Here is a 56,246-nt window from a genome sequence, read left to right on the forward strand (position 1 = left end):
GAGGTCACACAGAACCTCGTACCGAAGGTGTCGGCGGCCCAGGTGAGGATCTCCGGCGCGGAGGCGTCCTCCAGCTCCCGGCCCGCCCGCTCGGCCAGCTCTTTCCTATCTCCGTGTGCCTGGATCGTCGTCACCCGGCGGCTCCTTCAGAAAGGGGAACGCGGCGAACCGGTCAGGAATTTTCTGAGCCGAGATTAGCAATGCCGACACATAAAGCACTGACGGTCCGCTGATCGGGGGTATTTTCCGGACGAACCAGCCACCCAAAGCCACTGACCATCACGTTTCCTTGATTTCAGGGGTTTTGCGGGGCGCGGTCAGGGCGCGGTAAGCGACTCATCAGCGGACCGCCAGCGCCCTTGTGCGACAGTGACCGGAAATAGCGCCGTCGATTCCCCCCATATTCTGTCCGATATCCCCGGAGAGGGCACGCGGAGAAATGAGCCTGCAAGGACCGCGCCGAGGAAGGCTGATACGCCGCCTCGCACTCTGTCTGTCGGCGGTGGGACTCACCGCCTCCATGCTCACCGCGGCGGAACCCGCCGCCGCCGGCACGCCGGAGACCTGGACCTCCACCTTCCAGGGCTCGGACGGCGTCACCTACTCGGCGACCAACCACCTGGTGGCCCCCGCCGGAGGCCCGGGCCGGCAGTGGATGCTGGTCTGGGCCGGCCCGGCCAAGCAGCCCGCGCCCGACTTCCTGACCGTCATCGACGCGACCCCGGGCTCCCCCACGTACGGCAAGGTCGCCAACACCGTGACCGTCGGCCCGGGCAACGGCAACGAGCCGCACCACATGCAGTACGTGTGGCACAAGGGCGACCGGATCTACGCCGGCGGCATCATGAGCGACACCACCTTCGTGTTCGACGCGAAGGCCCTGCCCGCGCTGACCATCGCCGGGGTCAACACCGCGGCCGACACGCCCTGCGGCACCCTGCCCGACGCCTACCAGGTGCTGAGCGACGGCACCGCGTACGGCACGTACATGGGCGGCCCGAACGTCACCGGCCCCTGCACCTACACCAACGGCCAGGTGCGGGTCGGCAACGGCGCCGCGGGCTCGCCCGGCGAGATCGTCCGGATCGGGCAGGACGGCCGGACCCTCGCCGAGATCCCGGCCGCCACCGAGGCGGGCGAGGACCCGGCGCAGTGCGGCAACATCCCGGCGCTGCCGGCCGCGACCTGCGCCAACCCGCACGGCATCGCGGTCCGCGAGGACCTGAACGTCATGGTGGCCAGCGACTTCGCCGAGGCCCGCAACTTCATGACGCCGGACTCGGCGCTGAAGGAGAACCTGGCCCGCCAGACCGTCCGGGTCTTCGACATCACCAAGCGCGACGACCCCGTGCTGAAGTCGGTGTCCAAGGTGGCCGACGGGCCGCGCGGGGCGCAGGAGCAGCGGGCCTTCTTCCGCGAGTCCCGCGTGGTCATGGAGACCGCGCTGACCAACCGGCCCGGCCACAAGGGCGCGTTCGTCTCCTCGATGGCCGGCGGGGCCGTCTTCTACACCCCGGACATCACCGCGCCCGCCCCGCAGTGGAAGGAGGTCTTCGACGACACGACCGCCTACCGGACCTTCCAGAGCGACAAGGACGTCACCGGCAGCGGCGACAACGGCAGCTGGCTGGCCGTCAGCCCCGACGACCGGTTCCTCTTCCACACGGTGATGGGCCAGTCGGTGCCCTACGGCAAGCCGCTGGACCGGACGACGGGCATGATCTACGTGCTGGACATCCAGAAGCTGCTCGCGGCCGGCGACGGCGCGAAGTGCTCCGTCGACGAGCTGGCGGAGGCGAGCCGCGGCGGGCGGGAGCGGGACTGCCCGGAGCTGGTGAGCACCGTCCCGATCCGCGACGTCAGCTCCGGCGGCCCGCACTGGGGCGCCATGGACAACTTCAAGCGCGGCGCCGACGGCGTCTACCGGGAGACCACGCAGGTCAGCCGGATCGCGGTGGCCAACTACTTCGTCGCCGGGTCCTTCGGCGGCGGCGGCGACCACCGGGTGTGCATGTTCGACCTCGACCGGCGCGGCCGGGTGACCCTCGACCGGTCCTTCCGCGACGAGAACAACGGCAAGCCGTGCGTCGGCTTCAACCGGGCCTCCTGGCCGCACGGCGAATACGGCGACGCGCAGCCGCACGGCGTGCTGTTCGTGGTCAGCGACAGCGTCGTCCGGCGGTGAACGCAGTCCTCCTGGCGGCGGTCGTCCTGACCGCCGCCCTGGCGCTCGGCGTGCTGCTGCTCCTGCGGACGCGGCTGCTCGCCCGCCGCTCCGCCGCCACGGCGTACTTCGCCGCGGCGGCGGCCTGCGCGGCCCTGGCCGGGAGCCTGGGCCCGTCGGGGGGCGGGGCCGCGGTCCCGGCCGGCGGCGGGCCGGTGCTGGGCTCGGTCGGCCTCGGTGGGCAGCGGGTGCCGGTGCTGGTGGTGCCGAACCGGCCCGGGTACAACCTGGTGGCCGTCGCCGCCCCCGACGCCTCCGCCGGAACCGTCCGGGACCGCCTCGCCAAGGGCGGCCCCCGGCCCGGGTCGGCGCTGACCTGGGTCCCGGTCGAACTGCCGGCCGGGCCCGGGCAGGTGTGGGTCTCCGCCGGCGGGGCCGTCGCCCCCCTCGCCGTGGACACCGGCCGCGCGGGGGCCGCGCCGGCCCCGGCCGGGCTGCGGGGCGCCGACGGGCCGGAGTGCGCGAGCGCCGCCGCCGGGTCGGTGCTGGGCGGCCGTGCGAAGCCGCCGGCCGGCTGCCCGTCCGACGCCCTGGCGGCAGCGGACGCGGCCGCGCTGCGGGAGACCGTCTCCTTCCTCGCCGGGCGCGGCACCCGGGCCGTCTCCCTCGTCGAGGACGACTCGCCGCGCGGGCGGGCCGCGGCCGCCGAGGTCCGTACCGCCGCCGCCCGCGCGGGGATCTCCGTCACCGCCCCCGACGCCTCCTCCCGCCGTCCGCTGGTCGTCACCTCCGGCTGGGCGGGCGCGGACGCCGCCGTCCACGACGTCGAGGCCGGCCGCACCGTCGCCGAGGGCACCTACCTGGCGCCCTGGCTGCTCACCGCGCCGCTGCTCTCGCCGAGCGCGGGCCAGCTCATCCCGTTGCGCTACGCCCCGACCAGCCCGGCCGCGGTGGAGTACGCCGCCGCGCTGGGCGAGCGCCTCCCCGGCGAGGTGCCGACCGCCGCCGGGTACGAGGCCTGGCGCGCGGCGCGCGGCACCGCGGGCCCGGCGCCCGCGAAGCTGTACGCCGCCGCCGTGCTGTACGTGCCCGGCAGCGGCGGTCCCGCGGCGGCCGGAGGCCACCACCACGGCGCGTCCGCGAACTGGCTGCCCAGCGGAATGATCGTCCCCGTAGCGGGCCTCGGCACCACCTGACGACCCGACAAGGAGCAGGACCATGACGGAAACAGTCGCCGCGCCGCCGGTCCGGACCGCCAGATCCGCGCGCCCCGCCGCCGCCCAGCGCCCCGAGGGGCAGTGGGCGCTGGGCGAGCGGGAACCGCTCAACGCCAACGAGGAGTTCAAGGCGGTCGAGGACCCCCTGCTCGTCCGGGAGCGCATCGAGCGGGTCTACTCCCGCGAGGGCTTCGCGAGCATCGACCCCGACGACCTGCGCGGCCGCATGCGCTGGTGGGGGCTGTACACCCAGCGCAAGCCCGGCATCGACGGCGGGAAGACCGGCTCGCTCGCCCCGGAGGAGCTGGAGGACGAGCACTTCATGATGCGGGTGCGCAGCGACGGCGGCACCCTCGACGCCGCCCAGCTGCGGGCGATCGCCGACGTCTCGATGCGCTTCGCCCGCAACACCGCGGACGTCACCGACCGGCAGAACATCCAGCTGCACTGGGTGCGGATCGAGGACGTGCCGGCGATCTGGCGGCGGCTGGAGGAGGTCGGCCTGTCGACGACCGAGGCGTGCGGGGACTGCCCGCGCGTGATCGTCGGCAGCCCGGTGGCGGGGGTCGGCGCGGACGAGGTGCTCGACGCGACCCCGGCGGTACGGGAGATCGCCGCCCGGTACGTCGGCGACCCGTCCCTCTCCAACCTGCCGCGCAAGTACAAGTCGGCGGTGTCCTGGCTGCCGGACGTCCCGTACGAGATCAACGACCTGGCCTTCCTGGGCGCGGTCCACCCCGAGCACGGGCCCGGCTTCGGCATGTGGGTGGGCGGCGGCCTGTCGACCGTCCCGATCCTGGCGCAGCACGTGGGGGTGTGGGTCCCCCTCGCCGACGTCCCCGACGTGTGGGCGGCGGTAGCCCGCCTCTTCCGCGACTACGGCTACCGGCGGCTGCGCGGCCGGGCCCGGCTGAAGTTCCTGGTGGCCGACTGGGGCGTGGAGAAGTTCCGCCGCGTCCTGGAGGAGGAGTACCTGGGCCGCCCCCTCCTCGACGGACCGGCCCCCGCGCTCCCCCCGGCCCCGATCGACCACATCGGCGTCCACCCCCAGAACGACGGCCTGTCGTACGTGGGCGCCGCCCCGGTCGCCGGCCGCCTCTCGGGCACCAGGCTGGCGGCCCTGGCCGACCTCGCCGAAACCCACGGCAGCGGCCGCGTACGTCTGACCCCGTACCAGAAGCTCCTGGTCCTGGACGTCGCCGACCCGGAGCCCCTGATCACCGACCTGGCGGAGATCGGCCTCCAGGCCCGCCCCTCGCCCTGGCGGCGCAACACGATGGCCTGCACGGGGATCGAGTACTGCAAGCTGGCGATCGTCGAGACGAAGGAGCGGGCGGCAACCCTCGTCGCGGAACTGGAGAAGCGCCTGTCGGGCGAACCGGACCTCCCCGACCTCAACATCAACCTCAACGGCTGCCCCAACTCCTGCGCCCGCACGCAGGTCGCCGACATCGGCCTGAAGGGCCAGCTGGTGGCGGACGAGGACGGCCGCCAGGTGGAGGGCTTCCAGATCCACCTGGGCGGCAGCCTGAGCCTCGCCGCGGACCAGGAGGGCGGCTTCGGCAAGAAGCTCCGCGGCCTGAAGACCACGGCGGCGGACCTCCCGGACTACGTGGAACGCGTCACCCGCGCCTACCTGGCGGGCCGCACCTCCCCCGAGGAACCCTTCGCGTCCTGGGTGGCCCGCTGCGAGGAGTCGGACCTCCAGTAGGCCCCCGGACGGGCGGCGGACGACCGGTCAGGATTCGAGAAGCACCGGCCGCCGTGCCGCCCGTAGCGTGAGAGCCATGGAAACCACCGCCTCCACCACCACGTCCCTCGCCTCCGTCACCCTCGAGGTGGCCGACGTCGAAGCCGCCCGCCACTTCTACACCGCCTTCGGCGTCGGCGCCCACGTACACCTGCGGCCGTCCGAGGCCCACACCACCGGATTCCGCGGCTTTACCCTGGGCCTCACGGTCTCCAACCCGGCCACCGTCGACGGCTTCTTCAACGCTGCCGTGGACGCCGGCGCCACCGTCCTCAAGCCCGCCACGAAGTCCCTGTGGGGCTACGGCGGCGTCGTCCGGGCCCCGGACGGCACGATCTGGAAGATCGCCACCTCGGAAAAGAAGAACACCGCCCCCGACACCGGCCGGATCGACGAGATCGTCCTCCTCCTCGGCGTCGAGGCGGTCAAGACCACCAGGCAGTTCTACACGGACCGGGGCCTGACGGTCGCCAAGAGCTTCGGCAGCAAGTACGTCGAATTCGCCGCCGGCCCCACCACCCCCGTCAAGCTCGCCCTCTACAAGCGCCGCGCCCTGGCCAAGGACCTCGGCGTCCCGGTCGACGGCACGGGCTCGCACCGCGTCGTCCTCGGCAGCACCACCGACACCTTCACCGACCCGGACGGCTTCACCTGGGAGCCCACCGCCGCGTAGCCCGTGCCGGCCAGGCTCAAAGGGGCCCGGCGGGGCATGTCCAGACGGGTTGGACGTTCCCGACGGCGGTGGTGAACTCACGGCCGGACGCGCCCCGGATGTACGCGAGCTCCACCCACCGCTCGACAGCGGTGTCCGAGACGTTCTCGTTGACCACGGCCATCAGAACGCCCTCCACCCCGGACGCGATGTCGCGGACCCGCTGCCGAAGCAGCCGGTGCGGCACGTACTCGTAGCACTCACTCATCCGACGCCTCCGCGAAGACCCCGAGAAGGAACCGCTCCCACCCGACGAGCGCCCGGTCGAGCAGGTCGGCGCTGGGCGGGGGCAGCGGGGCGGTGCCGGTGTCCGGGCTGCCGGGGGTGTCCACGCTCAGCACGTCGCGCGGAAATGAACTGGCCAAGGTGGCTCCCTACCGTCATCAACGAGGTCGGCCAAGGACGCACTCGCCCCTGGCGGCTGGCACCAGTCAAGGGCCCGCAACCTGCAAGGAACAGGAAGGCTGCCCGGCAGCGGCGCACCAGACAACCGGAAGACTTTGCGTATGCTTTGCGACTCCCCTGGTGCGGAGAGTGAGGATCGGGCTACGTTCCGGTGTCATGGCAGTCAACGCCGTCTTGAAGCAGAAGATGCTCGATCTCGGCCTCACCCAGGACGAGTTGGCAGCTCAGATGAACATCGCTCTGCTGGAGATCACAGGACGTCCGGGTGAGGTGTCCGCACGGACCGTGCGGAACCTGGTGAACGGCGCCACGAGGCGGCCAATCGGCCGTACATGTGCTGCGCTGGAAGCGGTTTTCGGATGCCCCACCCGGGACTTAGGGTTCGACCCACCACGTACTGCCGCACCAGCGGAGGATCCAGTGCACCGTCGAACCTTCCTTGTCGCAGCAACCGGGACAGCCGCTGTCGGCGCGACACGACGCTTGCGGCTGGGCCAGCTGGACACGAGCAGGTTTCACCTGGAGTACACCCGGCTTCTACACGACGATTCACAGCTCGGCGGTGCACGGAGTGTCGAGCACAGGGCGGTCGAACTGGCTACGCGGATTCAGTCCTCTCTCGCGGGCGGCGGCGCCTCGGAACGCATTCAGCGCCAGTTGTACCGGCTCGCCTCAGAAGTGACCTGCCTGGCGGCCTTCGCTGCCATCGACGCGAGCGCGCCGCAACGAGCCCGGACTCATCTCGACCGCGCATTCACCCTGGCAGGGCTCGCACGCGATGCCGAGAGCATGTACCGGGTCTGGGATCACCTGATGCTCACCTCCAGCCAGCGGGAAAACCACGCCGAGGCAGCGGCCGGCGCGGAGGTGATGAAGCGTTCGTCGGTGGCCCGGCGCGACCCGCTGTACGCCTCGCTCGGGCACATGCGGCGTGCGAATGCTCTGGCCCGGCTGCGTCAGCCTGCGGAGTCGACGAGGGCGCTGGACCTCGCCGCCAAGACGTTCGCGCTCGCACCGAGAGAAGACTCGTCGAGTTGGATCTCGTTCTACAGCCGGTCCGAGTTCGACGCCCTGTCCTCGTACGTCTGGACGGCACTCGGGCAGCATGACCGGGCCGAGTCCTGCCTTCACCGCACCCTCGCCGCGATTCCGTCAGGAATGATCCGCAACAAGGCCCTGTATACGGCGCACCTTTCACTGGCGCAGGCGCGGCAGGGCGAGGTGGAGCTGGCCTGTGCAACAGGACGCCGCGCGTACGGGATGCTGCCGCCGGATTCCGGGTCGCAGCGTACGGCGAACACGCTTGCCACAACACGCCAAGTCATCCAGGCCACGGGAACGAAGGAGCCCGAGGTCGTGAGCTGGATCGAGGAGTCACGACGATGGACCTGAAGTGGTACGCGCACGCAGACGCGCAAAACGTCCGCTCCTTGCTCCTGGACGTTCACGACGAGGTGTACGCGGACGACGCCGACCCCTTCCACTCGCGCGAGCGGTTCTCCTACTTCGTCGACCTGTGGTCGGGGCGCGAGGACTGGACGTGTGTCTCGGGGTGGGAGGACGGCAGCCCGGTCGGGTACGCGTACGGGTCGCAGTTCAAGCCCGGTGGGTGGTGGAAGGGGGCCGATCGGCCCGACGGCGTGCGCGGGCGGATCTTCGCGCTGTCCGAGCTGATGGTGGTGCCCCGGTGGCAGGGCACCGGGAGGGCCCAGCGGATCCACGACGCGCTGGTCCGGTCCGTCGAGGCGGACTTCGCGACGCTCCTCGTGGACTCCACCCACACGAAGGTGCGGGCTCTGTACGAGAGGTGGGGCTATGAGAAGCGCGACGAGGCCAAACCCTCCGACGACTCGCCCCTCTACGCGGTCATGGTCCGGGATCTGCCCTGACCTTGGCCCTGACAAGCCGTCCCTCTCTGCGGCATGACCGTCGGCGAGGTCTGACGCGCACCCCCGGCCGGACCCGGGGGATCGGGGCCGGCCGGGGGCGGGGGGTGGCCGAGGGGGTCAGGGGGTCAGTTCCGCGGCGAGGGACTCGAGGATGACGTCCGCGCTGCGGTCCACGTCCTCGCGGGTCGTGCGCCAGTTGACGACCGAGACGCGCATCGCCGCCCGGCCCTCCCACAGCGTGCCGCCGAACCAGCAGACGCCGCTGCGCTGGATGCGGGCGATGACACGGCGGGTGGTCTCGTCGTCGTCGCCGAAGCGGACCAGGAGCTGGTTGAGGACGACGTCGTTGAGGAGTTCCACCCCGGGGACGCCCGAGAGGCGCTCGGCGAAGTGGCGGACGTGGTCGCAGCAGCGTTCGACCAGTTCGGCCACGCCCTCGCGGCCCAGCGTGCGCAGGGCGGCCCAGACGGGGAGGCTGCGGGCGCGGCGGGAGAAGTCGGGGACCCATTCGATGGCGTCGCGTTCGCCGTCGGTGCCCGGCGGGAGGTAGCCGGCGCGTTCGTTGAGCATGGCCGCGCGGTGGGCCTCGGGGTGGGCGATGACGACGATGCCGCAGTCGTAGGGCACGTTGAGCCACTTGTGGGCGTCGAGGGCCCAGGAGTCGGCCCGTTCCACGCCGTCGACCAGGGGGCGGAGCTTCGGGCTGGCCGCGGCCCAGAGGCCGAAGGCGCCGTCGACGTGGACCCAGGCGCCGTGGCGGTGGGCGATGTCGCAGATCTCCCCGACGGGGTCGATCGCGCCGGAGTTGACGTCGCCGATCTGGGCGCAGACGATCACTGGGCCGGTGAGGGTGGAAAGGGTGCGCTCCAGTTCGGCGGGGATCATGCGGCCCTTGTCGTCCACCGGGACGTTGCGGATGCGGGCGGTGCCGAAGCCGAGGTAGCGGGCGGCGAGGTCGATGGTCATGTGGTGCTGGGCGCCCGCGACGATGGCCACGTCCGGGGCGCCGCCCAGGCCCTCGCGCTCCACGTCCCAGCCGGCCTCGGCGAGGAGCTTGTGGCGGGCGGCCGCGAGCGAGGTCAGATGGGCCATGGTGCAGCCGGTGGGGAAGCCGACGGAGGCGTGCGCGGGCAGGCCCAGCAGCTCCAGGACCCACTGGGCGGCGACGTCCTCGGCCACGGCGATGGCCGGGGAGAGGTTGTACAGGCTGGCGGTCTGGTCGTAGGCGGCCACCAGCCAGTCCGTGGCGATCGCGACCGGCAGGGTGCCGCCGGTGACGTAGCCGAAATAGCGGGGGCCGTTGGCCGTCGGGATGCCGCCCTCGGCCACCGCGCGGCCGATGACCTCGATGGTCCCGGCCGGGTCGGCCGGTCCGGCGGGCAGCGGGCCACCGAACATTTTCAGCAGTTGTTCGGAGCCGGCAGTGGCACCCACCGGCCGCTCGGCGAGGCCCGTCAGATATTCGGTGGCCTGCTGATAGGCCAATGCGAGAGGCGCACTGTCTGCTGTGGTCATACTACGAAGCTAGGCGGCTGGCACTGACGTGCGACTGACCCGAATGGCCGGAACTCCCAAAGCCTTGGACAGCGGGCCGTTGGACTGTATTACTTTCTCCTGTGGCCCCGGCCGGTGCGGTCCGTCCGGCCGGTCCGACGGTCCGCCATCCATGCAGAGTCATGAGACGTGAGGAGTTCCGATGTCCGACGAGCAGACCCGCAAGGTTATCGAACAGTTCAACCAGGCATTCCAGCTGCACGACCCCGGCCTGCTGAAGGACATCCTCGGCGAGAACTGCCGTCTGGAGAACTCCGGACCGGCCCCCGACGGCACCAAGCACGTCGGTTATGACGAATGTCTGCAGTTCTGGACCGCGATCGCGGGCAACGAGAACATGACCTTCGAGGTGGAGGACGTCTGGGTGGCCGGCGAGCGCTCCGTCTGCCGCTGGACGCTGCGCTGGGGCGGCGGTCCGAAGGACTTCGTCCGCGGGGTGAACGTGCACCGCCTGGAGGGCGGAAAGCTCGTCGAGAGCTTCGGCTACGTCAAGGGCTGACGGCGGAAACCAGAAGGGCCCGGGCCTTGGAGGCCCGGGCCCTTCACGTGTGGTGACGAGGCGTCAGTCCGCCAGCTGGGAGACGATCATCACGCAGTCCTCCAGGGCCTTCGTGGCGTGGCCCTTGCCCACCGTGTCCTCGACCAGCTGCGTGTTGCCGGGCACGAAGGTGCGCCAGGTGCCGTCGCTGACGCCGCACTCCATCCTGCCGCTGACCAGGGTCATGATCTGGCGGCGCGGCGCCGGGTGGAAGTCGCCGAACCAGCCGGCCGGGATGTACAGGTAGACGGCCTGCTTGGCCGGTATGCCCTCGGAGACGAAGAGCGACGGCGCGGGCGGGGCGAAATTGAGGGCCGTCACCTCCAGCTGCTCGTCGATGAAATGCGATTCGCCGTTCTCGTCGTTGTAGAGGCGGGAAACGGCGATTTTGGCGGTCTCGGCGGTCACGGGAACTCCCTGTGTACGTCGTGAAGAAGTCGGGATCGGTTCGGGATCGATCGCCCTTCACTATCCCGGTCGGCGCTGATGGGGCCCTGACCGATCCGGGCCGGCTGCCGATTTTCTCCTCTCAGATATCCATCAGCCCCGTGTCAGCCGCCGCGTGCCAAGCTGATGGCACAAGAAAGGCCGAAGGAGAGGTACCCAAAGCGGCCGAACGGGGTCCGGCTCTTCGCCGGACGGGCTCTGCCCACGCAGGTTCGAATCCTGCCCTCTCCGCAGGTGCTCATCCCAGGCACGCGCATCCCGATCCGATACCAGGGATGCGCGTGTCTTTGGCATGCGGCGCCCGGACCGCCCGACAGGGCCTCCCCACGCGCCCGTCTCGTCCTCCCCGGACCCGCGGAGCGACCGTATCCGGCCCTTTCCGGCCCCTTCCGGCCCCTCCCGTCCGGGGTCCCGTCGACGGATCCGCACGTTCCCTTCCCCAGCCCGGCGCGACCCGAACAGGCGTCGCTTTCCCGAGCGACCCCGACAGACATGGAGACGCAGTTGCCCAGCAGCGACCACCACACCGTTCCCGTGCTCCGCAGGACGGACGCCGCCGCGCTCGTGGACGAGATCTCGTCCTGGCTGACCGTCGACGCCGACGAGATCGACGCCAAGTTCCTGGGCGAGCGCGCCCGTATCGTCGAGGCCGTCACCGACCTGAACGCGGCGGCCGTGGCCGGCCCCGCCCGCGAGGACGCCCACTACCACCAGCAGCTCCTGCTCTCGCGCATCTACCAGACCGTGATGCAGATCCCCGACCGGCCGAGCGCCGAGGGCTCGGTGCTGCTGCACGAGGTCACCCGCATGCTGGAGAACGCCACCCTGGCCGCCGAGGACGCCCACCTGGAGCCCGGCCTGCTGGAGTCCGCGCCCACCGAGCCCAAGGCGTTCCTGTCCTGGCTGAAGGGCCTGGTGCGCAAGCACCGCGCCTTCAAGCACCCCTACTACACGGAGTTCATCAACCGCGAGGCACGCGAGGACGACCTGCGCACGTACGTCATCCAGGAGTCCCTGATCGACGGCCGTTTCGACGACTTCCTCGCGATGATGCAGATCGGCACGGCCGGCGCCAGCAAGATGGAGATCGCCGCCAACTACTGGGACGAGATGGGCAACGGCGACCCGGAGGCCGTGCACACCCACCTCTTCAACAAGATCTACGAGGTCTTCGACGTCCGCAACGAGGACCTCGAGGCCGCCATGACCACCACCGACCTGCACTCGGGCAACCTCGCGGTGCTGCTGTGCCGCTACCGGCACCTGTACCCGGAGGCGGTCGGCTTCCTCGGGATGACCGAGTGGCTGGCCCCCGACCGGTTCCGCAACGTCGTCCGCGCCTGGGAGCGCCTCGGCCTGCCCGAGGTCGGCATCACCTACCACCGGCTGCACATCACCATCGACTCGCAGCACGCGGCGGGCTGGTTCCACAACGTGGTCATCCCGAGCGCGGACACCGCCTACATGCGCCGGGGCATCGCCCGCGGCGCGCTGTGGCGCGCCAACTCCTCCGCCCGCCACCTCGACGAGCGCCTGGACCTGGCCCGGCTCTCCGCCGAGCGCACGCCCGTCGCCGCGGGCTGAGCCGTGTCCCTGCGGGAGCAAGGCTTCGCGCTGGTCGGCCTGGACCCCGTGCCGGAGGCGGTCGCGGCCGGTTTCCCCGGTCCCCCGCAGCCGGCGCTGCGGCTGCGGATGTCCTGGACGGCGGACGACGACTGGCTGTTCCGGCCCGCCGCCCCGCCCGGCTCCCCGGGCGGGGCCGCCGACCGGGGGCTCGCGGCCGGGCTCTCCGCCCTGCTGCGGCGGGCCCTGTGCGGGCCGTGGCTGGACGTCCACGCGGACCGGCTGATCGAACTGCACCGGGTACGGACCGTGGCGCCCGCGGGGGCGACGGTCCCGGTGCGGCTGCCCGGGCCGGTGCCGGACGCCTGCGAGTTCGCCCTCGTGGCGGTGGTCGGGCGGACCGGGGGCGGGACGGCCCGGTCCCGGCTGTACGGCACCGGCCCGCGCGTGCCCCTGCTGGAGGCGGAACCGGCTCCGGGGCAGGGGCTGCTGTTCGACCGGCGGGTGGTCGCGTACGACGGCCACGAGCTGGCGGCCGGCCCGGACGGCCCGGCCGTGCAGGACCTGCTGGTCGCCCACGTGTTCCGCCCCGTCGGCCCGCAGCCGGCCCTGCGCCGGCGCCCGATGCTGGTCCGCGGCCCGGCCGGCACCCTGATCAGCACCCGCCCGGCGCTGCGCTGACACCGTCCGAGGGGGTGGTGGGGAGGTCCCTCCCCACCACCCCCTCCTTGCCGTGCCCGCGCACGCGCAAGGACCCCGCCGGGCCGCCCGGCGGGGTCCTTGCGCGGGGGCTACTCCCCCGCCGTGCGGAGCATGGAGTCCAGGCGGGTGAGGTCCTCGTCGCACAGGCGGGCGGCCTCCAGGTCGTCGGGGGCGGCCGCGCAGGCCTGGAAGCGGTCCACGACCAGCAGGCCCTGGGCCCGGATCTCCTCGGACGTCGTCATCGTCTGCCTCCCTCTCAGACCGCGTTGCAGGCGCGGAAGACGTGGACCAGCGCGGGCAGGCTCGCGCCGTGCTGGAAGGCGATGTACTCCGGCAGGACGGCGGAGGGCGCCCATTTCTGCTTGTACTCCAGCTGCGTGCGCGCCGGGTAGATGTGCGCGCCGTGCTCCCACAGGTGCTCCATGAACCAGTGGAAGCCCAGGCTGTGGCCCGGGAACTGCGGGGCCGTCAGGGAGGTGAAGGGGGTGAACCCGAAGTGCAGCCAGCGGGTTCCCTCGGCCGTGAAGACGTCGATGGCGGCCTTGTTGAGGGCCTCCATCACTCCGGGCGGGGAGTCGGGCTGCCGGCGGCTCAGGTCGTGCATCCAGCCGGGCTGCGGCCCGTACACCGGGGCGTAGGAGACGTAGCCGATCAGCTCGCCGTCGCGGACGGCGGCGAAGAGCCGGCGCAGGTGCTGATAGCGGCCGCCGGTCTGGCCGACGAGGAACTCCAGGGGTTTGACGCCCTCGCCCTTGGTGGAGAGCCAGGCGGCGTCCAGTTCCCCGATCTGCCCGGCGTAGTCCTCGTAGGGGACTTCCTTGATCTCCAGGCCGCTGCGCAGGGCCCGGGAGATCTTGTTGCGCAGCTGCATGAACTTCGTGCCGGCCAGGGTGAAGGTCTCCAGGTCGACGGCGTACGAGGCACCCATCTGGTTCACGGTGAAGCCCTGGTCGACGTAGACGTCGGCGTCCGCGCCCTGGAGCTGGACGGACACGATCTCGCGTCCCTGCTCGGCGGCGAAGGCCCTGAAGGCGGCCAGCAGGCGGGCGCGGGGGCCGTCCGGGCCGGCGGGGGCGAAGGGGGCGAAGGGGCCGCCGAACTGGACGAGGTAGCGGCCGACGGGCCGGTAGACGATCACCCCGGGCCCGTCCGGGAGCCGGAAATAGCTGTTCCCGTCACTGAAGGCGAAATACGCGCTCGGATTTCCGGCGTCCGCGTACTGCCGGATGGCGTCGAGCGCGACATCCGTCTCCAGAATCGTTCCGGTCATGTGAAATCCATTCTCGCGGCAGCACTACCGCTACTTATGGCACGGGGCGCCGGCCCCCACAAGGCCGCAGCCGCCCGCGGTCAGTCGCCCGTCAGGGGAGGGTCAGGCAAAACCGCTGGTCAGATGAGCGTCAGGCCTCAGTCAGATGGCGACTGGAAGACTCTCTCTGCATATTCGACTTTCGGACCGACGGGAATCCCGAAGATCCGGACGCGAAATCCAAGAGAGCCCGAGAGAGCCCGAGGAGAACACGGCGATGCGTTCCCTGACGACAGCGCGCGGGATCTGCGAGCAATTCCACGCAGGTCTTCTCGACGCACTCGAAGAGCTGCCGCTCACCGCCCGGGAGGGCGCGGACAGCCCGGTGCTGGAGCTGTACCGCAAGCACGGCGGGCCCGGGCTGCTCGTGCCGGCCGCGTACGGCGGTGCGGCCGCCGGTCCGCTGGAGGCGGTCCGGGTGCAGCGGGCGATCGCCTCCGTCTCGCCCTCGCTGGGCGTGGCCACGACGATGCACCACTTCACGGTGGCGATGCTGTTCCGGCTGGCGGAGGCCGCCGACCGGCTGACCCCGGCCCAGCTCAAGCTGATGTCCGCGGTGGCCTCCGACGGGCTGCTGCTGGCGTCCGGCTGGGCCGAGGGGCGGACCGACCAGAACATCCTCGCGCCCTCCGTCGTCGCCGAGCGCACCCCGGGCGGCTACCGGGTCAACGGCGCGAAGAAGCCGTGCAGCCTCTCCGGTTCGATGGACGTGCTGACGGCCAGCGTGCAGGTGACGGAGGAGGACGGGCGCTCCGCGCTGGCGCTGATGCTGATCCCCGCCTCCTCCCCCGGTGTGGAGACCCGGCCGTTCTGGGCCACCCCGGTGCTGGCGGCCTCGCAGAGCCACGAGGTCCGGCTCACCGACGTGGAGGTCCCCGAGGACCTCGTCATCCACAGCACCCCCGAGGACGCCGACCGGCTCGACGACCTCCAGACGGCCGGGTTCACCTGGTTCGAGCTCCTCGCCACCTCCTCGTACGTCGGCGCCGCGTCCACGCTGGTCGCGCAGGTGCTGGCCGGCGGGCGGGGCAGCGCCTCGGAGCGGGCGCAGCTGGCGGTCCGGATGGACGCGGCGGTCTCGCTCGTGGAGGGCGCGGCCCGCTCGCTGGAGGACGGCACCGAGGGCGACGAGGCGGTGGCGGCGGTGCTGACCGCCCGCTACGCCACGCAGGACCTGCTGTCCCAGACCGTCGACCAGGCCGTGGAGATGCTCGGTGGGATGGCCTACATCCGTTCGGGTGATGTGGCCTACCTGGCCTCAGCGGTCCGCGCCCTGGCCTTCCACCCGCCGTCGCGGGCGAGCGTGGCCGCGGAGCTGGCCGATTACTTCGCCGGCGGCCCGCTGCGCCTGTCCTGACCCGCCGGCAGCATCCCGTCGCGCGGCCCGCCCGCAGTAAGGACACCCTTCATGGACATCAAGAACCCGGTGGAATCGCCGGTCACCTTCAGCCTGCACCGCCTGGAGTACCTGGTCGCGTTCGCCGTGACGATCGGGTTCATCCTGTGGCACTTCATGGACATCAACTGGTTCGCGGCGATCGGCCTGTTCCTGTACATCGACCTGATCGGCTACATCCCGGGCGCGATCGCCTACCGGCGCAGCGCGGACAAGCAGATCCACAAGGCGTTCTACGTCCTGTACAACTCGATGCACAGCCTGCTCAGCGTGGCCGCGGTCGGCCTGCTGTGGATGTGGCTGATCGGGCCCGAGTGGGCGCTGCTGGCCCTGCCGTTCCACGTCTTCGGCGACCGGGGCGTCTTCGGCAACTTCCTCAAGCCGTTCGGGCTGCCCTTCGAGCCGGAGGACACCCCGCTGGTGCACCAGCTGACGGCCATGCTCAAGCGCCGCTCGGCCACCGACGGGCCGGTCCCGCTGCCGTACGACGAGCACCCCGCGACCCTCGCCGCCACGGGCGTCTCCGCTCCGGCCGTCGGGGTGAACCGGTGAGCCGCTATCCCGCCTGGCTGACGGACCGCTCGCCCTCGGCGTCCGCCGAGGGGTACGAGGACCCCGACGCGGCCCGCCTGGCCCTGCGCCGGCTGGCGTCGAGCGTGACGGTGCTGACCGTCAGCCGTGACGGGGTCCGGCACGGCACCACCGCCAGTGCCGTGGTCACCCTCTCCCGCGACCCCCTGGTCCTGGGCGCCTGCCTGCGGCCCACCTCGACGTTCGCGTCGATGGTCCGCCGGGCCGGCCGCTTCTCGGTGAACGTGCTCGGCTCCGCCCAGCAGGACGTCGCCCGCCGCTTCGCCAACCCGCAGCGCCCGCTCGGCGACGCCCAGTTCGAGGGCTTCGACTGGTCCACCGACCCGCTCACCGGGGCCCCGCTGATCGGCGGCAGCCTCGCCCACATGGCCTGCCGGGTCCTCGGCTGGCACCAGGTCGGCGACCACGACATGCTCCTCGCCGAGGTCACGGGCGGCTCGCACACCGTCGACTCCCCGATGCTCAGCTTCGCCGGCCGTATGCACAGCGCCTGCGTCACCCCCGCCGCTTCCGTCTCCGTTCCCGCTTCTCCCAGTGAGGTTGCGTCATGACCACCCTTCCGCAGATCCCCGTCGAGGCCGACTGGGACCGCGCGCCCAACCTGCTCGACGGCGCCCAGGAGATGACCCTGACCGCCGAGGAGTGCGACCTGGGGTACTGGCTGTCGGCCGTCGCCCAGGGGACCCTGCGCGGGCGGGCCGAGGCCGGGCACGACGCCGTCACCCCCGCGCACATGCGCGAGGAGGGCCCGCTGCGCGAGGCGCTCGTGCTGGAGCTGGGCAACCGGTCGCTGGCCGAGTCCCGGGCCGTGAACGTGCTGTCCCACTACGTCATCGGCGCGCCCGGCGTCGTCGAGCAGGAGTTCTTCACCACCCAGGTGGTCGACGAGGCCCGGCACGCGATGATCTTCCGCAAGCACCTGGTCGACCTCGGGGTGCCCGAGGCGGGGCTGCTGGAGTTCATCAGGGAGCAGGGCACCGACTACACGCGGCGCGTGCTGAACCCGATCGCCGAGTTCGCCACCACCGTCGTGCGCGACGAGGGCGACTTCATCGGTGCGGTCGCGGTGTTCACCATCGTCATCGAGGGCGTGCTGGCGCCGGCCGCCGAGCTCAGCGAGCGCAAGTGGACGCTGCTCGACCCGGCGGCCGCCGAGATCGCCCGCGGGGCGTCCATCGACGAGATCCGCCACCTGACCGTCGGCAGCTCGATCGTCCGCGACCACCTCGCGCGCAACCCCTCGTACCGGCCCCGGCTGATCGAGCTGATCCGGCGCGGCCGGCAGCTGTGGGACGAGCTGCCGTCGGAGGAGTTCGTGCTGGAGCGCGAGGAGCTCTTCCAGCAGGGCATGTTCGCCCACGCCGAGCTGCTGAAGGACTACGAGGTGTTCCCCGGCTGCAAGCTGCTGGAGACCACCCCGAAGGAGCGCTACGACCTCGCCGAGCGGTGGACGGACGACATGGCCGAGGTGCGGCTGCCGTACATGGGCATCCCGGAGGCCGTCGACCTGATCCGCACCCACCCGAGGTAGTCCCGGTGACCTCCACGATTCCCGCGAGAACGGAGCGGCGGGCCCCCGCCGCCGCGCCCGGGCTGCGCCGGACCCTGACCACCCCCCGGATCGTCTTCCTGGTGGTCGCCGCCGCGGCCCCCATGTCCGGGGTGGTGGGTTCGGTGCCCCTCGCCTACGCCATCGGCAACGGGGCGGGGGTGCCGGCCACCTTCGCGCTCGCCGGGCTGATACTGCTCTGCTTCTCCGTCGGGTACGCGGCGATGAGCCGGCACGTGGTGGGGGCGGGCGGCTTCTACACGTACATCGGCCAGGGGCTCGGCCGGCCCCTGGCCGTCGCGGGCGGGCTGACGGCCGTCGTCGCCTACACCGCGGCCGTCGCGGGCGTGGCCGGGGCCTTCGGGTACTTCGCCGAACTGGTCTCCGCCGCGCACGGCCTGCCCGTGCCCTGGCCGGTGTGGACCGGCGGGGCGCTGGTCCTGGCGGCCGTGATGGGCTACCGGCGGATCGACCTCAGCGCCCGCCTGCTGGCGGTGCTGATGATCGCCGAGGTGGCGGTGCTGGGCCTGCTGGCACTGGCCATCGGCGTGCGGCACGGGACGGACACCCTGCCCGCCGCGGCGTTCGCGCCCGGCACCGTCCTGGCCCCCGGGCTCGGGGTGGCGCTGATGTTCGCCCTGATCTCGTACGTGGGCTTCGAGGCGGCCGCGCTGTACGGCGAGGAGAGCCGCGACCCCAGACGCAGCGTGCCCGTCGCCACGTACGCGTCCGTCGTGCTCATCACCGTGTTCTTCGCGCTGATCAGCTGGGCGGCCGTCGGGGCGGTCGGCGCGGACCGGGTGGCCGGGACCGCGCAGCGGGAGCTGGGCGACCTGTTCTTCCGGCTGTCGGACGACTACCTCGGCGGCTTCGCGACCGGTGTGATGCAGGTCCTGCTGTGCACCAGCCTGTTCGGGGCGCTGCTCGGGCTGCACACGGCCGCGAACCGCTACCTGTTCGTCCTGGGCCGCGAGCGGGTGCTGCCGGGCTCGCTGGCCCGGGTGCACCCGCGGCACGCCTCCCCGCACCGGGCGAGCGTGGTGCTGTCGGTGGCCACGGCCCTCGTCTGCGGCGTGTTCGCGCTGGCGGGCGCGCACCCGTACACCACCCTGGCGACGACCATGCTGGCCCTGGGCACCGTCGGGATCGTCGCCCTCCAGGCGGCGGTGGCGGTGGCGGTGCTGGTCTTCTTCCGCCGGCACCCCGACGCCCACTGGTGGCGGACCCGGCTGGCGCCGGCGCTGGCCCTGGCCGGGCTGGCGGGCGCGCTGTGGCTGCTGCTGGACAACTTCGCGCTGGTCACCGGCACCGACTCCGCCTGGGTCAACCGGATCCCGTGGCTGATGGTCGCCGCCGCGCTCGGCGGACTCGGGTACGCGGGCTGGCTGCGGGCCCGCGCGCCCGAACGGTACCGGGCCGTCGCCACCGCCGCCCACGACGTACCGCAGCCGCAGGACATCCCGTAACGAGACCGAGGAGCCGTCATGCACGACCCGCACAGCCTGCTCCAGGACGAGGCGGAGGCCGACCTGGCCCGCCGCGGCTACGTCCTGGACCGGGACGCCCTGCGCACTCTGACCGAACGGCGCGCCCGGCTCATCGCCGAGCGGGACAAGCTGCGGGCCGAGCAGAACCGCTCGGCGAAGGTCGGCGGCCCGCCGGACGCGGCCGCCCGGGCCCGGCTCCAGGAGGCCCGGGAGCGGCTGCGGTCGGTGTCGGAGGAGCTCAGGGAGGCGGAGGACGGGCTCGGCGTGCTGCTGCCGGCCGTCCCGAACCGGCCGCACGCCGACGTCCCCGACGGGACCGAGCAGGACCCGCCGGTGGTACGGCGGGTCTGGGGTGAGGTGCCCGGCTTCGAGTTCGCACCGCGCGACCACGTCGACGTGGGCACCCGCCTGGGGATCCTGGACCCGGTGCGCGCCGCCAAGCTGTCGGGCTCGCGCTTCGCGGTGACCCGGGGGGCGGGGGCCCGGCTGGAGCGGGCGCTGGCCGCCTTCCTGCTGGACCTGCACACCACCGAGCACGGGTACACCGAGCACGGGGTGCCGCACCTGGTCAGCCGGGAGACGATGACGGGGACCGGGCAGCTGCCGAAGTTCGAGGACGACCTGTTCCTGACGAACGCCGCCGACCGCGACCTGCTGCTGATCCCGACGGCGGAGGTCCCGCTGGTCAACCTCTACCGGGGCGAGACCCTCCAGGAAGGCGAACTCCCCCTCGCGCTCACCGCGTTCACGCCCTGCTACCGGGCGGAGGCGGGCTCGTACGGCCGCGACACCCGCGGGCTGGTACGGCTGCACCAGTTCGAGAAGGTGGAGCTGGTGCGGATCTGCCACCCCGACCGGGCCGCCGAGGAGCTGGAGCTGCTCACCGGGCACGCCGAGACGGCGCTGCGACGGCTGGGGCTGGCGCACCGGGTCGTGGAACTGCGGGCCGGGGACCTCGGGTTCGCCGCCCGGCGCACCTACGACATCGAGGTGTGGCTGCCGGGCCAGGGGACATACCGGGAGATCTCCTCCTGCTCCGACTGCGGTGACTTCCAGGGCCGCCGGGCCGGCATCCGGGTGCGCGGCCGGGACGGTCGCAAGGCCTTCGCGGCGACCCTGAACGGTTCGGCGCTGCCGGTGGGCCGCACGCTGGTGGCGATCCTGGAGCAGTACCAGCGCGCGGACGGCTCGGTGGCCGTGCCGTCCGCGCTGGTCCCGTACACGGGATTCTCGGCGATCGCCCCGGACGGGACGCCCGTCGTCAGCCCGTCCTGAGCCCCCCGGCGCCGGACCGCGCCGGTGGCCCCGCGGGGGCGCCGGCGCGGTCCGGCCAGGTCAGGACGGTCACCGGCGGCAGTTCCCGGGACACGAACGCGGTCATCGCCCAGGGGCAGTCCTGCCGGGTGGGCTGGAGCGCGGTGTGCCCGTGCCAGGGCAGCGTCCCGTGCCCGGTGATCCCGCGCAGGGTGACGGACCCGTCCGGCCCGAAGGCCAGGTCGACCTCCCGCGCGCCGTCGGTCAGTCCGCGTCCGGTGGCCTTCACGGCGGCCTCCAGCAGGGTCCAGGCGTGGAAGAAGGTGTCGGCGCCGACCTCGTCCGGGGCCCCGGGGTAGACGAACGTGAGCACGTCGAGGCTGCTGGTGGACGGGCGGACCAGCTCGACGTCGACCCCGATGGGCCCGGTCTCGGTGGCGCCGAGCAGCAGCAGCCCGTCCGAGCGGGACCAGCTGACGTGTGTGCCGGGCTGGTCGGGCAGGTAGGGCTTGCCGGCCGGGTCGTAGTGGATGCGCAGGTCGTGGGCGGCGAGCCCGAGCCGCTCGGCGAGCAGGCGGCGGACGGTGAGGCGGGCCCGGAAGAACCGGTGGGCCGCCCGCGCATGGACGAACTCGGCACCGCGCCGCAGCTCCTCCTCGGTCAGGCCCTCGGGGTAGTGCGCGCTGATGTCCTGGGGGGCGACCTGGTCGAGGTCTACCAGCCATGCGTCCATCGTGCTCCTTTCTCTGGCACGGCCCTCCCCGGTCCCGGGGGTGCGACCTGCGCCTACAGGCCGAAAACGCGGCTGCGGGAGCGTGCGGGGTCGCCCGGGCGGAGGTGGAGGCGGCCGGCCGCGGGGAGCATGACGGCCGCGGCGACCGTGCGTTCGGCGCGGATGTCCCCGCGGTCGGGGACGCGCAGGGGCGGCTGGGACAGGAGGGTCAGGTGGTCCTCGGGGGTCGCGGTGGCGGGGAGGGCGGCCAGGCCTTCGGCGGCGGCGTGCAGGCGGCGCAGGGAGGAGTTGCGGGCGAAGACGTTCAGTTCGTCCGCCGGGGCGAAGTCCGGGTGGAGGTAGTGGTTGGTGTGGGTGAGCGCGCCGGGGCCGGCGGCCTCGGTGACGCGGAGGTCGCCGTCGAGGTGTTCCACGTAGAGGGCGCGCTCGGGGTCGCAGAGCATGAGGGAGCGGGAGCTGGCCAGCGGCAGGTCCGCGAGGAGTTTGAGGGCCTGGCCGGTGTCGGCCGCGGTGTCGAGGAGGTGGCGGATGGCCAGGTACGGGGGGACGCCCGGGCCCCAGGTGCCGCCGAGGACCAGGTTGAGTCCGACGGCGAGGCCGTCGCTGTTGAGGCCGAGGTAGCCGAGGAGGCCGGCGAAGCTGAGGACCAGGGAGCGGCGGGCGGTGCCGGCGCGGGCGATCTCCAGGACGCTGATGTGGCTGTCGAGGTCGCCGCTGAGGTCGACGGTCTGGGCGAGGACGGGTGGCCCGGCGCCGGGTCCGGTGCGGGCGTAGGTGGTGCAGTCGCCGCCGGTGCGGACCTTGGAGTAGCCGAGGATCTCGCGGCGCAGCTGGAGCAGCCAGGCCTCGTCCTCGGAGGTGCCGGCTCCGTCGGCGAGGCCGGCCACCTCCTCGGCGAGGTCGGGCAGGCAGGCGGTGACGGCCCTGCGGTGGGCGGCGATGGTCGGGAGCAGGGCGGCCAAAGTCAGGGGGCGGGGGACGAGGTGGTTGAGGCGGGCCAGGCCGTCGTCGAGGAAGGCCCGCAGGGGCGTGGCGAGGGCCGCGCCGTGGGCGCGGCCGATCTCGTACGGGGTGCCGCCCGCCCGTATGTGGCTGATGCCGGGGCCGGCGGCGGCGGGCTCGCTCATGCCGGTACGGCCTTCCTGGGGCCGCGCGCGAGGTGCGCCCGGACGGCGGGCCATTCGGCGCGCAGGATGCTGTAGAAGACGGCGTCGCGGCGGCGGCCGCCGGGCATGTAGTTGAAGCTGCGCAGGACGCCCTCCTCGGTGGCGCCGATGTTGGCGAGGCCGCGGCGGGCCTGGACGTTGAGGACGTCGGTCTTGAACTCGGCGCGTTCGGCGCCGAGCACCTCGAAGGCGTGTTCCAGCAGGAGGGCCTTGGCCCAGTGGTTGACGCCGCGGCCGCGGAAGTCGCGGCCGAGCCAGGACCAGCCGAGTTCCAGCCGGCGGTCGGCCTCGGCCATGTTGCCGAGGCTCATGCTGCCGGCGATGCGGCCGGTGTCCTTGTCGGTGAGGGTGAAGACGATGCGGCGGCCGGCCGCGTGGTCGGCGAGGTTGGCGTCGAAGAAGGCCTCGAAGTCGGCGTCGGTCTCGACGGCGGCGACGAAGTAGCGCCAGATGTCGGGGTCCATGGCCACGGCCCGGATGCCCTCGCGGTCGGCCTCGGTGACCGGGGTGAGGCGCACCCGGTCGTTCTCCAGGACGGCGGCGGCGTGTTCGGTCCAGCTCATGGTTCAGGCTCCGGTGGTGGCGTGGTGGTGGCGGGCGAGAGCGGCGGTGACGTCGCGGAGGGTCTTCATGTCGGCGAGGTCGTGCTCGGTGAAGTGGGCGAGGTCCACGCCGGTCTCCTCGCAGACCTCGGTGAGGAAGAGGACCTTGTTGAGGGAGGTCAGCCCGTAGGCGGCGACCATGTCGGCGTCGGGGTCGATCTCCTCGGCGGGGACCTCGGGGACCAGGACGAGGGCGAGCTGGTCGCGGGCGGCGTCCTCGACGAGGGTGTGCGCGGCGGTGGTGTCAGGCATGGATTCCGGCCTCCTGGGAGTGCAGCGGGGCGTGGTAGGCGGCCCGGATGTCGGGGCGCTTCGGCTTGTACTGGGAGGTCAGCAGGCCGCCCTCGATGCTGAACGGCGGGTCGGCGACGAGGACCCGGCTGATGCGCTCGTCGGGGGTGGTGGCGGCGTTGACGGCGGCGAGGCGGGCGGCGATGGCCGCGTGGTCGGCGGGGGCGGCGGCCGGGGAGACCACGGCGACGAGGTCGGTCTGGGTGGGGCTGAACAGTACGCATTCGGCGATGGCCGGGTCGGCGCGCATGAGTTCCTCGATGGGCCGGACGATGACCTTCCTTCCGTTGTCGAGGACGATGACGTCGTCGGCGCGGCCGTGGACGAAGAGGTAGCCGTCCTCGTCGAGGTGGCCGAGGTCGCCGGTGCGGACGGTCCCGTCGGGCGAGAAGACCTTCTCGGAGTCGCCGGGGCGGGCGTAGGTGTAGTGGTTGTTGACCGGGTGGGTGCTGCGGACGCTGATGACCCCGTCGTCGCCGATGAGCACCTCCTTGCCGCGGACGGCCCGTCCGACGCTTCCCTCGCGGTGGGCGCCGGGGTGGTTCTTGGTGACGATGCAGGTCTCGTTGAGCCCGTAGCCCTCGTAGAGGGGCAGGCGGGCCTCGTGGTGGAAGAAGCGGAGCACGGCCGGGGAGGCGGGAGCGGAGCCGGTCCACAGGTAGCGGATGCGGTCGCCGAAGAGGGCGCGGGCAGCCTGTTCGGGGCTCTGGGCGGGGGTGCGGCGCAGGCGGGCCCCGATCTGGCGGCGGGCGGTCTCGTAGAAGGCGGGGACGCCCATGACGACGGTGGGGCGGACGCGGCGCAGGGCGGCGAAGGCGGCCTCGTAGGTGGTGACGGTGACGTCGTGGCCGTGGAGGAGGGCGGAGTAGACCCAGTAGCGCTGCTGGAGGAGGGAGAGGGGCAGGAAGACGAAGAGGTGGTCGTCGGGGGTGTGTTCGAAGATCTCCTGGACGGCGGTGAGGGAGCTGTCGATGCTGCCGGCGGTGGCGCCGAGGCCCTTGGGGACGCCGGTGCTGCCGGAGGTGAACTTGATGGTGGTGACGTCGCCGGCGTCCCAGGTGACGGGCGGGAGGGGCACGTCGGGGGCGGGGCCGGGGCCGGGCTCGGTCAGGGCCAGGACCTCGTCCATGGGGAGGACGCCGGGGACTCCGTCGGCGGGCTGGTCGGTGCAGAGCAGGTGCAGGGCGTAGCGGTCGGCGAGTTCGGCGGAGGGGGTGAACTTGCCGGGTTCCAGGCCGGCGGTCTGCGCGCCGAGCCGCAGGGCGGCCAGGTCGAGGAGGACCCATTCGAGGCTGTTGGCGGCGAGGATGCCGATGCGGTGGCCGGGGCCGATGCCGTGGGTGCTCCGCAGGTGGCGGGCGAGGCGGTTCGCGCGGTCGTGGAGCTCGTGCAGGGGGATGGTCCGGGTGCCGTCCAGGCGGGCGACGTGGAGGTGGCCGGTCGTCGGGGGCGGGCCGTCGACGATCCGGCGGATCGTCTCCGGCTCCGCCGGGGGTGTGGTCGGTCGGGTGCGGGTCGAGTGGGGCTGGTCGCGCAGTTCCCCGCGCCCCTGGGGTGGGAGCGTCGTCGGACGGGTGCCGGTCGGCTGGGGCCGGGCGCGCAGTTCCCCGCGCCCCTGGCGGGGCTGGGGTTGGGCGCGTGGTTCCCCGCGCTGCTCGGGGGACATCAGGCCCCCTTCGGCATGAGGGCGGTGGCCATCGCGCGGACCGTGTCCAGTTCGGTGAACTGGTCGAGGGTGAGGGTGACGCCGAAGCGCTTGCGGGTGGCGGTCAGGATGCGGGCGGCCGCGATGGAGTCGCCGCCGAGGGAGGTCAGGGTGTCCAGGGCGCCGACGTCGGGGCGGCGCAGGACGGTGGACCAGATGTCGCAGAGGATCTTCTCCGCCTGGGTGGCGGGGGCGCTGCCGCCCGACGCGCGGCCGGCGGCGGGCGCCTGGGCGCCGAGTTCGGCCAGCCGCGTGCGGTCGACCTTGCCGTTGCGGGTGAGCGGGAACTCCTCGTGCCAGAGCACGGCCGCCGGCAGCATGTGGTCCGGCAGGTCGGCGCGCAGGGCCTGGCGGATCTCGGACAGGTGGGGGCGGTGGCCGCCGGAGGGGACGAGGTGGGCGACGAGCCGGTTGCCCTGGGGGGCTACGACGGCCCGGGCGATCTCGGCGAGGGCGGCGAGGCGGGTCTCGACCTCGCCGGCCTCGATCCGGTAGCCGTTGATCTTGATCTGGAAGTCGCTGCGGCCGAGGATCTGGATGCTGCCGTCGGGCAGGTACCGGCCGAGGTCTCCGGTGCGGTACATGCGCTCCCCGCGGGCGGTGTCCTCGTAGAAGCGCTCGGCGGTGCGCTCGGGGTCGCCCCAGTAGCCGCGGGCCAGTCCCGTGCCGGCGGCGGTGATCTCGCCGGTGACCCAGTCGGGGGCGTCGAGGCCGTCGCGGTCGATGACGTAGGCGCGGTTGTTGGAGTTGGGGCGGCCGTAGGGGATGGACGCGGACCCGTCCTCGTCCTCCCCGACGGGGTGCAGGATGTTCCAGACGGTGGTCTCGGTGGGGCCGCCGAGGGAGACCACCTCCAGGCCGGGCACGAGCTCGCGCAGTTGTGCGGGCAGGGCGGGCGGGATCCGGTCGCCGCTCATCATGACCAGGCGCAGCCCCGGCGGTACGTCGCCGTCGGAGCGGGCCTGGCCGTGCAGGAGGCCGACGATGGCGGGGACGGAGTTCCACACGCTGACCCCGTAGAGCCAGCACAGTTCGAGCCAGTGGGCGGGGTCGGTGGCCTTGTCGCGGTCGGGCATGACGAGGGCGGCGCCGGCCGAGAGGGCGCCGAAGACGTCCCAGACGGACAGGTCGAAGTGGAAGGCGCTGACGGCCATGAACCGGTCCTCGGCGGTGATCCCGAAGCGGTGGTGGCAGTCGGCGACGAGGTTGGCGACGCTGCGGTGGCTGACCATGACGCCCTTGGGGGCGCCGGTGGTGCCGGAGGTGTACAGCACGTACGCGAGGTCGTCCGGGTGGGATCCGGGGAGCCGGTCGGGGAGTTCGGCGCGGCCGGAGCAGGGCCGGGTGAGGTCGAAGGCGGCGACGGTGTCGTCGGAGGGCCGGCCGGTGTTGGTGAGCACGCAGCGGACCCGGCCGTCGGCGAGCATGTACTCCTGGCGGGCGGCGGGCAGGCCGGCGTCCACGGGCAGGTAGGCGGCTCCGGCGAGGACGGTGGCGAGGATGCCGACGATCTGCTCGGGCCCGCGGTGGCAGACGAGGCCGACGAGTTCGCCGCGGCCGACGCCCTGGGCGCGCAGCCAGGTGGCGGCGGTGGCGGCCCGGTGCAGGAGTTCGCCGTAGCTGACGGTGCGGTCCGAGGTGAGGATCGCGGGGGCGGCGGGGCTGAGGGCGGCCCGGGCCACGATGGCGTCGCCGAGCATCTCGTCGGGGAGTGCGACGGCGGTGTCGTTGGCGGCGGTGCGGCGCTCGCGCTGGGCGGGCGGCAGCAGGTCGAAGGCGTGGAGCTGCCAGGAGGCCTCGTCGACGAGGGTTTCGAGGAGGGTGCGGTAGCCGTGCGCGAGGTCGTCGAGGAGGCCTTCGCAGAACAGTTCGTCGATGCCGTCGAGCTGGACGACGAGGGCGCCGTGCTGCTCCATGGCGAAGGCGTTGAGCCATACCTGGGGGGTCTGGCTGACGGAGTAGACCTCCTTGCCGAAGAGTTCCAGGGCGGAGCCGTCGACCTCGCTGCTGACGTGTCCGATGGCGCTGTTGAAGGTGTACGGCATGCGCGCGGCGGTGACCCCGCCGCGGCGCCGGGCGAGTTCGCGCAGCACCTCGACGCCGGAGAAGTGCCGGTGGTCGATGTCGGTGTGCAGCCGGGCCTGGAGGAGCTGGGCGCGGTCGGCGAAGGTCAGGGCCCGGTCGACCTCGGCCTCGACGAGGAGGGTGTCGGAGAACTGGCCGATGGCCTCGAAGACGCGGGGGTGGACGGGCGGGCGGTGGGCGACGGTGGTGGTGAGGGTGAACCGCTCGCCGGCGCCCCAGGTGGCGAGGGTTTCGGCGTAGGCGGCGAGCAGCAGGGCGGAGGGGGTCAGGCCGACGGCCGCGGCGCGGTCCTTGAGGGCGGTCCAGACGGTGCGGTCGAGGGTGACGCGGCGCGGGGTGAAGCGGGTCTCGGTCAGGGCGGCGGGGCTGGTGCGCAGCGGCAGGTCGGGGTGGGGGGCGAGGTCGTCGGCGCGTTCCAGCCAGTAGGCGCGGGAGCGGCGGGCGGGGGCCTTGTCGCGGGCCGCTTCGAGGGCGGCGAGGTAGTCCTCGTAGGGGAGTTCCTCGTGGACGTCGGCGCCGGGGCTCTGGTAGGCGTGCCACCAGGCGCGGAAGAAGAGGAACATGCTGATGCCGTCCATGACGAGCCCGTCGTGGCCGACGTGGAGGAGCATCCTGTCGTCGTCGAGGATGGTGGCGTCGACGGTGAGCAGGGGGGCCTGGTCGGCGGGCAGGACCTGGTGGGAGCGCATCTCGCGGAGCTGGGCACGGATGGCGTCCTGCTGGCGGGGGGTGTGGGAGCGCAGGTCGAGGACGCCGATGCGCGGGGCGAGGTCGCCGTACTGGGTGGCCTGGCGTTCGTCGGACAGGAAGCGGGAGCGCAGGCCGCTGTGGGCGGCGACGACGGTGTCGAGGGAGGCCTGGAGCCGGTCGATGTCCCAGTCGCCCTCGATCTCGTGGAAGACGTGGCTGGAGACGTCGCCGACCTCGAAGACGCCGCCGCGGCCGAGGTAGTAGCTGCGCTGGAGGGGGGTGAGGGGGAAGCCGGGGCCGTGGTCGGCCTCGCGCTCCAGGTGGGCGACGAGGGCGGGTTTGGCGTCTCTGACGCGGGCGATGAACTCGGGGTCCATCCGTTCGCGGTTGCCCTGGAGGCGCAGGTCGCCGTCGGCGAGGCTGATGGTCAGTCCGCGCTCGGCTATCTCGCGCAGGACGTGGCGGTGCTGGTTCATCGGGCCTCCCCCGAGGTCAGGGCGGCGACGGCGGAGGGCTCGGCGCGCTCGGCGATGACGGCGGCGAGCTCCGCGAGGGTGCCGCCGTGCAGGAGTTCGTCCATGGACAGGTCGACGTCGAGGGCGTCGAGGATCTGGTACTGGACGGTGACGGCCTGGAGGGATCCGGCCGCGAGCTGGGTGAGGGTGCGGTGGGCGATCTGCTCGTCGGCGCCGAGGCGCAGGGCGGTGCGGGCCACCTGGGTGAGCCAGGGGGTGAGGGCGGGCTCGGCCTGGGCGGCTCCCTCCGCCCGGCGCGCGGCCGGGGAGGGCTGGAAGAAGACGGCGTCGGCGAGGTCGACGGCGGCGCCGGGGGTGAGGAGTTCGACGGTACGGGGCCACGTGCGCGGGCTGTCGGTGCCGAGGGCGGCCGCCAGCCGGGCGGCGAACCGGGGCATGACCGGGGCGGAGGCGTGCGCGAGGAGGCGGGCGGCGGCCAGTTCGAGGGCGACGGCGGTGCGGTTCTCGTCCTCCCAGCCGGGCGTGTCGGTGAGGAGGCCTTCGGCGCGGGTGAAGCGGACGGTGTCGCGGACGATGCCGTCGAGTTCGGCGGCGGCCTGGGCGAGGGAGAAGGAGTCGTTGCCGAGGGCTCCGGTGACGGCGTCGAGGCGGGTGCCGAGGCGGGCGAGGAAGGCGGTGTGCTCGGGGGTCCAGTTGCCGGCGTCGGGAGCGCGGCCGCCGTGGTGCTTGGCGACGCGGGCGCCGAGGTCGGTCAGCCACTGCTGCCAGGTGCCGATGAGGGTGTCGGCGAGGACGGCCTCGTAGGCGGCGCGCCGGAAGTCGGTGCGGCTGCCCTCGGGGCGGGTGGTGGCAAGGAAGTAGCGGACGGCGTCGACGGTGTCGGGGGTGAGGACCTCCTTGCCCCAGATGGCGTGCCGGCGGCTGGTGGAGAACTTCTCGCCCTCCAGCAGGTAGAACTCGTTGACGTGGTAGTCGATGTCGGGGGTCCAGCCGGGGTGGGCGAGCTGGTAGAGGACCGGGTAGAGCACGGAGTGGTAGAAGCTGTTGTCGTAGCCGAAGAAGTGGACGATCTTCCAGTCCGCGCTGGGCTCTGCGGCCTTCCAGGGGCGGCCGAGGCGGGCGCCGAGTGACTGGATGCCGTGCAGGAAGCCGTAGCTCATCTCGGGCCAGACCCAGATGACCTGTCCGTCGGTGTCGCCCTCGCGGGGTTCGACGCCCCAGCCGGAGGGGTGGGTGAGGGGGAGGTCGAGGGCGGGGCGGCGGAAGAGCCGGTCGGCGAGTTCGCGCAGCCGGGCGGGGACGCGGCCGCGCCGGTGGTGGGCGCGGACGTCGCCGGCGTAGGCGTGCAGGGGCAGGGTCCAGCGGGCGGCGGGGGCCGGGCGGGGTGCGCTGCCGGTGGAGGCGGAGCGGGGTTCGGCGAGGTCGGCGACGGTGTTGGGTTCGCCGCATTCCTCGCAGAGGTTGCCGGAGGTGGTGGCGCCGCAGCCGGGGCAGCCGCCGGTCACGTCGGCCTCGTAGAGGTACGCGCCGCTGAGGGCGTCGTAGAGGGCGTCGTGCTCGCTGACGGTGATCTCGCCGGAGGCGACGATCCGGCTGAAGAAGTCCTGGAGGCCCTGGCGGTAGCCGGGGTCCTGGTCGGTGACGGTGTACTGGTCGAGGGGTATGTCCATCAGCCGCAGGGTCTCGGCGATCTCGGCGCTGTAGTGGGCGGCGGTCTCGGCGGGGCTGCGGCCGTCGCGGCGGGCGGCGCCGACGACGTAGCTCTGGTAGTCGTCGCTGCCGGTGAGGTGGTAGGCCTCGGTGCCGTTCATGCGCTGGAAGCGGGTGAAGGCGTCGGCGCCGAGGTAGGGGCCGGCGAGGTGGCCCAGGTGCAGGTCGCCGTTGGGGGTGGGCGGAGTGGAGAAGACGAAGACGGGGCGGTCGCCGAAGCCGGTGCGGTGGGGTGCGGAGGCGGCCTGCGCGGCCCGCTGGGCGTCGCGCCAGTACTGGGTGAAGAAGACCAGGTCGGTGCCGTCCTCGGCGGTGTTCTCCAGGACGTGGGACTCGAAGGGCTCGAAGAGGACGACGGTGCCGGGGGCGGCCTCGTGGTGTTCGCCGCCGATGAGGAAGCGGCCGCGGCCGGAGACGATGACGAACAGTTCGGTCTCGTCGTGGTGGTGGTCGTCGGTGGCCCGGCCGGGGGCGACCCGGCCCCATCCGGCGCCGGTCCCGAGGCCCTCCACACCGCTCATGTCGATGCCGAACGCCTGCTCCAGCACGTCGTCGTCATAACTCGCGATGATCATGTCGTGGCCTTTCGCGGGGACGGGAGGGAGGGGATCAGGTCGACGGCGCGGGCGGCGAGCGCCGGGGCCAGGCGGTAGCCGGAGCCGCCGGCGGCGCCCGCGAAGACGAGCCGGCCGTAGGGGTCGAGGGCGGTGGCCAGGGGCGTGCCGTCGGGCCCGTACGCGTCGCAGAACACCCGGCCCGACCGGCAGTGGGCGGCCAGGGCGGGGGCGTAGCGGGTGAGGAGGGCGCGGCCTTCGCGCAGGTGGCCGGCGGTGACGGCCGGGTCGACGGTGGCGGGGTCGACGTCCCACTCGCGGCAGGTGTAGCTGAGCAGCCAGTGGCCCCGGTGGTGGACGGGCAGCAGGAAGGCGTCCTCCTCGTGCAGGACGACCGCCCGGTCCCCGGGGGCGGGTGCCGTGTCCACGTGCAGGGCGACGACCTTCTTGATCCGGGTCCCGAGCGGGGCGACGAGTTCGCGCCAGGCGGGTTCGCCGGTCCAGGGGCCGGGGGCGATGACGACGTGTCCGGCGTCGAGGGTGGCGCCGCCGGTCAGGGTGAGCCGGGTGCCGCCGGGGCCGGCGGCGGCGGTCTCGACGGCGACGCCCTCGCGGAAGGAGACGGCGGGGCGCAGTTCGGCGGCGAGGAACTGGGTGAGGGCGTGGACGTCGGCGTGCTGGCAGCCGTCGCCCTCCCAGGCCCCGAAATCCTTCGGCAGGACGGGGACGCAGGGGGGCAGTTCGGCGGTCCAGCGGAGCTTGGCCTCGGGGAGGTAGGCCTCGCGCAGGGCCTCCTCGGCGGACTCGGGCGCGAGGACGGTCATGTCGACGGGGTGGATGGGCAGGTCGGGGCGGGCGGTGTGGAGGTCGGCGTAGAAGCGCTCGCTCTCGGCGGCCAGGGCGCGGACGGCGTCGTTGGCCCCGCGCGGGAAGTGCAGTCCGGCGGAGCGGCGGGTGGCGCCGGAGCCGATCATGTCCCGGTCGAGGACGGTGACGGTGGCGGCGGGGTCGCGGGCGAGGACCTCGCGGGCGACGAGGACGCCGAGGATGCCGGCGCCGACGACGGCGACGTCGGTCCGGGCCCCGGTGGGCCCGCCGGCGTGGGGCGCGGTGGTGCGGTAGGCGGGGGCGGTGGTGGGGCCGGCGGCGGGACCGGTCGCGGACCCGGACGGCATGCCGGTCACGGCGGGAACGGCGGTGTCGGCCGGCAGGGAGGGACCGGCCGGGGGCTGCGGCGGGGCCGTGGGCGCGGGGTGGGCCTCGGGGTCGGTGGACAGGGGGCGGCAGGAGCCGGCGCGGTCCGTGGTCATCAGGCGGTCCACCGTTCGTCCTGGGGGGTCTTGGAGGACCACTCGATGAAGGAGGCGAGCTGCTCGTCCCCGCGTACGCCGCACAGCCGGTCGGCGATGCGCCGGCTGCGCCAGGCGTTGAGGCTGAGGTTGGGGTCGGCGAGGCCGCGCTGGCCGCGGACGCCGTTCTGGACGAAGATGCGCCGGTCGGCGGGCCCGTCCCAGCGGACGGCGTAGTCCTCGTCGACGCGCAGTTCCTCGCCCTCGTGCTCCAGGCGTCCGGCGAGCGGGGCGAGGAACTCGGTGGCGGCGGGCCGGTAGCCCGTGGCCCAGACGATGACGTCGGTCTCGAACTTCTCCACGGACCGCTCCTCCTGGGTGTGCCGGGCGCAGACCTCCCAGCCGCCGAAGGGGCCGGGGCGGACGTCGAAGACCTCGCGGCCCGGGTGCAGGGCGACCAGGTCCTCGTTGCCCTCCACGAACCGGTGGACGTAGATGCCCTGGTAGATCTCGCGCAGGGTGGACTCGGAGATGCCGTCGCTGCTGAGGACGTTGCGGGAGTTCAGCGACTGGCGGCGCTCGCGCGGCAGCCCGTAGAAGTAGTCGGCGTGGCTGGGCATGTAGTAGTCGTTGGTGAAGGGCGAGTCGTCGATCGGGAAGTAGTTCTGCCGGCGCGAGATCCACGAGACCCGGCGGGGCAGGTCCCAGCCGCCGCGGGAGATCAGGTCGAGGAAGGCCTCGGCGCCGGACTGGCCTCCGCCGATGACCACGACCCGCTTGCCGCCGACGTCCTGCGCGTTGGCCATGTAGTCGCTGACGTGGAACTGGGTGGGGCCGAGCTGGTGGGCGCCCAGCGGCGGCACCCAGGGGCGGCTGCCGACGCCGACGACGACGTTCTCGGCGGTGACGGTGCGGCGTCCGGTGCGGACCGTGAACACCCCGCGCCCGTCGTCGAAGTCGACCTCCTCGACGCCCTCGCCGAAGACGACGTTCTCGTTGCGGCGGCTGGCCCAGGCCAGGTAGTTGCGGAACTCCAGCCTCGGCACGTCGTCGAACCGGGCGTTGAGGAAGTGGTACACCCGGCCCTTGGCGTGCAGGTAGGAGAGGAAGGAGAAGGGGTTGGCGGGGTCGGCCAGGCTGACCAGGTCCTTGAACTGGGAGACCTGGAGGCTGGTGCCGGGGATCTGCTGGCCGTCGTGCCAGCCGAAGGACTCCTTGCGGTCGAGGAAGAGATTGGGTACGTCCGGCCTGCTGTGCAGCAGGGACGCCAGGCTGAGGTTGGCCGGGCCCACGCCGACTCCCACGCAGCGGAAGTGCGTGATGCCCGGCCGGAAGCTCTCGTGCCCCATGGTTCGGAACCTCTCGTTCGATGTGCGGTGGGTGAGGTGAGGGGGAAGTGGGGTGAGGGAGGGGTGGGGTGGGGACGTCAGGCGGTCATGCCGGTACTCCTGCGGGGGTGGAGGCGGTCTCCTCGTAGCGGCCGGCGAGTCCGTGGGCGCCGAGGAACGACAGCCAGCGGGAGGCCTCGCGGGGCGTCCCCGCGGCCCGGTTCAGCCCGGCGGGGAGGGCGCCGGCCAGGATCCGCGTCACCCCGTAGGCGACGGGCAGGGAGACGCAGCGGGCCATGGCCGACTCGTCCGGGCCGCCGGTGAGGTCGAGCAGGCGGGAGCCGCGCCAGCGCTCGCCCGACCTGGTGCGCAGCTCCAGCGAGACGGACAGCACGACGCGGTCGAGGTCGGCGGGGCCGGACGGGTGGCGGGCGGCGAGCTCGTGGGCCAGGGCGCGGACGGCGTCCTGGTCCCCGGCGGCGACGGTCTCGAAGACCTCCTCCCAGGCGGTGCGCCAGCCGGCGTTGCGCAGCGTGCCGCGGACGAAGGTGTCGAGGTGCCAGTAGTACGGGATGCCGTACTGGGCGACGAAGGGGAGGCTGTCGCGGTTGGGGTAGACCTCGAACTCCTCGCCCGCCAGGGTCAGCGGGGTGGTCGCCTCCCAGGGGCGCGAGGCGGTGAGTTCGGCGCACCCGTCGATGTAGCGGGCCGGGTTGCCGAGGGCGCTGAGGACCCCGTACGGGGCCCAGCTGAAGCGGTAGCGGAACGGGCCGGGGACCGCCGGGAGGCCTCCGCAGTAGGAGGTGAACACGGCGGTCGCCGGCGACGGGCCGAACGCGTCGCGGGCCCGGGCGACGAGGTCGTGGGCCATGAGGTGGTCGATGCCGGGGTCGAGCCCGGCCTCGGTGAGGACGACCGTACGGGCCCGCGCGGCCGCCCGCTGCGCCTGTTCGGCCAGCTCCGGGGAGGTGTAGCTGGTGCAGGCGAAGTGGGCGCCGCGGTCGGCGGCCAGGCCGAGCAGGGGGGTGTGCTCGGTGGCCGGGAGCATGGAGACGAGGACGTCGCCCGCGCCCGTCTCCGCCGCCAGGGCGGCGGGGGCGAGGGCGCGGACCTCGGCGCGGCCCGCCAGGCCGAGGGCGGCCAGGCGGGCCGCGGCGCGCTCGGCCGTGCGGTCCCACAGGACCACGCGGCGGGCGCGCTCGCAGACGAGGGAGAGGCCGGAGCGGCCGGTGGACAGTCCGGTGCCTATCCAGTGGACGGTGCCGGACGCGGGGGCCGCGGCGGGCGCGGACAGGTCAGATGACAAGGGGTGCCTCCTGGACTTCGACGGCCGTCCGGTAGGTGTGCAGGGCGCGGGCCCAGACGCCGTCCCACTCGGCCAGGCGCAGCAGGTGCGGGGCGAGTTCGGCGGAGAAGGCGGTGCTGGCCTCGACGGGGAGGAGGGAGGGGAGGTTGTCGATGGCGATCAGGTCGAGGGGGCGTTCGCCCTCGCGCAGGGTGCGGACGGGCTCGGCCCAGGTGGTGGTGGTGTCGTAGACGGGCAGGACGTTGCAGTCGGAGGTGACGTCGCAGGTGACGTCGGAGACCAGGCGCAGGCGGCGGACGGGCTCGTCCAGGTCGGCCTTGGTCAGGAAGGGCGGTACGGGGGTGCTGGTCAGGACGGTGTTGACGAGGAGGTCGTGGCCGAGGAGGGCCGCGCGGTCGAGGTCGCGGGTCTCGGGCAGGTCCCAGCGGGTGGGTTCCAGGCCGGCCTGGACGAGGGCGTCGCAGGCGCCGCGGCCGCAGCGGCCGAGGGCGCCGATGACGAGGGCGGCGGTGGTGTCCGCGGCCGGCGCCGTGGAGGCGAGGAGGTCGTCGAGGGCGGGGCGGTCGGTGGGGACCAGCGGGGTGGTGAGCGCGCGGCGGTGGTGCAGGACGGCGAGGGCGGCGCCCACGTAGCCGGCCCAGTAGCCGAAGGCGGCGACGCGGCGGCCGGAGTCGTCGGTGAGGTACTCCATGTCGAGCAGGGCGCCGCCGCCGGTGGTGAAGCGGGCGAGCAGCTCGCGGGCGCCGGACTGGCCCTTGTAGGCGTGGCCGAAGTAGATGTGCCGGTGGCGCAGGGCGGGGGCGCCGGGTCCGCCGGGGAGTTCCTTGAGGCCGAGGACGTAGGCGTCGTCGGGGGCCTTCTCGTGCCAGGTGCCGGCGGGGGCGGTGGCGCAGCCGGCGGCGGCGTAGTCGGCGAGGGGGAAGGCGCGCTGGGCCGACTCCTCGACGGTGATGCGGACGCCGGCCTCGACGAGGCGGGCTGCGTCCTGCGGGGTGAGGGGGGCGCGGCGTTCGGTGGAGCGGGCCTCGTGCCGCATCCAGAGGTGGGTGCGGTCTGACGTGTGGTCCGACATGGTGCGTTTTGTCCTGTCTGGAGGCATGGGGGTGGGTGACCCCCGGCCTGATCGCGGTTGCGGGGGCTGCGTCCTGGACGTTCTCGCGCGCTAGAGGAGCGGGATCCGGGCGTTCGCCAGAGGGCGGTAGGCGGGGGTCGCTGTGGTGCTCCAGCCTGCCCTGCGGAGCCCGTCCACCACGGCGGTGGCAAGGGCTGCGGCCAGCTCCCCGCCCGGGCAGCGGTGGGCTCCCGCACCGAAGGTGAACACGGTCGGATTCACCCTTCCGGGTGACAGCGTGTGGGGGTCCGGGTTGACGGCGGGGTCGCGGTTGGCGGCGGCGAGGAGAACGAGGACCTGCTGCCCGGGCTCCACGGTGGAACCCGCGTGGGTGAACGCCCCGGCGGCGAAGCGGCGGGTGTTCTGGATCGGCGCGTCATGGCGGACCACCTCGCGCACGAGCGCCCCGGTGTCGGGGACCCCGGCGCCCCGGGCGAGGGCGACGAGGGTGTTCCCGATGAGGCCGGCGGTGGCGTCGTAGGTCTGCGAGAGGAAGCCGACGGCGTTGGAGAGCAGCGGCCCCGCGTGTTCCCAGCCGGCCCGCTCGGCGGCCGCGACCAGCTCGCGCAGCAGGCCGTCCGCCCGGCCGGCGGGGTACGCGCAGCCACCCGCCGGAGCGGGCGCCCCGACGGAGGCTGCGCCCTCCCGGCCGCTCCGGGCCCCGGGCAGCGCCCCGGCGGCGGACCCCTCATCGGTGGCGGACGCGGCGGCCAGGGGCGGGCCCAGGAGTTCGCGCAGGCGGGCGGCGGCCGTCGCGGCCGCCCGGTGGTCGTCCTCCGTCGCGGAAGCGGGGATGCAGCGGACGAAGTCGGCGATCGCCGCGGCCGCCTCGCGGTCGGCCCCGTCGGCCAGGCCGCTCAGCGCCGCGACGACCCGGGCCGGAACCCCGAACATCAGCTCCTCGTACGGGACTTCGCCGCCCCCGGCCAGCGCCTCGCGGGTGAAGCGGGCGGCCAGCGCGGCGGCCCGCCCGAGGTCGGCGCGGGCCAGGGCCTGCGCGACGACCCCCTTGAGGCGGACCGCCGCCGCCCCGTCCGTCATCCGTACGAGCTCGCCGAAGACCTCCCCGGCCGCCGTCCCCGCGATGCCCGCCGGAACGGGCTCCGCCACCGGCCGCACCCGCAGCGCGCCGGCGCCGAGCACCGCGCGCACCGCGGCCGCGTCGGCGGCCACCCACGCCCCGAGCGCCTCGTCGAAGGCGAAGGGGCGCTCGGCCACCAGGCGCGCGTAGAGGGGGTAGGGGTCCGCGAGGCGGACGGCCTCGACGGGGGTGGGGTCGACGGTGCTCGGGGCGTTCACTGCATCTCCTCGTTGAACGGTCTTACGGGTGGGGCGGGCCGTACGGGCCGGTCAGGCTGCGGCGCGTGCCGCCCTGCGCATGTCCAGGGAGCCCGCGATGGCCATGCGCAGGACCTCCGAGGTTCCCTCGTAGATGCGCAGCGAGCGGATCTGCCGGTACAGCCGCTCGGTGACGGAGTCGCGGACGATCCCCGCCGCGCCCAGCAGTTGCACCGCGCAGTCCACCACCTCCTGCGCGGCCTCGGTGGCGTGGACCTTGGCGATGTTGGAGTGCCGTGCGAAGCGGCGGCTGCCCCGGTCGGTCTCCCAGGCGGCCCGCGCCACCAGCAGCGAGGCCGCGTTCAGCTGCACCTCCATGTCGGCCAGCCGGGCCTTGACCAGCTGGAGGTCGAAGAGCACGGACCCGTACGCCTCCCGCGCCAGGACGTGCGCGAGGGCGGTGTCGAAGGCGCGCCGGGCGAAGCCGAGGGCGGCCGCGCCGACGGTCGTGCGGAACCGCTCCAGCAGGTCCACGGCGACCACGAACCCCTTCCCCGGCCGCCCGAGCACCGCGTCGGCCGGCAGCCGGCAGTCCTCGAAGGCGAGGTGGGCGAAGGAGCGCGGGGCGATGGCGTCGATCCGCTCGACCCGCAGCCCGGGCGTGGCGGCCGGCACCAGGAATGCCGACAGGCCCAGCGGTCCCGGGCCCTCCCCCGTACGGGCGATGACCACGAACACGTCCGCGATGGTGCCGTTCGCGATCCACGCCTTGCGGCCCTTCAGCGTGTACGAGCCGTCCCGCTCGCGCACCGCCTCCAGCCCGACCGACGCCAGGTCGGACCCGGCCTCCTTCTCGGAGACCGCGAACGCCCCGATCAGGGTGCCCGCGGCCATCCCGGGCAGGTAGCGGCGGCGCTGCGCCTCGCTGCCGAAGCGCAGCAGCGGGGTCGCGGCCAGCGCCTGGACGGAGAAGGCGAAGTCGGCCAGGTCCTCGGCGTAGGCGAGGGCCTCGCGGCGCAGGCACACCGCCCGGAAGTCGTCCACCGGGACGCCCCGCGGGTCCAGTTCGGTGAGCCAGCCCGCCGCGCCGAGGGCGCGCACGAGACGGCGTCCGGCGGCGTCGGGGCCGAGGGCGCGGGCCTCCTCCCACAGGACGCGGTTGCTGTCGCACCAGGCGCCGGCCGCCGCGGCGAGGCGGCGGTGGGAGTCCTCGTAGAAGGGGAGGGCGAGCACCTCGGGGTCGAAGCTCGTGGTCGGTTCCATGCTCCGGCTCCTCAGATGACCAGCTCGGCGGGGGCGCCGGCCGCCTCGGCCCCGGCGGCGCGGACCCGTTTGACCAGGGCGTGTTCGATGAAGAAGGCGAAGGAGGCGTAGCCGCGCCAGATCCGCCGCCAGGCGCGCTGGACGGCCTCCTCGCCGGAGAGGTGGCGGACCTCGTCGAGATGGGCGACGACGATGTCGGCGGACTGGCGGGCGTGGCCCGCCGAGAAGTTGTCGATGGACAGGTGGGCCTCTTCGTAGGAGACGTCGAGGCCGTGCCGGCGCAGCTTCTGGATCTCGTGCATCCGCATCGCGCCGAGGCCGAACATCTCGATGCCCAGGTTGTAGCCGAGGATCTCGTCGTAGAGGGTGTCGGGGAAGAGCGACAGACAGAGCTGGTGGACGGAGAAGCCGTACAGGTGGTCCGGCAGGTCGCCCTGGTGCAGGAAGGCCTCCTGCCGGATGTGCGGAAGGTCCATGTCCATGCTGGCCAGGACCTTGTGGATGATCGTGATGTGGTTCTTGGCCATGTCCCCGCGGCCCATCTCGTCCGCGTAGATGGAGAAGAGCATGTCGTCGCTGCGCCGGCCGCGGCGGCCGAGGTTGCCGACGCGGTGGGCCCAGGTGCCGTCGATGAGGCTGCCCAGGGCGTACGTGGACTGCTCGAAGACCACCTCGTCGCGTGAGGGGATCTCGGTGAGCGGCTCGTACGGGTCCACGAGCTTGTCCCAGTAGATCCGTTCGACCCGTTCCAGCAGGGCCTCGGGGGTGTACGGGAACCAGGAGGCGTCGGTGAGCAGGCCCTCGGCCCCGTGCTCGAAGAGGATCTCGGCCTCGGCGAGGCCGGCCTCGGCGCGGGCGCGGGCGAGCGGCAGCACGTTGGGGTGGTGTTCGAAGTTGACGAGCCGGTGGAAGAACCGGCGGTGGTCCTCGGGGCCTTCGGGCTCGCGCACCAGGATGTCGGCGGGGTCGGCGGCGAGCCGCGCGCTCCAGGCGCGGGCGGGCGCGTCCCCGGCGGTGGCGGGGGCGAGGTCGGCCCCGGCGGGCTCGCCGTCGGCGATGGCGCGGGCCCAGTCGGTGAGGACGGCGGCCTCGCGCTCGTCGAAGATGCCGAACATGGGTCCGCCGAACTTGACGGCCTTCAGGAAGCGGCAGGGACCGCCGTCGCGGGCGGGCCGCAGCTGGCGGGAGGCCCGCAGTTCGCGGACGAAGGCGGCGGCGTCGAGGTCGCCGGTGTCGAGCCAGTCGGTGAGCGCCCGGGTGCCCAGGCGTACGGCGGAGTGCTGGCGGCCGGCGTGCGGGGCGTGCCGTTCGACGATCCGGGCGACCTTCGCGTCCAGCGACAGCCCGTCGTACCAGGCGGCGAGCTCGGCTAGGGCGGCGGTGTGCTCGCGCTCCAGGCGCAGCAGGAGGCGTACGGCGGCCAGCGCGCGGCGGCGGTCGTCGGGGCCGGTCGGGGAGTCCTCGGTGAAGGCGAGGTAGGCGGCGAGCACGGGCCGTACGTCGCTCTCGGCGAGCATCGGCTCGGTGCCGAGGAGGAGTTCGTCGAGGCCGAGGGCGTGGGCGGCGTAGTGGACGCCGACGACCTCGGGGAGGAAGGAGGCGGGCAGCCGGGACAGGGCCAGGTGGAAGGCGCCGTGCAGGGCGGTGAGCGGGCGGGCGCCGGCCTCGTCGAGGAAGGAGGCGGCCTCCACGCCGGGGAGGTAAACGCCGTGGCCGATGAGGGCCCGGCGGCGGCGGCCGAGCAGGCCGGCCTCGGAGGTGCCCTCGCCCTGGAGCAGCCAGTGCTGGCCGAAGAGGCGGCCGACGATCTCGGCGGGCTGGGTGGCGGCCTGGGAGAGGGTGTCGAGCCAGCAGCCGCCGGTCAGGGCGAGGGGGGCCCGCTGGCGCAGGACGGCGGTGCGGACCTCGGGGTCGGGGTGGGTGCGCAGCGGGGCGAGGACGGCGGCGAACTCGGCGCGGGCGGCCAGGACGTGGGCGGCGACGGCGTCCGCGTCGGCGTCGGCGTCGGGTCCGAGGGCGTCGGACCCGGCGGCCGGGGCCTCGGCCTCGTCGGGCGGGGTCAGGAAGGCGGCGAGGACGCGGCGGGCCGCGAGGAGGACGGCCTCGCTCTCCTGGTCGGCGATCAGGCGCCGGAAGAGCCCGGCGGGCGGCCCGGCGGTGATCCGGGCGGCTTCGGCCGCGCCTTCCGGGGAGGCCTCGAAGGGGCCGGAGGGCAGGGAGGTGGTGAGGTCGGGGAGGGTGAAGGCGGGCGCGTAGAAGCTGCGCGCCATGTCGAGGGAGGTCTCCTCGTCGGGGGTGGGGTGCGCGCTCATGCCAGGGATCCTTCGGGTGCGGCTGCGGGTGCGTCGGCGTCGGCGTCGGCCGGGTCTTCGGGGGTGCGCGCGGCCGTCGGCAGCGCGCGGAGCAGGACGGCTATGCGTACGCCCGGGACGCTGGACGCCAGCAGGTAGTGGCCGTGGGGCTTGAGGGCCCCGTCCCGCGCCCGGTCGACGAGGTTGATCAGCGGGTCGGCGGCGAAGCAGTGGCCCAGGCGCGGGATGTTGTCGAGGAAGAGCTGCTCGCGGGTGAAGCCGGCCTGGCGTTCCTTGAGGACGACGAGGGGCTTGTAGAGGTTGGCGTGGAGCACGCCCTGGATGTCGCCGATCTTCATGCCGGCCGCGTCGAGGATCTGCCGGTTGACCTCTCGGGCCAGGTCGGAGCTGATCTCGTTGGACCAGTCGAGTCCGGCCGGGTCCTGGGCCCCGGCGCCCGCGACGACCTCGTAGGCGTGGGGGCCGAGCGGGTCGGCGCTGACCAGGCAGGAGGCGGCGCCGTCGCTGAAGAGGGCGAAGTTCTCCATGCGGGCGGACTCGTCGGTGATCCGGTCGGCGGTGACGACCATGACCGTGCGGTGCATGCCGGAGGCCACGTACGCCTGTGCGGTGCGGATCCCGGCGAGGAGGTTGGCGCAGCGGCCGAGGGTGAGGCCGGTGAAGGCGGCGGCGCCGAGGCCGGTGGCGGCCATCACGTTCTCGACGAAGGCGCCGTGGGTGCGCGGGCCGCCGGGGAAGCGGGTGGAGCACAGGAGGAGGCAGTCCACGTCGGCCGGGGCGGCGCCCGCGCCGTCGAGGGTGGCGCGGGCGGTCTCGGCGGCGAGGGTCTCCAGGGACTTGGCCGTGCGGTACACCGAGCCCCAGCCCCACAGGTCGGCGCGGGGCGGCATGCCGAACCGGCGGGCGCGTTCGCGCAGGCCCTCGACCGTGGTGTGGTCGCAGCGGAGCTCGCCGAGGACGTAGTGGGGCGCGGACAGGTGGACGGCGGCGGGGGCCTGTCGGGCCCCCGGGCCGGCGGGCGCGGTGGGTGTCGCGTACGGAAGGCTCACGGTGCCGGATCGCTCTCTCGGTCGGCGGCGGACGGGGCGTTCGGGGCGGGGGCGGCGGACACGGTGGCGGCGGACCCGGGCACGGTGGCGGCTGCCGGGGCCGCCAGGAGCGCGTTGGCCTCGGCGTACGGGAGGGCGTCCGCACCGAAGCCGAAGGTGCCCGGCCCGGTGATCTCGCGGGCGGCGCGGGTGAGGGCGCCGAGCGCGGCACGGGACAGGGCGGAGCCGGTGCTGACGCGGCGTACGCCGAGGGCGCCGAGTTCGGCGACGGAGAGCTTCAGGGCGCCGGTCATCAGGACGTTGACGGGCCGGGAGACGGCGGCGCAGACGGCGCGGACCGACTCGGCGTCGGGCAGCGCCGGCGCGTAGAGCACGTCGGCGCCGGCGGCCTCGTACGCCCGGAGGCGGCGGATGGTGTCGTCGAGGTCGGGCCGGCCCAGGAAGAAGTTCTCGGCGCGGGCGGTGACGGTGAAGGGGAAGCCGAGCCCCTTGGCCGCCTCGACGGCGGCGGCGACCCGCTCGACGGCCTCGCCGAGCGGACGCAGCGGGTCCTCGTCGCGGCCGGTGGCGTCCTCGACGGAGCCTCCGGACAGGCCTGCCTCGGCGGCGAGGCGGATGGTCTCGGCGACGTCCTCGGGGCGCTCGCCGAAGCCGCTCTCCAGGTCGGCCGTGACGGGCAGTCCGGTGGCGTCCACGATGGCGGTGGCGTTGGCGAGGAGCTCCTCGCGGGTCAGCCGGTTGGCGCCGTCGGGGCGGCCGAGGCTGTGGGCGAGGCCCGCCCCGGTGGTGGCGAGGGCGGCGAAGCCGAAGGAGGCCAGGATGCGGGCGCTGCCGGCGTCCCAGGGGTTGGGGACGACGAAGGGGCCGGGGCCGGTGTGCAGGTCCCGGAAGGCCTCCCCGCGCCGGAGTCGGGCGGCGGGGTCGGTGCTGGGGCTGTGGGTCATGAGGGGTCCTCGCTGGGGGTGCCGTCGTACGTCGGGCGGGCCGTCAGATCAGCTCAACGTACTCATCACCGCGGGCGGTTGATCCCGAAGCCACCGGCTTCGTCACCTTCGCGGCCGCCGCTGCCGTACGGGCCAGGGAGCGCAGCAGGGAGGTGGCGGCGTCCGGCCTGTCCTCGAAGTAGAAGTGGCCGCCGACCGCCCAGTGGCGCCGGGGCGGGGCGGCGCATTCGCGGGACCAGGGGTCGAGCGCGGCGGGGCCGACGTGCGGGTCGTCCGTGCCGTTGAGCAGGGTGACCGGGACGCTCAGCGGGGGGCCCGGGCGGTAGCGGTGGGCGGCGACCATGCGGAAGTCGGCCTTCAGGTGCGGCAGGAGGAGTTCCTGTACGGCCTCGTCGCGCATCACCTCGGGCGGCAGACCGCCGAAGAAGCCGACGGCCTCCGTGAAGGCGCGGCCTTCCAGGCGGGCCGTCTCGACGACGCGGGGGGTGGGCAGCAGGGAGGGGGCCGCGCATCCGGAGGCGACGAGACCGGCGAAGCCGCGCAGGCCGTCCAGGCGGCGGGCCACCTCGAAGGCCAGGGCCGCGCCGAAGCTGTGGCCGAAGAGGAGGAAGGGGCGACGGCCGGTGGTGTCGTCGGCGAGGGCGATGGCGGCCGCGGCGCCGTCGGCGAGGGCGGGGAGGGAGGCGAGGGCCGGCTCGCGGAAGCGGTGGCCGCGGCCGGGCGGGCAGACGGCGGCGATCAGCGCGTCGCCCTCCAGTGCCGGCTGCCACCCGAGGAAGGTCCGGGGGTTCCCGCCGGCGTGCGGGAAGCAGTAGACGCGGACGGCGGCGGGGGCGGGGCCTGCGGCGGTCTCGGAGGTCAGGAACCAGGGGGAGGCAACCACGAGGATCAGCCATTCCTTTGCCGGTCGGTCAGTGGCGGGAGGTGATGCAGTGCAGGACGGGGCGTCGGTGGGCGATCAGTTCCAGCCAACGTCGTCGGTGGAGGTGGGGGTGGGCGCCGGGGTGGTCGCGGGCTGCGGGTTGTTCCAGCCGACGTCGCCCGCCTCACCGTTCTCACCGGCGGCGACGTGCGGGTTCACGAGGTTCCAGCCGACGTCGCCGGAGCGCAGGTGGCTGACGGAACCCGCGGGGGAGACGTCCTGGGCGGCGTGGGTGGCGAAACCGGCGACCGCCGTTCCGAGTCCGAGGGCCACGCCCGCCGTCGCGAGAACCACGCGTCCGCGGATTCCCGAAACACGGTTGGCCGGACGAGTCACCATGCGGTTCTTCCCCATTTTGCCCAGTCCCCTCGAGTCGTTTCGTGTTCGGACATTCCAGGAACGCCAAACCGAGGCGGTATCCGGGTGGTCCTGATCTCCGGTGCGCCTTCTCGGTGTTCGTTCCTGCGGTGAGACCAAATCTCCCCTGCCCGCTCGAGAGGAACTAGACCTACGATGGCTCCGGTTTACGCATTGCGGGAACCCACGGGGTCTCAACCGATGCAAACAGCTCCATACCGGACAGACAGGGGTGGGTAGTGGACGTAGTCAAATACGTCAAAACCGCACAGAGCGGTGCACCTGCGGAGCTGTGCACGGCCGCGGCGGGGGAACCGCAGGCCTTCTTGCGGGAACTCGCAACGCACCTGGGCCTTCTGGCACAGGAGGCCGCCCAGCAGGCGGCCCGACCGGCCGCGGCGGCGGCCGTCGAGGCGCCGGCCGAGGAGGTCGTCGGCCCCGGCGTGCGGTATCTGCACGGCCTGGGCAGCATCTCGACGGCGATCAACGAGGCCCTGGGGGCGGTCCGGCGGGACATCCTCACCGCCCAGCCCGACGGGGCGCGGCCCAGTGCGGTACTGAAGGACGCGCTGGAATCCGTACGCCGGCAAATCTCGGCGGGGGTCGCGATGCGGACCCTGTATCAGCACACCACGAGATTCGACGAGGCGACGAAGGAATATGTCCGCGCCGTAACGGAATATGGCGCTCAAGTACGGACGCTCGAAGAATTCTTCGACCGTTTGATCATCGTGGACGACGTCGCCTTCATTTCGGCGAACGAGGACCGTACCACGGCGATCTCGATTACCGAACCGACTATCGTACGATTTCTCCGCGACACGTTCGACAAGGCCTGGGACCGGGCGAAGCCCTTTCCCTTCGTCCCCCTCCACGCCGCGAGGGCGGCCGACGAGGTCGTCCCGGCGATCCGGGAGTCGATCAGCCGCCTGCTGGTGGAAGGGTACTCGGACAAGGCCATCGCGCGCCGCATAGGGATCAGCGAGCGTTCCCTCCAGGCCCATATCGCGGCCATCAAGCAGGAACTCGGCGCGCACAACCGATTACAGCTCGGCTACCTCCTGGGGCGCAACGAGGCGACGTACGTGGTGTGACGGGGGGACGCGGGGCGAACGCTACTGCCGGTTGAGGTAGGCGAGGACCGCGCGGACGCGGCGGTTGGTGTCGTCGTCGTCCGTGATGCCGAGTTTGCCGAACAGGGAGGTCGTGTACTTGCTGATCGCGCCCTCGCTGAGGAACAGGCGGCGGGCGATGGCGTGGTTGGACAGGCCCTCCGCCATCAGGGCCAGTACGGAGCGCTCGCGTTCGGAGATACGCTCCAGCCCGCGCTCGGGGGCGCTGCCCGACAGCAGCTTGGCGATGACCGCCGGGTCCATGGCGGTGCCGCCCGCCGCGACCCGCTCCAGGGAGCCGACGAACTGGTCCGCGTCGAACACGCTCTCCTTGAGCAGGTAGCCGACGCCGCCGGTGCCGTCGGCCAGCAGTTCGCGGGCGTAGAGCTGTTCGACGTGCTGGGAGAGGATCAGGACGGGCAGCCCGGGGATCTCGGCGCGGGCGGTGAGGGCCGCGCGCAGGCCCTCGTCCGACTGCGTCGGGGGCATGCGGACGTCGACGACGGACACGTCCGGGCGGTGGGTCCGCAGGACGTCGAGGGTCTCGGGCCCGGTGGCGGCCGTGGCCACCACCTCGTGCCCGAACGCCTCGATCAGGCGGACCATCCCGTCACGCAGGAGGTACAGGTCTTCGGCTACGGCTATGCGCATGGCACGGCCATCCTGACACGGGTCGGGCCACCAGGGGGACTGGTGAGCGCCAACGTGCCGTCGAAGACGGCGAGACGGCGTCGCAGGCCGGCGAGCCCGCCGCCGGGCCGGGCGTCGGCCCCGCCCCGGCCGTCGTCCTCGACCTCCACGACGATGCCGGTCTCGTCCCGTACGAGGGAGACGTGCGCCCGGTTCGCCCCGGCGTGCTTGGCCGCGTTGGTGAGGAGCTCGGCGACGCCGAAGTAGAGCGCGGACTCGATGGGCGGGTCCAGGCGCAGCGGGCCGTCGGCCCTGACGGTCACGTCGAGGGGGACGTCCAGCGCGAGCGCGCGCACGGCGTCGACGAGACCGCGCTCGCTGAGGACCGGCGGGCTGATCCCCCGGATGAGCTCGCGGAGTTCGGTCAGCGAGGCGGCGGCGCCGGCCCGCGCCTCCCGCATCAGCGCCCTGGCCTGCTCGGGGTCCCGGTCCATCAGCGCCTCGGCGGTGGCCAGGGAGAGACCGAGCGCGACGAGCCGGGCCTGCGCGCCGTCGTGGAGGTCCCGCTCGATGCGGCGGATCTCGGCGGCCTGCGCGACGGTGGCGTCGGCGCGCTGGACGGTCAGCTCGTCCACCCGCTCGGCGAGCCGCATCGCGGAGGAGGGGCCGAGGAAGCGGACGGCGACCCGGTGCAGGGACCGCCAGGCGTACGGGGCGAGGCCGACGGCCACCGCCAGCGCGCCGGCCCCGGTCAGGCGGGCGGCTGCCCCGGCCCCGGCCGGCCCGACGCCGGCCAGCCCGAGCACCGCCACGGCGAGCGCGGCCGGCGGGACGGCGGCCACCAGCCCGGCGGTGAAGGGCGCGATGACGGCGAACCGCAGGTCGCGCCAGGTGGCGGGGTCGCTCCACCACAGCCGCATCCGCTGGTCCATGACGGCGTCGCGGCGGGTGCGTTCGTAGCTGAAGCCGTTCCACCAGTACCCGGTGGACAGCTGCATCACCGGCCCTGCCTCCCGGTACCCGCCGGGTATCGCGGTACCGGTCCACCGCGCGACGAGGGCCCGCACGGCCCGGCAGACGCCCTGCGCCAGGGCGAGGGTGCCCGCGCACACGATGACGGCGGGCCCGATCCACGACCACGGGCGCTCCGCCCCGCACAAGACCGCCAGCCCCACGGCGGCGGCCCACACCAGGGGGACCGGCATGCAGACGACGGCGGCGACCCCGGCCCGCCAGAACCCGACCACGGCCCGCGCCACCCAGGAACCCGTACGTCCCATGTCTCCCCCTCGTTCTCGGTCCACTCCCCCACTGTGCGGGGTCCGGTGCCCGCAACACGCCGGCTGAGGAGGGGAGTGGGGCTGGACCCACCCCCCTGTGGGGCCAGGCCGATACCGTGCCGAGCGGCCGCTCCGTAGCGTCATGACCATGGAAACCAACACGAACGAGACGGCGGCCACCGCCACCGCGGCCCTCCTCGACTCCCCGGCCGCCCAGGCCGCCTTCACCACGACGCGGACCGCCGTCAAGGTCTACGGCACCCTCACCACCGCCGCCTTCCTCGCGGTCGTCGCGGTGGCGAGTACGGGCCACATGGTGAACCCGTTCATGTGGACCCGTGCGGTCCTGCTCCCCTTCATCGCGGTGCTCCTCCACCGCCTGGCCCTCTCCACCGCCGGCGGCTCCCGCCGCGCCTACGACCGCCTGCGCACCATCACGGTCGTCTTCCCGGTCGCGGTCATCGGCGTCGACCTGATCCCGGGCGTCTGCCCGTGGTGGTACGCGGCGATGCAGACGCTCTGCGTCCTCCCGGCCCTCCGCATCGCCCTCACGACGCGCGACGCGGCCCTGCGCACGGCCTTCCCGAAGCCGAAGTCCCGTTGAGCGGGGGCCGGATGGGAGACTGCCGGCATGAGCGAACCGAATCCCAAGGCAGAGCTGCTCCGTTACCTGCAAGAGGGGCGGGACGCGCTGGTGTGGAAGCTGGAAGGGCTGTCGGACTACGACATCCGCCGCCCGCTGACCCCCACGGGGACGAACCTGCTGGGGCTGGTCAAGCACCTCGCCGGTGTGGAGCTGGGCTATTTCGGCGACACGTTCGGCCGCCCGTTCTTCAAGGATGAGGCGCCGAGCTGGTGGTACACGCAGGACGCGGAACCCAACGCCGACATGTGGGCCACCGCCGAGGAGTCGCGTGAGGACATCGTCGGGCTGTACCGGCAGGCGTGGCAGCATTCCGACACCACGATCGCCTCGCTGGCGCTCGACGCGGTGGGACGCGTGCCGTGGTGGCCCGAGGAGCGGCGGGAGGTGACGCTGCATCACGCCCTGGTACGCGTGATCTCCGACACCCAGCGCCATGCGGGCCACGCCGACATCCTGCGCGAGTCCCTCGACGGATCCGCGGGCGAGTCGAAGGGCAGCAACAGCCTGCCGGCAGAGGACCGGGCCTGGTGGGAGAACCACCGCGGCCGCCTGGAGCGCGTGGCCCGCAGGTTCGGGGGACGACCCGGAACGCCCTCCTGATCGTCCTCCGTCGCAGGCACCGGCCCGGGCCCCCTCCGGCACCGCCCCGCCGGGACCCCGCTACTTCGCCGCCGCCGGCACCCGGGCCGCACCGCTCGGCCGCCTGCGGGAGACCGACACGCCGGCCAGGCAGATGGCGCCGCCCAGGAGGGTCAGCCAGCCCGGGATCTCGTCCAGGGCGAACCAGGCGATGAGGACGACGACCGCCGGGACCGCGTACGTCGTCGCGCCCATCTTGCCCGCCGTCGTGCGGGACAGGGCGTAGGTCCAGGTGGTGAAGGCGAGGGCGGTCGGGAAGAGGCCCAGGTAGACCATGTTGAGGGTGGCCGACAGGGGTGCCTCGGGGAGCTGCGTGAGGAGTTGGCCGGCGAAGGGGAGGGTGCAGGCCGTGCCCACGAAGCAGCCGTACGTGGTGACCTGGATCGGGTCCGCGTGCCGCAGGGCGGGCTTCTGCGAGACCACTCCGGCCCCGTAGGCGAGCGCGGCGACCAGGCAGAGCAGCACCCCGGTGAGGGAGGACGCACCGCCCTTGGAGGTGGACATGCCCACGACCACGGCTCCCGCGAAGGAGACCCCCATCCCGGCGAGCAGCATCGGCGGGAACCCCTCCTTCAGCAGCCAGCCGCTGAGCAGGGCGATGACGATCGGGCCGATGTTGACGACCATGGCGGCGGTGCCGGCGTCGACGCCCTGTTCGCCCCAGTTCAGCGTCACCATGTACAGCCCGAACCAGAGCACTCCGGATGCCAGGATCCCGGGCCAGGCCTGACGGGGCGGCAACGGCACCCGCTTGACCAGCAGGACGACACCCAACGCGACCGAGGCCGTCAGGAGGCGTCCCAGTGCGAGCGCGCCGGGGCCGTAGTGCTCGGCGGAGGCACGGATGGAGACGAATGCGGAGGCCCACAGCGCGACGGTGACGGAGGCCGCCAGGAGGGCGCGGTGATCGATGCCGGAGTCGCCAGGCGATTGGTCCATGCGCGTCAATGTATTGATGGGTATCGGCCTTGCCTACAGCATTTCCCGCGCAATAAGGCCATGTCAGAGCGCTGTCAGCAGGGCGCACAGGCGTTCGGCGTGGGCCTTGGGGTGGCTGGTGTTGCCGTTGTGGCCGCCGGGGAACGTACGTATCTCCTCGCCCACCAGGTCCGCCAGCGCGACGGCGCTTGGGACGGGTGGATGGAATCGAACTGTTCCTGCTGGCCGAGCCCTGATGAAGCTCGGTGAGGAAACCCTGCCCGAACCCCCCGGTGGATCGGGGCAGTAAGCGGGCGGCACCCGTTCCGTCGTCATCGTGGCCGGGGACATCGCCGCGCACCCGGACACCACCGTCGGCGAGACGGCTGCCGGAGGTAACGGAGGCGCTGGCCCGGCACCTCGCGGTGCGGGGCGAGCAGCCGGGCTGAGCCGCCCCCGGGCCGTGCCGGGCCACCGCCGTGCCCGGGCCACCCCCTTCGCCGTCACACCGCGGCGGCGAAGGCCTTCAGGTCGTCGGCGATCGCGCGGGCCACGGCCTCGTGCTGCGCGACCAGGTAGAAGTGCCCGCCGGGGAAGCCCCGGAAGGTGAAGGCCGCCTCCGTCAGCTCGCGCCAGCCCATCGCCTCGGCCTCGCTCGTCCGCGGGTCGGACTCCCCGCAGAGCACGCTGACCGGGGTGCGCAGCGGCGGCCCGGGCTCGTGGCGGTAGGTCCCGACGGCCCGGTAGTCGCTGCGCAGCGCCGGGAGGATCATCTCCCGCAGCTCCGGGTCGGCCAGCAGCCCCGCGTCGGTGCCGGACAGTGCCTGGACGTGGGCGAGCAGGGCGTCGTCGTCCCGGGTGTGGAAGTCGTCGTGCCGGGGCACCAGCGGGGAGCGGCGGCCGGAGAGGATCAGGCCGCGCGGGCCCTCGCCGGACGCCTCCAGGCGGCGCGCCAGTTCGTACGCGAGGACCGCGCCCATGCTGTGCCCGAACAGCACCAGGGGCCGTCCCCGCCAGGGTTCCAGGGCCCGTTCCACCCCGCCGACGAGCCCGGCGACGGTGTCGGGGCCCGGCTCGCCCAGCCGCTCCTGGCGGCCGGGGTACTGGGCGGTGAGGACCTCGGCGTGCGCGGCGAGGTCGCGGGAGAGCGGGAAGTAGAACGAGGCGTTGCCGCCGGCGTGCGGGAGGACGACGAGGACCGGGGCCGTGCCGGAGGGGCGGGCCGGCGGGTGGAAGCGGCGGATCCAGGGGGCACCGGCGGTGGCGGCGCTGCCGGTGTTCACCGGTCGGTCCCGTGCGGGGGGTCCGTCAGCAGGAGCTTCTTCTGCGGTTTGCCCATCGCGTTGCGCGGGATGGACCCGACGAAGCGGACCTCGCGCGGGCGCTTGTGGACCGACAGGTGCGCGGCCACGAAGTCGGTCAGCTCGCCGCCCGTGACCCCCTCGGCGACGACGAAGGCCACGATCCGCTGCCCGAGGTCCGCGTCGGGGACGCCGACGACGGCCGCCTCGCTCACCCGGGGGTGGTCGAGCAGGGCGTTCTCGATCTCGCCCGCGCCGATCCGGTAGCCGCCGGACTTGATCATGTCGATGGAGGCCCGGCCCACGATGCGGTGGACGCCGTCCTCGGGGTCGACGGCGGCGATGTCGCCCGTGCGGAACCAGCCGTCCTCGGTGTACGCGGCCGCCGTGGCCTCCGGGCGGCCCAGGTAGCCGGAGAACAGGGTCGGCCCGGTCAGCTGGAGTTCGCCGATCTCGGCGCCCGGCTCGGCGGCGATGCGCGTGCGGATGCCGGGGAGCGGGGTGCCGACGGTGCCGGGGCGAACCTCGCCGCCGGCGCGGCCGCTGACGGTGATCAGGGTCTCGGTCATCCCGTACCGCTCCACGGGGCGGTGGCCGGTGAGGCGCTCCAGGTCCCGGAAGACGGGGGCGGGGAGGGCGGCACTGCCGGAGACGAGGAGGCGGGCGCCGGACAGGGCCGCGGCGGCGGTGGGTTCGGCGGCGACGCGGGACCACACGGTCGGCACCCCGAAGTACAGGCTGCCGCCCGCGGCGGCGTACGCCTGCGGGGTCGGGCGGCCGGTGTGCACGAGGCGGCTCCCGGTGCGGAGGGCGCCGAGCACGCCGAGGACGAGGCCGTGCACGTGGAACAGCGGGAGCCCGTGCACGAGGGTGTCCTCGGCGGTCCACTGCCAGGCCGCGGCGAGCGCGTCGAGGTCGGCGGCGAGGGCGTCGGCGGTGAGGACCACGCCCTTCGGGGGGCCGGTGGTGCCGGAGGTGTAGAGGATGAGGGCGGGGTCCTGCGGGCCGGCCGTGCGGGGCGCGGTCGCGTCGGACCGGCGGGCGAAGTCGACGGTGGTCAGGGCGGCGCCGGAGTCGCGCAGGATGTGCTCGCGTTCGGCGGGTCCGGCGTCGGGGGGCAGCGGGACGAAGGGCACCCCGGCGAGCAGCCCGCCGACGGCGGCGGCGACGGTTTCGAGCGAGGCGGTCGCCGTGACGGCGAAGGCGGGGGCGCCGGCGATGTCGGCGGCCACGGCGCGGGCGGCGCCCAGCAGTTGCTCGTACGAGGCGGTACGGCCGGCTACGGCGACGGCGTCGGCGCGGTCGCCGTACGTGCCGTCTAGGGCGGTCAGCACGCGGTCACTCCCTGGGGCTGGTGGGAAGCCAGGGTACGCGGCCGGACCGGACCCACGACTGAGCGGGCCTGGTCCCGCCGGGGGCGGGGTGGACCCGCCGGGGGCGGGGTGGACCCGCCGGGGGCGGGGTGGACCCGCCGGGGGTAGGCCGCTGCGCGAAGCCACTCCCCCGCCTTCGTCCGGCCCGGCGACCGCCCCGGCACGGGTTCGCGGTCGGCCGTGCCGTGCGCGGTGGAGGCGGCCGGGGAGGCGGTGCCGTGCGCCCTTCAGCGGCCCGGCACCGGACCGCCGGGCCCGCGCACCGGTGTGGAGTACGGGTCGGGGAGGCGGGCCCGGGAAAGGGGCCGGGGGGAGGGACGGGGTCAGATCACGCCCTGGGCCAGCATCGCGTCCGCGACGCGTTCGAAGCCCGCGATGTTGGCGCCCGTCACGTAGTCGCCCGGGGCGTCGTAGCGGGCCGCCGTCTCGTGCGCGACGCGGTGGATCTCGCGCATGATGCCCGCCAGTTCGTCCTCCACCCGGTCGCGGGCCCATGCCGCGCGGCCCGCGTTCTGGGACATCTCCAGGGCGCTGACCGCCACGCCGCCCGCGTTGGCGGCCTTGCCCGGGCCGAAGGCGACGCCCGCGGCCTGGAAGAGGTGGACCGCCTCCGGGGTGGTGGGCATGTTGGCGCCCTCCGAGACGGCCTTGACGCCGTTGGCGATGAGCGTGCGGGCGTCCTCGGCCCCCAGTTCGTTCTGGGTCGCCGACGGGAAGGCCACGTCCGCCGGGACCTCCCAGACCCGGCCGCCGGGCACGAAGCGGGCCGAGGGGCCGCGGCGGGCGGCGTACTCGCTGACGCGGCCGCGCTCGACCTCCTTGACCTGGCGCAGGAGGGCGAGGTCGATGCCCTTGTCGTCGATGACGTAGCCCTGGGAGTCCGAGCAGGTCAGCGGGTTGGCGCCGAGCTGCTGGAGCTTCTCGACCGTGTAGAGGGCGACGTTGCCGGAGCCGGAGACCACGGCGGTGAGGCCGTCGAGGGAGATGCCCTTGACCGCCAGCATCTCGCTCGCGAACAGGACGCTGCCGTAGCCGGTGGCCTCCGGGCGGATCTCGGAGCCGCCCCAGCCCTGGCCCTTGCCGGTCAGGACGCCGGCCTCCCAGCGGTTGGTGATGCGCCGGTACTGGCCGAACAGGTAGCCGATCTCGCGGCCGCCGACACCGATGTCCCCGGCCGGGACGTCGGTGTGCTCGCCGATGTGGCGGTGCAGTTCGGTCATGAAGGACTGGCAGAAGCGCATGACCTCGGCGTCGGACCTGCCGCGCGGGTCGAAGTCGCTGCCGCCCTTGCCGCCGCCGATGCCCAGGCCGGTGAGGGCGTTCTTGAAGACCTGTTCGAAGCCGAGGAACTTCACCACGCCGATGTCCACCGACGGGTGGAAGCGCAGACCGCCCTTGTACGGGCCGAGCGCGCTGTTGAACTCCACCCGGTAGCCGCGGTTCACGTGGACCCGGCCGCGGTCGTCCGTCCACGGCACCCGGAAGATGATCTGCCGTTCGGGTTCCACGAGCCGCTCGACGAGGCCGGCCTCCGCGTACTCGGGGCGTGCCTCGAACACGGGGGCCAGGGTGTCCAGGACCTCACGTACGGCCTGGTGGAACTCGGGCTGGGCGGGGTTCCGGCGTTCGATGTCGGCCCTCAGTAGATCCAGCCTGTGCTTCGGGTCGGTCACGTCTGATTCCTCTCCGGCGTCACGGGCGGGCGTGCGGGCCCTGGCGGGAGGGTACCCGCCCGCCGGGGGCCTGAGGAGGTCCCGTCTCGCCTGCTGGGCCGGGAACTGCCGTCGTCACGGCCCGTGGCGCGTTCGCGACCGTACGATCGGACCGGGCGCGGCAACGGGCGACGAGGGGGAGACCCGCATGGAAACGGCACGGTTCGCGGCGCTGCTCGCGGCGACGATCACGATGGGGCTGGTCAGCGGCCTCTTCTACGGGTTCACGGTGGCGGTCATGCCGGGGCTGCGGGCCTGTGGCGACCGTACGGTGGTCGAGACGATGCAGCGGATCAACACGGCGATCCTCAACGGCTGGTTCCTGTTGGGCTATCTGGGTGCGCTGGTGTTCACCGGGCTCGCCCTGGCCCTGCACCTGGCGGCCGGCGGGCCCGGCGCGCCGGTGCCGCTGGCGGGGGCGTGCGTCGCGTACGTCCTCGCGATGGCCGTCACCGGGCGGGTGAACATCCCGCTCAACAACGCCCTGGAGCAGGCCGGTCCGGTGGAGCGGATCGCCGACCCGGCGGCCGTGCGCCGCGCGTTCGAGGGGCCGTGGGTCCGGGCGAACACATGGCGCACGGTGCTGTGCGCGGCGGCGTTCGGGCTGCTGGTGTGGGAGCTGGTCCTGCACCCGTAGGAGGAAGCCGGGGTCAGCGCGGGGTGGCGCGGCCGTGGAGGAGGAGGGCGTGGGTGAGGGCGGCGAGGGCGGCGGTGCAGAGCAGGGTGCGCAGGATGTTCACAGTGGCCCAGGTTCCCGTGAACCTGTCGACCACCGCGAAGCCGGTCATCCTGGCCGCGTCGCCCGCGGCGGCGAGTTCAGGCCTGCCGCGCGGTCGGCGGCGGACCTTCCGTGGTGCCGGGGGAGGTGCCGCGTTCCGGGTTCGCGCCGTGTTCCGGGTTCATGGGTACGTCCTTACCTGTGGCCGGGTGGCTGGATACCGGCGGGCCCGTGCCCGCGGCGCAGTGATCCGGGCATCCGGACGGGCTCCGTACCAGCGGTTTACCCCGAACACGCCGGACGGGCGGGGGAGTTGGCCCCGGCCCGCCTCCCGGCGAACCGACCCCGTACGGGTGGATTCAGCCGCCCTCGAGCCCACCTCCACCCATGTCGTGCACCATCTCCCCCGCACGACCTCGTCGCACTACGGATGGGTGAACACGACACGATGGCCGAAGACACGGGCGGTTCACTCCCCGGCGGTGGTGCCGTGCCCTCCGGACCGGCCGCGCGCCCGCGCCCGCTCGCGTACGCCGTCTCGGGCGCCACGCCGGATGCCCTGCGCGCGCAGGCACGGCGGCTGCGCGCCCGGCTGGACCCGGGCGGCGGCGCGGTGGCCGGCGCCGGACTGTGCCGTGCCCTCGCCCGCATCCGTACGGACTCCGCGCACCGGGCGGTGGTGATCGCCGCCGACCGCGCGGAGCTGGCCGGCGGGCTGGACGCGCTCGCCCGGGGCCGGCGGGCCGAGGGGCTGGTACGCGGCTCCGCGGGGCGCGAGGGCGGCCTGGCCGTCCTCTTCGCCGGCCAGGGCAGCCTGCGGCCGGGCATGGGCCGGGGGCTGTACGAGACGTTCCCCGCGTTCACCGACGCCTTCGACGAGGTGTGCGCGCGGCTCGGTGACGGCTTGAAGGAGCTCGTCTTCGGGAACGACGCCGACGCCCTGGACCCGACGGGTACCGCGCAGCCCGCGCTGTTCGCCGTCGAGGTGGCGCTGTACCGGCTGGTGGAGTCCTGGGGCGTGGTGCCGGGGTTCGTCGGCGGGCACTCGGTGGGCGAGATCGCCGCCGCGCACGTCGCCGGGGTCCTGTCCCTGGAGGACGCCGCCGCGCTGGTCACCGCGCGCGGGAGGCTCATGGAAGCCCTGCCCGGGGGCGGGGTCATGGTCCGTGTCGGGGCGGGTGAGGAGCGGGTCGCCCGGCTGCTCGTCCCCGGCGTGGCCATCGCCGCCGTCGACGGGCCGGACGCCGTCGTCGTCTCGGGCGCCCGCGAGGCCGTCGCCGGTGTGGTCGCGCGGCTGGCCGAGCTGGACGTGAAGTCCAAGGTGCTGCGCGCCGGCCACGCCTTCCACTCCCCGCTGATGGATCCGGTCCTGGACGCGTTCCGTACGGCCGTCCGCGGCCTGGACTTCCGGCCGCCGCGCATCGCCTTCGTCTCCGCCCTCACCGGCGGCCTGGTGACGGACGGGATCGCCCGCCCCGAGTACTGGGTCGGCCACGTCCGCGAGACCGTCCGCTTCCGGGACGCCGTCCGCACGCTGGAGGCCGAAGGGGCCCGTATCTTCCTGGAGTTGGGCCCCGACGGCCTTCTGACCCCCATGACCCGCGCCTGCCTCGCCGATGCGGGCGCGGGCGCCGTCCTGGTGCCCGCCCTGCGGCGGCAGGGGGACGAGGTGCGGGCGGTGCTCACCGCGACCGCGAGCCTGTACGTCCACGGCGCGCTCGCCGAACTCCCGCTCGGGATCCCCACCGGCCCGGCGGACGCCCCTGACGACGAGGGAGCGGGGGCGGATCCGTCCGGGACGGCGGCGGGAACGGCGCCCCTGACCGCACCGGAGACCCCGCCGACGACGGCTACGGCTACGGCAGCGGCAGCGGCAGCGGCAGCGGCAGCGGCAGCGGCAGCGGCAGCGGCAGCGGACACAACGGCAACGGCAACGGGCATGACCGCGACGGGGCATCCGCTGGCCGCGTACCGGCTGGACCTCCCGGAGGCCGACTCCGTCCTGTTCACCGGAACGGTCTCCGCGCACAGCCACCCCTGGCCGGCGGGCGGCGAGGTGCCCGTCGGCGCGTTCGTGGAGGCGGCCCTCGTGGCGGGCGCGGCCGTCGGTCTGCCGGAGGTCGCGGAGGCGGCCGCCGAGGCCGCGCTGGTGCTGCCGGAACGGGGCGGGGTCCGGCTGCAGCTGCTGGTGCAGGCCCCCGACGAGACGGGCCGCCGCA

The 56,246-nt window shown here is 73.6% G+C and carries 51 protein-coding genes, 1 tRNA gene and 1 pseudogene (1 of these 53 running past the window's edge); 21 read left to right on the plus strand and 32 right to left on the minus strand.

The features are described from left to right. Positions 1-134 (minus strand): annotated as a pseudogene (locus ACFY15_RS31940) (phosphoadenylyl-sulfate reductase); the annotation flags it as partial. 368 nt (positions 135-502) lie between these two features. Here ACFY15_RS31940 and ACFY15_RS31945 point away from each other — a divergent pair. The 4 genes from ACFY15_RS31945 (at position 503) to ACFY15_RS31960 (ending at position 5,804) form a co-directional block, all read left to right on the plus strand. Then, the gene (locus ACFY15_RS31945; RefSeq protein ID WP_390826544.1) at positions 503-2,185 is read left to right on the plus strand and encodes a hypothetical protein; all 1,683 of its coding nucleotides are present in this window, start codon (positions 503-505) and stop codon (positions 2,183-2,185) included. Next, positions 2,182-3,360, plus strand: a complete 1,179-nt coding sequence (locus ACFY15_RS31950) for a hypothetical protein (RefSeq protein ID WP_390690577.1) — start codon at positions 2,182-2,184, stop codon at positions 3,358-3,360. Before ACFY15_RS31945 ends, ACFY15_RS31950 begins: the two co-directional genes overlap by 4 nt. Positions 3,361-3,382: 22 nt before the next feature. Beyond that, positions 3,383-5,092, plus strand: coding sequence for a nitrite/sulfite reductase (locus tag ACFY15_RS31955; RefSeq protein ID WP_390826545.1), 1,710 nt, complete (start codon positions 3,383-3,385; stop codon positions 5,090-5,092). A 76-nt stretch (positions 5,093-5,168) separates the two neighbouring features. After that, positions 5,169-5,804, plus strand: coding sequence for a glyoxalase (locus ACFY15_RS31960; RefSeq protein WP_390826546.1), 636 nt, complete (start codon positions 5,169-5,171; stop codon positions 5,802-5,804). 16 nt (positions 5,805-5,820) lie between these two features. Here ACFY15_RS31960 and ACFY15_RS31965 read toward each other — a convergent pair whose 3' ends face one another. Together ACFY15_RS31965 and ACFY15_RS31970 are read right to left on the minus strand one after the other, a co-directional pair. Next, complete coding sequence (locus ACFY15_RS31965; RefSeq protein WP_390826547.1) at positions 5,821-6,051, minus strand: hypothetical protein; 231 nt, start codon at positions 6,049-6,051, stop codon at positions 5,821-5,823. Then, entirely contained in the window at positions 6,044-6,208 is a 165-nt protein-coding gene (locus ACFY15_RS31970) for a hypothetical protein (RefSeq protein ID WP_390826548.1), read from the minus strand. The genes ACFY15_RS31965 and ACFY15_RS31970 overlap by 8 nt, the downstream gene beginning before the upstream one ends. Before the next feature lie 196 nt (positions 6,209-6,404). On the opposite strand from ACFY15_RS31970, the gene ACFY15_RS31975 reads away from it, so the two are divergent. Further along, positions 6,405-7,640: a helix-turn-helix domain-containing protein gene (locus tag ACFY15_RS31975; RefSeq protein WP_390826549.1), complete on the plus strand. Its 1,236-nt coding sequence runs from the start codon at positions 6,405-6,407 to the stop codon at positions 7,638-7,640. Then, positions 7,631-8,137 carry a GNAT family N-acetyltransferase gene (locus ACFY15_RS31980; protein WP_390826550.1) on the plus strand — a complete coding sequence of 169 codons (507 nt, stop codon included), beginning with the start codon at positions 7,631-7,633 and terminating at the stop codon, positions 8,135-8,137. The genes ACFY15_RS31975 and ACFY15_RS31980 overlap by 10 nt, the downstream gene beginning before the upstream one ends. Before the next feature lie 117 nt (positions 8,138-8,254). Here the strand turns inward: ACFY15_RS31980 and ACFY15_RS31985 are convergent, their stop codons facing one another. Further along, a complete protein-coding gene (locus ACFY15_RS31985) occupies positions 8,255-9,652 on the minus strand; it encodes a pyridoxal phosphate-dependent decarboxylase family protein (RefSeq protein ID WP_390826551.1) in 1,398 nt (465 codons plus the stop codon). A gap of 181 nt (positions 9,653-9,833) precedes the next feature. On the opposite strand from ACFY15_RS31985, the gene ACFY15_RS31990 reads away from it, so the two are divergent. After that, complete coding sequence (locus ACFY15_RS31990) at positions 9,834-10,190, plus strand: nuclear transport factor 2 family protein (protein ID WP_390826552.1); 357 nt, start codon at positions 9,834-9,836, stop codon at positions 10,188-10,190. Positions 10,191-10,253: 63 nt separating this feature from the next. Here the strand turns inward: ACFY15_RS31990 and ACFY15_RS31995 are convergent, their stop codons facing one another. Further along, positions 10,254-10,637, minus strand: a complete 384-nt coding sequence (locus ACFY15_RS31995; RefSeq protein WP_042815963.1) for a hypothetical protein — start codon at positions 10,635-10,637, stop codon at positions 10,254-10,256. Between the two features lie 185 nt (positions 10,638-10,822). Here ACFY15_RS31995 and ACFY15_RS32000 point away from each other — a divergent pair. The 3 genes from ACFY15_RS32000 to ACFY15_RS32010 all read left to right on the plus strand — a co-directional run bounded on the left by ACFY15_RS32000 (position 10,823) and on the right by ACFY15_RS32010 (position 12,920). Next, positions 10,823-10,907 (plus strand) — tRNA-Lys (locus ACFY15_RS32000). Between the two features lie 261 nt (positions 10,908-11,168). Next, on the plus strand, positions 11,169-12,260 hold the full coding sequence (locus tag ACFY15_RS32005; protein WP_390690586.1) for an iron-containing redox enzyme family protein: 1,092 nt from the start codon (positions 11,169-11,171) through the stop codon (positions 12,258-12,260). 3 nt (positions 12,261-12,263) lie between these two features. Next, on the plus strand, positions 12,264-12,920 hold the full coding sequence (locus tag ACFY15_RS32010) for a hypothetical protein (RefSeq protein ID WP_390690587.1): 657 nt from the start codon (positions 12,264-12,266) through the stop codon (positions 12,918-12,920). A 110-nt stretch (positions 12,921-13,030) separates the two neighbouring features. On the opposite strand, the gene ACFY15_RS32015 is transcribed toward ACFY15_RS32010, so the two are convergent. Further along, on the minus strand, positions 13,031-13,183 hold the full coding sequence (locus ACFY15_RS32015; protein WP_390690588.1) for a hypothetical protein: 153 nt from the start codon (positions 13,181-13,183) through the stop codon (positions 13,031-13,033). Between the two features lie 14 nt (positions 13,184-13,197). After that, the gene (locus ACFY15_RS32020) at positions 13,198-14,211 is read right to left on the minus strand and encodes a bifunctional lysylphosphatidylglycerol flippase/synthetase MprF (protein WP_390826553.1); all 1,014 of its coding nucleotides are present in this window, start codon (positions 14,209-14,211) and stop codon (positions 13,198-13,200) included. Between the two features lie 256 nt (positions 14,212-14,467). Here ACFY15_RS32020 and ACFY15_RS32025 point away from each other — a divergent pair, with 256 nt between their 5' ends. Genes ACFY15_RS32025 through serS form a run of 6 tightly spaced genes read left to right on the plus strand, consistent with a single transcriptional unit; the run spans position 14,468 to position 20,548 of the window. Next, entirely contained in the window at positions 14,468-15,607 is a 1,140-nt protein-coding gene (locus ACFY15_RS32025) for an acyl-CoA dehydrogenase family protein (protein WP_390826554.1), read from the plus strand. Positions 15,608-15,658: 51 nt separating this feature from the next. Then, a complete protein-coding gene (locus ACFY15_RS32030) occupies positions 15,659-16,198 on the plus strand; it encodes a hypothetical protein (protein ID WP_390690591.1) in 540 nt (179 codons plus the stop codon). Continuing rightward, the gene (locus ACFY15_RS32035; RefSeq protein ID WP_390690592.1) at positions 16,195-16,788 is read left to right on the plus strand and encodes a flavin reductase family protein; all 594 of its coding nucleotides are present in this window, start codon (positions 16,195-16,197) and stop codon (positions 16,786-16,788) included. Before ACFY15_RS32030 ends, ACFY15_RS32035 begins: the two co-directional genes overlap by 4 nt. Next, on the plus strand, positions 16,785-17,768 hold the full coding sequence (locus ACFY15_RS32040) for a VlmB-like protein (protein WP_390690593.1): 984 nt from the start codon (positions 16,785-16,787) through the stop codon (positions 17,766-17,768). The genes ACFY15_RS32035 and ACFY15_RS32040 overlap by 4 nt, the downstream gene beginning before the upstream one ends. Before the next feature lie 5 nt (positions 17,769-17,773). Continuing rightward, on the plus strand, positions 17,774-19,252 hold the full coding sequence (locus ACFY15_RS32045; protein WP_390826555.1) for an APC family permease: 1,479 nt from the start codon (positions 17,774-17,776) through the stop codon (positions 19,250-19,252). 18 nt (positions 19,253-19,270) lie between these two features. Then, complete coding sequence (serS, locus tag ACFY15_RS32050; protein ID WP_390690595.1) at positions 19,271-20,548, plus strand: serine--tRNA ligase; 1,278 nt, start codon at positions 19,271-19,273, stop codon at positions 20,546-20,548. On the opposite strand, the gene ACFY15_RS32055 is transcribed toward serS, so the two are convergent. The 18 genes from ACFY15_RS32055 to ACFY15_RS32140 form a co-directional block, all read right to left on the minus strand. Then, positions 20,535-21,260 carry a 4'-phosphopantetheinyl transferase family protein gene (locus tag ACFY15_RS32055; RefSeq protein ID WP_390690596.1) on the minus strand — a complete coding sequence of 242 codons (726 nt, stop codon included), beginning with the start codon at positions 21,258-21,260 and terminating at the stop codon, positions 20,535-20,537. The genes serS and ACFY15_RS32055 overlap by 14 nt on opposite strands. A 53-nt stretch (positions 21,261-21,313) precedes the next feature. Next, entirely contained in the window at positions 21,314-22,387 is a 1,074-nt protein-coding gene (locus ACFY15_RS32060) for a C45 family autoproteolytic acyltransferase/hydolase (RefSeq protein ID WP_390690597.1), read from the minus strand. Further along, the gene (locus tag ACFY15_RS32065) at positions 22,384-22,989 is read right to left on the minus strand and encodes a GNAT family N-acetyltransferase (protein ID WP_390690598.1); all 606 of its coding nucleotides are present in this window, start codon (positions 22,987-22,989) and stop codon (positions 22,384-22,386) included. The genes ACFY15_RS32060 and ACFY15_RS32065 overlap by 4 nt, the downstream gene beginning before the upstream one ends. A 3-nt stretch (positions 22,990-22,992) precedes the next feature. Then, entirely contained in the window at positions 22,993-23,280 is a 288-nt protein-coding gene (locus tag ACFY15_RS32070) for an acyl carrier protein (RefSeq protein WP_390690599.1), read from the minus strand. After that, positions 23,273-24,985: an AMP-binding protein gene (locus tag ACFY15_RS32075; protein ID WP_390690600.1), complete on the minus strand. Its 1,713-nt coding sequence runs from the start codon at positions 24,983-24,985 to the stop codon at positions 23,273-23,275. The genes ACFY15_RS32070 and ACFY15_RS32075 overlap by 8 nt, the downstream gene beginning before the upstream one ends. After that, positions 24,985-28,275, minus strand: a complete 3,291-nt coding sequence (locus ACFY15_RS32080) for an amino acid adenylation domain-containing protein (RefSeq protein WP_390826556.1) — start codon at positions 28,273-28,275, stop codon at positions 24,985-24,987. Before ACFY15_RS32080 ends, ACFY15_RS32075 begins: the two co-directional genes overlap by 1 nt. Next, on the minus strand, positions 28,272-30,560 hold the full coding sequence (locus tag ACFY15_RS32085) for a class I tRNA ligase family protein (protein WP_390826557.1): 2,289 nt from the start codon (positions 30,558-30,560) through the stop codon (positions 28,272-28,274). The genes ACFY15_RS32080 and ACFY15_RS32085 overlap by 4 nt, the downstream gene beginning before the upstream one ends. Next, positions 30,557-31,849, minus strand: a complete 1,293-nt coding sequence (locus ACFY15_RS32090; RefSeq protein WP_390826558.1) for an NAD(P)/FAD-dependent oxidoreductase — start codon at positions 31,847-31,849, stop codon at positions 30,557-30,559. The genes ACFY15_RS32085 and ACFY15_RS32090 overlap by 4 nt, the downstream gene beginning before the upstream one ends. Further along, the gene (locus ACFY15_RS32095; RefSeq protein ID WP_390690604.1) at positions 31,849-33,177 is read right to left on the minus strand and encodes a lysine N(6)-hydroxylase/L-ornithine N(5)-oxygenase family protein; all 1,329 of its coding nucleotides are present in this window, start codon (positions 33,175-33,177) and stop codon (positions 31,849-31,851) included. Before ACFY15_RS32095 ends, ACFY15_RS32090 begins: the two co-directional genes overlap by 1 nt. Before the next feature lie 85 nt (positions 33,178-33,262). Beyond that, positions 33,263-34,462 carry a saccharopine dehydrogenase C-terminal domain-containing protein gene (locus ACFY15_RS32100; RefSeq protein WP_390826559.1) on the minus strand — a complete coding sequence of 400 codons (1,200 nt, stop codon included), beginning with the start codon at positions 34,460-34,462 and terminating at the stop codon, positions 33,263-33,265. Then, on the minus strand, positions 34,452-35,534 hold the full coding sequence (locus ACFY15_RS32105) for a saccharopine dehydrogenase (protein ID WP_390826560.1): 1,083 nt from the start codon (positions 35,532-35,534) through the stop codon (positions 34,452-34,454). Before ACFY15_RS32105 ends, ACFY15_RS32100 begins: the two co-directional genes overlap by 11 nt. A gap of 90 nt (positions 35,535-35,624) precedes the next feature. Beyond that, a complete protein-coding gene (locus ACFY15_RS32110) occupies positions 35,625-36,872 on the minus strand; it encodes a cytochrome P450 (RefSeq protein WP_390826561.1) in 1,248 nt (415 codons plus the stop codon). Positions 36,873-36,923: 51 nt separating this feature from the next. Next, positions 36,924-38,114 carry an acyl-CoA dehydrogenase family protein gene (locus tag ACFY15_RS32115; RefSeq protein WP_390690608.1) on the minus strand — a complete coding sequence of 397 codons (1,191 nt, stop codon included), beginning with the start codon at positions 38,112-38,114 and terminating at the stop codon, positions 36,924-36,926. 11 nt (positions 38,115-38,125) lie between these two features. Continuing rightward, entirely contained in the window at positions 38,126-40,426 is a 2,301-nt protein-coding gene (locus ACFY15_RS32120) for an iron-containing redox enzyme family protein (protein ID WP_390690609.1), read from the minus strand. Further along, positions 40,423-41,475 (minus strand): 3-oxoacyl-ACP synthase, encoded by a 1,053-nt coding sequence (locus ACFY15_RS32125; RefSeq protein ID WP_390690610.1) that lies wholly within the window; start codon positions 41,473-41,475, stop codon positions 40,423-40,425. Before ACFY15_RS32125 ends, ACFY15_RS32120 begins: the two co-directional genes overlap by 4 nt. Further along, the gene (locus tag ACFY15_RS32130) at positions 41,472-42,419 is read right to left on the minus strand and encodes an isocitrate lyase/phosphoenolpyruvate mutase family protein (protein ID WP_390690611.1); all 948 of its coding nucleotides are present in this window, start codon (positions 42,417-42,419) and stop codon (positions 41,472-41,474) included. The genes ACFY15_RS32125 and ACFY15_RS32130 overlap by 4 nt, the downstream gene beginning before the upstream one ends. 43 nt (positions 42,420-42,462) lie before the next feature. Then, positions 42,463-43,302: a thioesterase II family protein gene (locus tag ACFY15_RS32135; protein ID WP_390690612.1), complete on the minus strand. Its 840-nt coding sequence runs from the start codon at positions 43,300-43,302 to the stop codon at positions 42,463-42,465. Between the two features lie 75 nt (positions 43,303-43,377). Further along, on the minus strand, positions 43,378-43,635 hold the full coding sequence (locus ACFY15_RS32140) for a hypothetical protein (RefSeq protein WP_390690613.1): 258 nt from the start codon (positions 43,633-43,635) through the stop codon (positions 43,378-43,380). A 302-nt stretch (positions 43,636-43,937) separates the two neighbouring features. Between ACFY15_RS32140 and ACFY15_RS32145 the strand changes: the two genes are divergently transcribed. Next, positions 43,938-44,792 (plus strand): LuxR C-terminal-related transcriptional regulator, encoded by an 855-nt coding sequence (locus tag ACFY15_RS32145; protein ID WP_390690614.1) that lies wholly within the window; start codon positions 43,938-43,940, stop codon positions 44,790-44,792. 21 nt (positions 44,793-44,813) lie between these two features. Here ACFY15_RS32145 and ACFY15_RS32150 read toward each other — a convergent pair whose 3' ends face one another. Next, the gene (locus tag ACFY15_RS32150; protein ID WP_390690615.1) at positions 44,814-45,461 is read right to left on the minus strand and encodes a response regulator; all 648 of its coding nucleotides are present in this window, start codon (positions 45,459-45,461) and stop codon (positions 44,814-44,816) included. Then, the gene (locus ACFY15_RS32155; RefSeq protein ID WP_390690616.1) at positions 45,452-46,720 is read right to left on the minus strand and encodes a sensor histidine kinase; all 1,269 of its coding nucleotides are present in this window, start codon (positions 46,718-46,720) and stop codon (positions 45,452-45,454) included. Before ACFY15_RS32155 ends, ACFY15_RS32150 begins: the two co-directional genes overlap by 10 nt. Before the next feature lie 148 nt (positions 46,721-46,868). Between ACFY15_RS32155 and ACFY15_RS32160 the strand changes: the two genes are divergently transcribed. Together ACFY15_RS32160 and ACFY15_RS32165 are read left to right on the plus strand one after the other, a co-directional pair. Beyond that, positions 46,869-47,324 (plus strand): hypothetical protein, encoded by a 456-nt coding sequence (locus tag ACFY15_RS32160; RefSeq protein ID WP_390826562.1) that lies wholly within the window; start codon positions 46,869-46,871, stop codon positions 47,322-47,324. A gap of 27 nt (positions 47,325-47,351) precedes the next feature. Continuing rightward, positions 47,352-47,966 carry a DinB family protein gene (locus ACFY15_RS32165; RefSeq protein WP_390826563.1) on the plus strand — a complete coding sequence of 205 codons (615 nt, stop codon included), beginning with the start codon at positions 47,352-47,354 and terminating at the stop codon, positions 47,964-47,966. Between the two features lie 60 nt (positions 47,967-48,026). Here the strand turns inward: ACFY15_RS32165 and ACFY15_RS32170 are convergent, their stop codons facing one another. From ACFY15_RS32170 to gdhA, 4 genes are all read right to left on the minus strand, one after another. After that, a complete protein-coding gene (locus tag ACFY15_RS32170; RefSeq protein WP_390690631.1) occupies positions 48,027-48,944 on the minus strand; it encodes a DMT family transporter in 918 nt (305 codons plus the stop codon). A gap of 482 nt (positions 48,945-49,426) precedes the next feature. Beyond that, entirely contained in the window at positions 49,427-50,206 is a 780-nt protein-coding gene (locus ACFY15_RS32175; RefSeq protein ID WP_390690632.1) for a thioesterase II family protein, read from the minus strand. Next, complete coding sequence (locus tag ACFY15_RS32180) at positions 50,203-51,558, minus strand: AMP-binding protein (RefSeq protein WP_390826564.1); 1,356 nt, start codon at positions 51,556-51,558, stop codon at positions 50,203-50,205. The genes ACFY15_RS32175 and ACFY15_RS32180 overlap by 4 nt, the downstream gene beginning before the upstream one ends. A 362-nt stretch (positions 51,559-51,920) precedes the next feature. Next, on the minus strand, positions 51,921-53,270 hold the full coding sequence (gene gdhA, locus ACFY15_RS32185) for an NADP-specific glutamate dehydrogenase (protein ID WP_390826565.1): 1,350 nt from the start codon (positions 53,268-53,270) through the stop codon (positions 51,921-51,923). Between the two features lie 187 nt (positions 53,271-53,457). Here gdhA and ACFY15_RS32190 point away from each other — a divergent pair, with 187 nt between their 5' ends. Continuing rightward, positions 53,458-53,946 carry a DUF1772 domain-containing protein gene (locus tag ACFY15_RS32190; RefSeq protein ID WP_390690635.1) on the plus strand — a complete coding sequence of 163 codons (489 nt, stop codon included), beginning with the start codon at positions 53,458-53,460 and terminating at the stop codon, positions 53,944-53,946. A gap of 13 nt (positions 53,947-53,959) precedes the next feature. Here the strand turns inward: ACFY15_RS32190 and ACFY15_RS32195 are convergent, their stop codons facing one another. Next, positions 53,960-54,097: a hypothetical protein gene (locus ACFY15_RS32195; protein WP_390690636.1), complete on the minus strand. Its 138-nt coding sequence runs from the start codon at positions 54,095-54,097 to the stop codon at positions 53,960-53,962. A gap of 378 nt (positions 54,098-54,475) precedes the next feature. Here ACFY15_RS32195 and ACFY15_RS32200 point away from each other — a divergent pair, with 378 nt between their 5' ends. Continuing rightward, a protein-coding gene (locus ACFY15_RS32200; protein WP_390826566.1) for an acyltransferase domain-containing protein crosses the window boundary here: on the plus strand, positions 54,476-56,246 show its 5' end (the start). Its footprint extends 2,789 nt past the window's final position; only the first 1,771 of its 4,560 coding nucleotides appear in the window; it begins with the start codon at positions 54,476-54,478; its stop codon lies beyond the right edge, outside the window.

It is taken from the genome of Streptomyces sp. NPDC001373, from assembly GCF_042895815.1.
Lineage (GTDB): Bacteria > Actinomycetota > Actinomycetes > Streptomycetales > Streptomycetaceae > Streptomyces.

Coding starts and splice junctions, on each gene's coding strand:
- ACFY15_RS32115 (WP_390690608.1), bottom strand. CDS start 38,114: ATGGAACCGACCACGAGCTTCGACCCCGAGGTGCTCGCCCTCCCCTTC.
- ACFY15_RS32075 (WP_390690600.1), bottom strand. CDS start 24,985: ATGTCCCCCGAGCAGCGCGGGGAACCACGCGCCCAACCCCAGCCCCGC.
- ACFY15_RS32005 (WP_390690586.1), top strand. CDS start 11,169: ATGGAGACGCAGTTGCCCAGCAGCGACCACCACACCGTTCCCGTGCTC.
- ACFY15_RS32150 (WP_390690615.1), bottom strand. CDS start 45,461: ATGCGCATAGCCGTAGCCGAAGACCTGTACCTCCTGCGTGACGGGATG.
- ACFY15_RS32195 (WP_390690636.1), bottom strand. CDS start 54,097: ATGACCGGCTTCGCGGTGGTCGACAGGTTCACGGGAACCTGGGCCACT.
- ACFY15_RS31985 (WP_390826551.1), bottom strand. CDS start 9,652: ATGACCACAGCAGACAGTGCGCCTCTCGCATTGGCCTATCAGCAGGCC.
- ACFY15_RS31965 (WP_390826547.1), bottom strand. CDS start 6,051: ATGAGTGAGTGCTACGAGTACGTGCCGCACCGGCTGCTTCGGCAGCGG.
- ACFY15_RS31980 (WP_390826550.1), top strand. CDS start 7,631: ATGGACCTGAAGTGGTACGCGCACGCAGACGCGCAAAACGTCCGCTCC.
- ACFY15_RS32120 (WP_390690609.1), bottom strand. CDS start 40,426: ATGAGCGCGCACCCCACCCCCGACGAGGAGACCTCCCTCGACATGGCG.
- ACFY15_RS32165 (WP_390826563.1), top strand. CDS start 47,352: ATGAGCGAACCGAATCCCAAGGCAGAGCTGCTCCGTTACCTGCAAGAG.
- ACFY15_RS31975 (WP_390826549.1), top strand. CDS start 6,405: ATGGCAGTCAACGCCGTCTTGAAGCAGAAGATGCTCGATCTCGGCCTC.
- ACFY15_RS32060 (WP_390690597.1), bottom strand. CDS start 22,387: ATGAGCGAGCCCGCCGCCGCCGGCCCCGGCATCAGCCACATACGGGCG.
- ACFY15_RS32190 (WP_390690635.1), top strand. CDS start 53,458: ATGGAAACGGCACGGTTCGCGGCGCTGCTCGCGGCGACGATCACGATG.
- ACFY15_RS32090 (WP_390826558.1), bottom strand. CDS start 31,849: ATGACCACGGACCGCGCCGGCTCCTGCCGCCCCCTGTCCACCGACCCC.
- ACFY15_RS32030 (WP_390690591.1), top strand. CDS start 15,659: ATGGACATCAAGAACCCGGTGGAATCGCCGGTCACCTTCAGCCTGCAC.
- ACFY15_RS31990 (WP_390826552.1), top strand. CDS start 9,834: ATGTCCGACGAGCAGACCCGCAAGGTTATCGAACAGTTCAACCAGGCA.
- ACFY15_RS32070 (WP_390690599.1), bottom strand. CDS start 23,280: ATGCCTGACACCACCGCCGCGCACACCCTCGTCGAGGACGCCGCCCGC.
- ACFY15_RS32095 (WP_390690604.1), bottom strand. CDS start 33,177: ATGGGGCACGAGAGCTTCCGGCCGGGCATCACGCACTTCCGCTGCGTG.
- ACFY15_RS32080 (WP_390826556.1), bottom strand. CDS start 28,275: ATGAACCAGCACCGCCACGTCCTGCGCGAGATAGCCGAGCGCGGACTG.
- ACFY15_RS32040 (WP_390690593.1), top strand. CDS start 16,785: ATGACCACCCTTCCGCAGATCCCCGTCGAGGCCGACTGGGACCGCGCG.
- ACFY15_RS32130 (WP_390690611.1), bottom strand. CDS start 42,419: ATGACCCACAGCCCCAGCACCGACCCCGCCGCCCGACTCCGGCGCGGG.
- ACFY15_RS32160 (WP_390826562.1), top strand. CDS start 46,869: ATGGAAACCAACACGAACGAGACGGCGGCCACCGCCACCGCGGCCCTC.
- ACFY15_RS32055 (WP_390690596.1), bottom strand. CDS start 21,260: ATGGACGCATGGCTGGTAGACCTCGACCAGGTCGCCCCCCAGGACATC.
- ACFY15_RS32065 (WP_390690598.1), bottom strand. CDS start 22,989: ATGAGCTGGACCGAACACGCCGCCGCCGTCCTGGAGAACGACCGGGTG.
- ACFY15_RS32155 (WP_390690616.1), bottom strand. CDS start 46,720: ATGGGACGTACGGGTTCCTGGGTGGCGCGGGCCGTGGTCGGGTTCTGG.
- ACFY15_RS32105 (WP_390826560.1), bottom strand. CDS start 35,534: ATGTCGGACCACACGTCAGACCGCACCCACCTCTGGATGCGGCACGAG.
- ACFY15_RS32020 (WP_390826553.1), bottom strand. CDS start 14,211: ATGACCGGAACGATTCTGGAGACGGATGTCGCGCTCGACGCCATCCGG.
- ACFY15_RS32025 (WP_390826554.1), top strand. CDS start 14,468: ATGCGTTCCCTGACGACAGCGCGCGGGATCTGCGAGCAATTCCACGCA.
- ACFY15_RS31955 (WP_390826545.1), top strand. CDS start 3,383: ATGACGGAAACAGTCGCCGCGCCGCCGGTCCGGACCGCCAGATCCGCG.
- ACFY15_RS32015 (WP_390690588.1), bottom strand. CDS start 13,183: ATGACGACGTCCGAGGAGATCCGGGCCCAGGGCCTGCTGGTCGTGGAC.
- ACFY15_RS32085 (WP_390826557.1), bottom strand. CDS start 30,560: ATGATCATCGCGAGTTATGACGACGACGTGCTGGAGCAGGCGTTCGGC.
- serS (WP_390690595.1), top strand. CDS start 19,271: ATGCACGACCCGCACAGCCTGCTCCAGGACGAGGCGGAGGCCGACCTG.
- ACFY15_RS31960 (WP_390826546.1), top strand. CDS start 5,169: ATGGAAACCACCGCCTCCACCACCACGTCCCTCGCCTCCGTCACCCTC.
- ACFY15_RS32170 (WP_390690631.1), bottom strand. CDS start 48,944: ATGGACCAATCGCCTGGCGACTCCGGCATCGATCACCGCGCCCTCCTG.